Source organism: Sporocytophaga sp. (genome assembly GCF_017745095.1).
GTDB lineage: Bacteria > Bacteroidota > Bacteroidia > Cytophagales > Cytophagaceae > Sporocytophaga.
Genome location: NZ_JAGHZZ010000060.1, coordinates 1 through 57,671 on the forward strand (window position 1 = coordinate 1; position 57,671 = coordinate 57,671).

At 36.3% G+C, this 57,671-nt stretch carries 38 protein-coding genes (1 of these 38 running past the window's edge); 10 read left to right on the forward strand and 28 right to left on the reverse strand.

The window, feature by feature from the left end:
• Nucleotides 1-75: 75 nt before the first annotated feature.
• Nucleotides 76-885 carry a LuxR C-terminal-related transcriptional regulator gene (locus J7604_RS26185; RefSeq protein WP_293903331.1) on the forward strand — a complete coding sequence of 270 codons (810 nt, stop codon included), beginning with the start codon at nucleotides 76-78 and terminating at the stop codon, nucleotides 883-885.
• Nucleotides 886-1,169: 284 nt separating this feature from the next.
• Complete coding sequence (locus J7604_RS26190; RefSeq protein ID WP_293903334.1) at nucleotides 1,170-1,706, forward strand: hypothetical protein; 537 nt, start codon at nucleotides 1,170-1,172, stop codon at nucleotides 1,704-1,706.
• An 88-nt stretch (nucleotides 1,707-1,794) separates the two neighbouring features.
• On the opposite strand, the gene J7604_RS26195 is transcribed toward J7604_RS26190, so the two are convergent.
• From J7604_RS26195 to J7604_RS26215, 5 genes are all read right to left on the reverse strand, one after another.
• Complete coding sequence (locus J7604_RS26195) at nucleotides 1,795-6,318, reverse strand: Ig-like domain-containing protein (protein WP_293903337.1); 4,524 nt, start codon at nucleotides 6,316-6,318, stop codon at nucleotides 1,795-1,797.
• 402 nt (nucleotides 6,319-6,720) lie between these two features.
• Nucleotides 6,721-9,048, reverse strand: coding sequence for an Ig-like domain-containing protein (locus tag J7604_RS26200; RefSeq protein WP_293903340.1), 2,328 nt, complete (start codon nucleotides 9,046-9,048; stop codon nucleotides 6,721-6,723).
• 267 nt (nucleotides 9,049-9,315) lie between these two features.
• Complete coding sequence (locus J7604_RS26205; RefSeq protein WP_293903343.1) at nucleotides 9,316-11,970, reverse strand: glucosidase; 2,655 nt, start codon at nucleotides 11,968-11,970, stop codon at nucleotides 9,316-9,318.
• Between the two features lie 232 nt (nucleotides 11,971-12,202).
• The gene (locus J7604_RS26210) at nucleotides 12,203-12,643 is read right to left on the reverse strand and encodes a hypothetical protein (RefSeq protein WP_293903346.1); all 441 of its coding nucleotides are present in this window, start codon (nucleotides 12,641-12,643) and stop codon (nucleotides 12,203-12,205) included.
• Nucleotides 12,644-12,696: 53 nt separating this feature from the next.
• On the reverse strand, nucleotides 12,697-15,396 hold the full coding sequence (locus tag J7604_RS26215; protein ID WP_293903349.1) for a hypothetical protein: 2,700 nt from the start codon (nucleotides 15,394-15,396) through the stop codon (nucleotides 12,697-12,699).
• Nucleotides 15,397-15,451: 55 nt separating this feature from the next.
• Here J7604_RS26215 and dtd point away from each other — a divergent pair, with 55 nt between their 5' ends.
• Entirely contained in the window at nucleotides 15,452-15,904 is a 453-nt protein-coding gene (gene dtd, locus J7604_RS26220; protein ID WP_293903352.1) for a D-aminoacyl-tRNA deacylase, read from the forward strand.
• Nucleotides 15,905-16,231, forward strand: coding sequence for a nucleotide pyrophosphohydrolase (locus J7604_RS26225; protein WP_293903355.1), 327 nt, complete (start codon nucleotides 15,905-15,907; stop codon nucleotides 16,229-16,231). It begins immediately after the preceding gene.
• Between the two features lie 62 nt (nucleotides 16,232-16,293).
• Here J7604_RS26225 and J7604_RS26230 read toward each other — a convergent pair whose 3' ends face one another.
• The 15 genes from J7604_RS26230 to J7604_RS26300 form a co-directional block, all read right to left on the reverse strand.
• Nucleotides 16,294-16,794: a hypothetical protein gene (locus tag J7604_RS26230; RefSeq protein ID WP_293903358.1), complete on the reverse strand. Its 501-nt coding sequence runs from the start codon at nucleotides 16,792-16,794 to the stop codon at nucleotides 16,294-16,296.
• Between the two features lie 123 nt (nucleotides 16,795-16,917).
• Complete coding sequence (locus tag J7604_RS26235; protein ID WP_293903360.1) at nucleotides 16,918-17,697, reverse strand: dienelactone hydrolase family protein; 780 nt, start codon at nucleotides 17,695-17,697, stop codon at nucleotides 16,918-16,920.
• Between the two features lie 138 nt (nucleotides 17,698-17,835).
• Nucleotides 17,836-19,113 carry an MFS transporter gene (locus J7604_RS26240; RefSeq protein ID WP_293903363.1) on the reverse strand — a complete coding sequence of 426 codons (1,278 nt, stop codon included), beginning with the start codon at nucleotides 19,111-19,113 and terminating at the stop codon, nucleotides 17,836-17,838.
• 11 nt (nucleotides 19,114-19,124) lie between these two features.
• Nucleotides 19,125-19,352 (reverse strand): hypothetical protein, encoded by a 228-nt coding sequence (locus tag J7604_RS26245; RefSeq protein ID WP_293903366.1) that lies wholly within the window; start codon nucleotides 19,350-19,352, stop codon nucleotides 19,125-19,127.
• Between the two features lie 48 nt (nucleotides 19,353-19,400).
• On the reverse strand, nucleotides 19,401-19,991 hold the full coding sequence (locus J7604_RS26250) for a TetR/AcrR family transcriptional regulator (RefSeq protein WP_293903369.1): 591 nt from the start codon (nucleotides 19,989-19,991) through the stop codon (nucleotides 19,401-19,403).
• 220 nt (nucleotides 19,992-20,211) lie between these two features.
• The gene (locus J7604_RS26255) at nucleotides 20,212-21,672 is read right to left on the reverse strand and encodes a trypsin-like peptidase domain-containing protein (RefSeq protein WP_293903372.1); all 1,461 of its coding nucleotides are present in this window, start codon (nucleotides 21,670-21,672) and stop codon (nucleotides 20,212-20,214) included.
• Nucleotides 21,673-22,047: 375 nt separating this feature from the next.
• The gene (locus J7604_RS26260) at nucleotides 22,048-22,950 is read right to left on the reverse strand and encodes a class I SAM-dependent methyltransferase (protein WP_293903374.1); all 903 of its coding nucleotides are present in this window, start codon (nucleotides 22,948-22,950) and stop codon (nucleotides 22,048-22,050) included.
• Nucleotides 22,951-23,056: 106 nt separating this feature from the next.
• Entirely contained in the window at nucleotides 23,057-24,787 is a 1,731-nt protein-coding gene (lysS, locus tag J7604_RS26265; RefSeq protein ID WP_293903376.1) for a lysine--tRNA ligase, read from the reverse strand.
• 281 nt (nucleotides 24,788-25,068) lie between these two features.
• The gene (locus J7604_RS26270; protein WP_293903379.1) at nucleotides 25,069-26,406 is read right to left on the reverse strand and encodes a DUF5723 family protein; all 1,338 of its coding nucleotides are present in this window, start codon (nucleotides 26,404-26,406) and stop codon (nucleotides 25,069-25,071) included.
• A gap of 316 nt (nucleotides 26,407-26,722) precedes the next feature.
• On the reverse strand, nucleotides 26,723-27,916 hold the full coding sequence (locus J7604_RS26275; protein WP_293903382.1) for a glycosyltransferase family 2 protein: 1,194 nt from the start codon (nucleotides 27,914-27,916) through the stop codon (nucleotides 26,723-26,725).
• 16 nt (nucleotides 27,917-27,932) lie between these two features.
• On the reverse strand, nucleotides 27,933-28,589 hold the full coding sequence (locus J7604_RS26280) for a DapH/DapD/GlmU-related protein (RefSeq protein WP_293903385.1): 657 nt from the start codon (nucleotides 28,587-28,589) through the stop codon (nucleotides 27,933-27,935).
• Between the two features lie 25 nt (nucleotides 28,590-28,614).
• Nucleotides 28,615-30,219 carry a T9SS type A sorting domain-containing protein gene (locus J7604_RS26285; RefSeq protein WP_293903388.1) on the reverse strand — a complete coding sequence of 535 codons (1,605 nt, stop codon included), beginning with the start codon at nucleotides 30,217-30,219 and terminating at the stop codon, nucleotides 28,615-28,617.
• Between the two features lie 92 nt (nucleotides 30,220-30,311).
• Nucleotides 30,312-31,622, reverse strand: a complete 1,311-nt coding sequence (locus J7604_RS26290; RefSeq protein WP_293903391.1) for a right-handed parallel beta-helix repeat-containing protein — start codon at nucleotides 31,620-31,622, stop codon at nucleotides 30,312-30,314.
• Nucleotides 31,623-31,732: 110 nt separating this feature from the next.
• Nucleotides 31,733-33,910 carry a right-handed parallel beta-helix repeat-containing protein gene (locus tag J7604_RS26295; RefSeq protein WP_293903394.1) on the reverse strand — a complete coding sequence of 726 codons (2,178 nt, stop codon included), beginning with the start codon at nucleotides 33,908-33,910 and terminating at the stop codon, nucleotides 31,733-31,735.
• A 412-nt stretch (nucleotides 33,911-34,322) separates the two neighbouring features.
• A complete protein-coding gene (locus J7604_RS26300) occupies nucleotides 34,323-36,107 on the reverse strand; it encodes a right-handed parallel beta-helix repeat-containing protein (RefSeq protein WP_293903397.1) in 1,785 nt (594 codons plus the stop codon).
• Between the two features lie 242 nt (nucleotides 36,108-36,349).
• Between J7604_RS26300 and J7604_RS26305 the strand changes: the two genes are divergently transcribed.
• The 6 genes from J7604_RS26305 to J7604_RS26330 all read left to right on the forward strand — a co-directional run bounded on the left by J7604_RS26305 (nucleotide 36,350) and on the right by J7604_RS26330 (nucleotide 47,664).
• Complete coding sequence (locus tag J7604_RS26305; protein WP_293903400.1) at nucleotides 36,350-37,237, forward strand: glycosyltransferase family 2 protein; 888 nt, start codon at nucleotides 36,350-36,352, stop codon at nucleotides 37,235-37,237.
• A gap of 111 nt (nucleotides 37,238-37,348) precedes the next feature.
• Entirely contained in the window at nucleotides 37,349-38,974 is a 1,626-nt protein-coding gene (locus tag J7604_RS26310) for a kelch repeat-containing protein (RefSeq protein WP_293903403.1), read from the forward strand.
• Between the two features lie 130 nt (nucleotides 38,975-39,104).
• A complete protein-coding gene (locus tag J7604_RS26315) occupies nucleotides 39,105-41,918 on the forward strand; it encodes a T9SS type A sorting domain-containing protein (protein WP_293903406.1) in 2,814 nt (937 codons plus the stop codon).
• Nucleotides 41,919-42,157: 239 nt separating this feature from the next.
• Nucleotides 42,158-44,908 (forward strand): T9SS type A sorting domain-containing protein, encoded by a 2,751-nt coding sequence (locus J7604_RS26320; RefSeq protein WP_293903409.1) that lies wholly within the window; start codon nucleotides 42,158-42,160, stop codon nucleotides 44,906-44,908.
• 250 nt (nucleotides 44,909-45,158) lie between these two features.
• Nucleotides 45,159-46,766, forward strand: a complete 1,608-nt coding sequence (locus J7604_RS26325; RefSeq protein WP_293903412.1) for a T9SS type A sorting domain-containing protein — start codon at nucleotides 45,159-45,161, stop codon at nucleotides 46,764-46,766.
• A gap of 166 nt (nucleotides 46,767-46,932) precedes the next feature.
• Nucleotides 46,933-47,664, forward strand: a complete 732-nt coding sequence (locus J7604_RS26330) for a YoaK family protein (protein WP_293903415.1) — start codon at nucleotides 46,933-46,935, stop codon at nucleotides 47,662-47,664.
• Nucleotides 47,665-47,719: 55 nt separating this feature from the next.
• Here the strand turns inward: J7604_RS26330 and J7604_RS26335 are convergent, their stop codons facing one another.
• The 8 genes from J7604_RS26335 to J7604_RS26370 all read right to left on the reverse strand — a co-directional run.
• Nucleotides 47,720-48,919, reverse strand: a complete 1,200-nt coding sequence (locus tag J7604_RS26335; protein WP_293903417.1) for a glycosyltransferase family 2 protein — start codon at nucleotides 48,917-48,919, stop codon at nucleotides 47,720-47,722.
• Nucleotides 48,916-49,851, reverse strand: coding sequence for a glycosyltransferase family 2 protein (locus J7604_RS26340; protein ID WP_293903420.1), 936 nt, complete (start codon nucleotides 49,849-49,851; stop codon nucleotides 48,916-48,918). Before J7604_RS26340 ends, J7604_RS26335 begins: the two co-directional genes overlap by 4 nt.
• A 208-nt stretch (nucleotides 49,852-50,059) precedes the next feature.
• Nucleotides 50,060-51,505 (reverse strand): O-antigen ligase, encoded by a 1,446-nt coding sequence (locus J7604_RS26345; RefSeq protein WP_293903422.1) that lies wholly within the window; start codon nucleotides 51,503-51,505, stop codon nucleotides 50,060-50,062.
• A complete protein-coding gene (locus J7604_RS26350) occupies nucleotides 51,505-52,842 on the reverse strand; it encodes a lipopolysaccharide biosynthesis protein (RefSeq protein WP_293903424.1) in 1,338 nt (445 codons plus the stop codon). The genes J7604_RS26345 and J7604_RS26350 overlap by 1 nt, the downstream gene beginning before the upstream one ends.
• Nucleotides 52,839-54,047 carry a glycosyltransferase gene (locus tag J7604_RS26355; protein ID WP_293903427.1) on the reverse strand — a complete coding sequence of 403 codons (1,209 nt, stop codon included), beginning with the start codon at nucleotides 54,045-54,047 and terminating at the stop codon, nucleotides 52,839-52,841. The genes J7604_RS26350 and J7604_RS26355 overlap by 4 nt, the downstream gene beginning before the upstream one ends.
• Entirely contained in the window at nucleotides 54,034-56,253 is a 2,220-nt protein-coding gene (locus J7604_RS26360; protein WP_293903430.1) for a hypothetical protein, read from the reverse strand. The genes J7604_RS26355 and J7604_RS26360 overlap by 14 nt, the downstream gene beginning before the upstream one ends.
• Nucleotides 56,250-57,002: a TolC family protein gene (locus J7604_RS26365; RefSeq protein WP_293903433.1), complete on the reverse strand. Its 753-nt coding sequence runs from the start codon at nucleotides 57,000-57,002 to the stop codon at nucleotides 56,250-56,252. Before J7604_RS26365 ends, J7604_RS26360 begins: the two co-directional genes overlap by 4 nt.
• 1 nt (nucleotide 57,003) lies before the next feature.
• Nucleotides 57,004-57,671, reverse strand: partial view of a sugar transferase gene (locus tag J7604_RS26370; RefSeq protein ID WP_293903436.1) — the 3' portion only. It continues 556 nt past the right edge of the window; the window shows 668 of its 1,224 coding nt (coding positions 557-1,224); its start codon lies beyond the right edge, outside the window — the gene reads right to left on this strand; its stop codon occupies nucleotides 57,004-57,006.

The following is a 57,671-nucleotide window of genomic DNA, read 5'->3' on the forward strand; positions in this document are numbered from 1 at the left end:
GTATATTTACTAGCACAATGCATTTTTAAGGTTGCATTTTGAATAAAGTTATTGAAATTTTTAATCAGATTTTTTATGAAAAGTATCCAACCAATCAAGACTAATTTAGATTATTACAGACAAGCAAGTAAGGTAATATGGAAGTATTCCCCTATAGATGTTTCTCAAATTAAGGTAAGTGATAGACCAACGAATTTACCTCAATTCCGATCACTTACGGCCTTATTTCCAAGCATTGTATGTGCAATAGACATAAAATCCAAAGAGTATCTATATGTAAGCAATAACATTGCAAGCACACTTGGGTATTCTCCGGAAGAATTTTATACAGAGGGTTTCCTTAAAACTATAAAACTCTTTCCTTTATCACAGCTAGAAATTGTTCTTGAAAAAATCTTCCCATTGATGTTTGAAACGTTTGAAGAACACAGCATCTCTAAGGATGTGGAAGACATAAAAATTTCATACTGTACCTTAATTAACCATAAAGATGGTCATCAGCACTGGTTCCTGCATCAGATAACTGTTTTAGCGAAAGATGAAAATAATAAAGCTCATATATTAATTAAACAGGTAACAGACATTAATCACTATAAAACCGATGACAACATTATTTTTACTGTTGATAAGAAAGATGGTCATGGCGTTTACCACAATATTCTTAAAAAATCTTTTCTGTCTGGCAATGTAGAACATGGGCTCTCTGAAAGAGAAATTGAGGTTTTGCATTTAATGGGTCAAGGCTATACCAGTAGAGAAATTGCAGATTCTTTATTTGTTAGCGAACATACCATCTATAAACACAGAAAAAATATGTTAAAAAAAATGAGTGTAAAAAGATCTGGCGATCTGTTAAAGAAAGCCATGGCTTTAGGAATTATATAGATTAAGAATATATATTATAGTTATTAAAAAATTTCCAATGTATAATATTTAATCATAAACAATAAACCTCTATATGCTCTCAAAAAACTTCCTCTCCTCTTAACAAAAGATACATTTGAAAGTAATTTAAAATTAGCATCAAATGGAAAGGTTGAGTTGCAGAAAATTGAAACATAATTAATGAAAGTAACTATAGGATGCGAAGCAAATGATATAGTCTGTGGCATTGATTTTTAAAAACTCTTGTTTTACTTTAACATTCTTCAAACAATATTTTACAAAAAATGGAAAGAATACTAGGCGTTGGTTCCAGAATTAATCACAATAGGTTCGGCGAGGGAATAGTTGCCGGAACAAAACTGGGTAATTACAGGATCAGCTTTTTTGGCAAAGGCATCATTGAAGTCCCTAAAGATACTGAAGAAATAGAAGTACTGGAGCTGCTTGCTCCCGAAGAACGGATGATAAGCAGTGATGATGTTGAAACTACATTGATTGGAATTCTCAGGAAATGGTCTGATCTTTCGGAAGTAGTGCCTATGGCAGACAAATGGAAAAAAGGCACATTGATTATCAAATCCTATGATGATTCAGTAAAACCCAAAGAAGTACCTCTTGATACTTTCTTTCACAAAATCGTAATGCTTAGGGACCGATTAAGGGTTCTGGAACAAAAGATTAATGCACATCCTGTCATGACGGATAGTGAAAAAGTAGATATGCAGCAGTATATAACGCGTATCTATGGTTCTTTAACAACATTCAATATATTATTTAAGAATTCATCTCAGGTGTTTGTTGGAGAGAAAGGAAAAGAATAATTAACACATTCAACAACGATTTTTATTAAAAAAAATGCGGACCATACTAAGTATGGTCCGCATTTTTTAAATGGAATTATATATTATTTTACTTTATCTTAATCATCCTAATAGCCTCTTTTTTACCGGAAGTATAGATCACTTTTAAAATATATGCTCCCTGCTCCAAATCTTCTCCCAAAGTAATTTCCTGTCCGTTAGAAACTCTTCCTTCTGAAGAAAGCGTTTCGCCCAGAAGGTTTACAACCGAATAACTTTCGATATCTTCATTTACTACAAATCTGAAATCTGTATTACTAGGATTAGGATATAATTTTAATTGCGAGGATGATGTTCCAGAGTAAACTCCGGATATAACCGGTGCTACATTAATAGTCACTGGAACTGATGGCATCTTTGCTCCGTTGTCATCTACCGCTACCGCTATGATTGTATAAATCCCATCACCTGGATTTAGCCATGTAAATTCGTAAGGCGCATTAACAGCTGAGCCTAAGAGCATGCTTCCGCTATAAAATTCCACTTTTGACACATTTCCATCTGCATCTGAAGCATCTGCTGTTAAGATTATTGATTCCGAAGAAAGTAATATTGCATTATTCTTTGGAGATGTGATTTTCACAGTAGGCGATTGATTAGCTACTGCTGTCAATGCTAACGGAGATGAAATTGTTACCCCTCCATTGCTATCGGTTACTTTAATAGTGATGTTGTGCGAGCCTGTTCCTGATACTGTCCAGTTAATATTAAAAGGAGCAGTACTTGAGGTTCCTATTAAAGTTGTCCCATCATAATATTCAACCTTTGCAATGCCTCCATCAGGATCACTTACTGAAATATCAAAATTAACAGATGCTCCAACTTTAACTGTACTGTTATCTGTCGGAGATTTTACCTGAATTACTGAAGGCTGATTTTCATTCACCTTAAATGATACTGCTGCACTGGTTGTTGTTGCGCCGTTATTGTCTGTCGCTTTGATAGTAACAGAATAAGTACCCACAGGCAAATCAGACAAAGTATAGGCATAAGGAGCAGTAAGATCTGTTCCTATCAAAGTACTTCCAGAATAAAATTCAACTTTAGTAATTGAACCATCTGCATCCGTTGCATCCCCATTTATTACAACTGAAGCTGGAGCTACAAAAGATGCATTGTTTGAAGGTGATATTATTGATACCGAAGGAGCTTGATTAACAATCAACAAAACAGAGGAAGAAATAGTCACTCCTCCTTTATCGTCAGTTGCTTGAGCTGTAATGGTGTATTTACCGGCAGTTACAGAGGCCCAGGTAAAACTATATGGAGCTGATGTATCAGTTCCTAATAGTGTATTTCCATTATAAAATTCAACTTTAGTAATTGCACCGTCAGAGTCTGTTGCATCTGCAGATAGTATCACATTGGTCGCCGGAGACTGAAGCACTGTATTATTTACAGGTGCTGTGATAGAAATGGATGGTAGCTTATTGGAATTTACAGTTATTTTAACAACAGAACTTGTTACTACAGCCCCATAATTATCTGTAGCTCTAGCTGTGATATTGTATGTTCCGGCTGCAACACCATTCCAGCTATAGCTGTATGGTGCAGTCAAATCTGAACCGAGAAAAGTAGCACCGTTATAAAACTCAACTTTTGAAACCACCCCTTCTGCATCAGATGCATCTGCGGTAATGGTAATATTCGCAAGAGCTACAAAAGATGCATTGTTTAAAGGAGATGTAATTAAAACTGTAGGTGCCTGATTGACAACAAGAGTTACCGAGGAAGAAGTTGACACCCCACCTTTATCATCCATAGCTTTTGCTGTCAAGGTATATGTACCTGCAGGAAGGCTTGCAATTGTAAAATTATAAGGTGAAGTATCATCACTTCCAAGCAATGTTGTTCCATTATAAAACTCAACTTTAACTACCGATCCATCAGTATCTGAGGCTAAAGCTGTCAATAAGACATTCGAAGCCGGAGCCTGAAGAACAGTATTATTTGCGGGAGCTGTCAATGAGACAGCAGGAAGTTTATTTGGGTTCACAACAACAGTAATAGCTGTACTAACAGTTGATGCGCCATTATTGTCTGTGGCTTTTGCTGTGATCGTGTACGTACCAGCAGCTACATTATTCCAGTCATAGGAGAATGGAGCTGTAGCATCACTTCCTATTAAAGCAGTGCCATTATAAAACTCAACTTTGGCAATATTACCATCTGAATCAGTCGCATTGGCTGTGATTGTAAATGATGCAGCTGCAACATAAGAAGCATTATTTGCAGGAGCTGTAATACTCACAGTCGGAGCTTTATTAACAGCTGTTACATCTACATAGTTAAGGTTTATCTCATCCGAATCGAAAACTACTCTCATGATTTGATTTCCGGCGGTTAAAGAAATTGCTGGAATCGTAACAGTCTGCCATGCCTGGAAATCACCAGTATTAGGAACTGAAATTGCTCCAGTAACATTTATACCGTTCATTTCTATATGCATGGTTTTGCCTGTTGATGCTGCAGCTACCCTTACCTTAAAGTCATATTTTCCCGTCTCTGCCACATTTACAGAATACTCCAGCCATTCACCTGTTACTGTCCAACCTACATTGTAACCTCCTCCTACATCTATTGATGCTTCTATATCAACGTCGTCTGTTCTGAAAGCAGAACCAGTATTCCCGGCGTCAGAATCAGAATAGGCAAGGCCACTTCCTCCCAAATCATAATTCTCGGCTTCTATTCTACCTGAAATTGGCCAAACTTTTCCGCCATAAGGTGTTTGAGGAACTGTTACAGTAATCTTTATAGCTGTTGAGGTACCAATACCTCCTTTATCATCAGTCGCCTTAGCCGTTATTGTATAAGTTCCCGCGGCAACGCCACTCCATATATAAGTATAAGGAGAAGTAGTTGCAGAACCTAGCAATGTCGTACCATTATAAAATTCTACTTTGCTGACCGTACCATCTGCATCCGCTGCACTAGCGGTCAGTGTTATGTTAGCTCCTCCTTCAAAAGTTGCATTGTTTAAAGGTGCTGTGATTGAAACTGTTGGAACTTTATTCGCATTTACCACAACAGTAATTGCAGTAGAAACAGTTGATGAACCTCCATTGTCGGTAGCCTTAGCTGTTATAGTGTACGTCCCAGCAGCTACTCCTGTCCAGGTATAAGTATAAGGTGAAGTTGTTGATGAACCCAGTAATGTGGTACCATTATAAAATTCCACTTTGCTGATTTGACCATCAGCATCAGAAGCGCTTGCCGTCAGTGTGATACTTGCCCCAGCTGCAAATGTTGCACTATTTGCAGGAGCTGTGATTGAAACGGTCGGTGCTTTATTGGCATTTACAACAATAGTAATTGCCGTAGAAGTTGTTGCCGCACCTCCATTATCAGTAGCTTTAGCCGTGATAGTAAAAGTTCCTGCAGCTACCCCTGTCCATGTATAAGAATAAGGAGAAGTAGTTGATGAACCTAGTAAAGTGGTACCGTTATAAAATTCCACTTTGGTAATTTGACCATCTGTATCTGAAGCATTTGCAGTCAATGTAATGTTTGCTCCAGCTGCATACGTTGCATTATTTGCTGGAGACGTTATAGAAACCGTTGGGCTAGCATTCGCTATACAGGAAATAAAATTATCAGCAACTGATACTTTACCTTTTATATATGTACCTGACTGAGTAAGGTTATTCCATGAACCTGAATTGCAAGATCCTGATGTAAGGGCTGCTGAAGTTTCAGCTTTATCAGAGTAACTCCAGTTGATCCAACTGATTTTCTTTGAATTCATCCAACTTATCCAGTTATCAAATTCGCTTAGGTAAGGACCACCATTACCACTTGCATCTGAAGTACCACATTCAGTAACGAAAAGTGCTTTACCTTTTGCTATTGCCGCATCTCCTTTTTGTCTTAAAGTTGCAGCATGAGTGCCACTATAAAAGTGTAAGGTATACATCAGGTTGTCATAGTTTAAAGGATCATTTGCAGCAATATCGACATCCTGACTCCAATTTGGAGTACCAACAATTATAATGGTATTTGGATCAATAGCTCTAATTACAGGAATAACTGCATTTGCATAGGTCTTCACAGTTGACCAGTTTACGCCATTTGGCTCATTACAGATCTCAAACAAAACATGTTTCTTTCCACCATGTTTAGTGGCCATATAGGTCCAGAAGTCTTTTGATTCAGTGAGATTTGCATTAGGATCACCCGGATTAAGAACGTGCCAGTCGATCATACAATAAATCCCCCTTTTACCGCACTCATCTACCCATGTATCAATATAAGTTTTCCAGGTTGTTGGATTTGTGACATAGCCCTGCTCTTGGACATACATTGCCAGACGGAAAATATCTATTCCCCAGTTGTTTACCAGCTCATCCAATGCTGAAGTTTTTACACAATTAGAAAACCATTGCAAACCATGCGAGCTGAATCCTTTAAGTTGTACCGGATTCCCGCATTCACTTGTCAATTGAGATCCTACCACCTTAAGTTTACCGTTCATGGCAACAGGCGAACCTGCAGGATATTGAGCAAAGCTACTCTGCCAGCAAAAAAATAATATTAGAAAAGCTATATTTCTAATGAAGGAGAAGTGCTTCATAATTGAAGGTTTTTAATTTTTTTTTGTATAATTTCCAGATTTAAAACTACAAATGCAATTATTGTTTGACAGATTCGACAAAAAATTTAATCCATCAAGTATTTTATATAATTATTATAAGAAAAAAATACAATATCAAAATCGAGAAAGCATGGTGATGTTAAATATTTTATATAAAAAATTAAATAAAAAACACCTGTAAAATACAAATATCCAAAAAATTATAAAACTGAGTAACTTTTCGATTAACGATGATCTTAGAAAAACTGCTCAATAGCAATAAAGCCAATATTCATCAAGGAGTGAAGAGTTCCCTGTCCTGCCATTGTTGGCTATGCATCAATAAAAAATCCAAATCCCGCCTGGTGCAGAATCTGGATTTTCATGTAAAAATATTCTTTCTTATCTAACTTTTATTAATCTAAAAGACTCTCTGTCTCCTGAAGCATAAATAACATTCAAAACATACGCCCCACGTTCAAATTCATTACCAATTGAGAGTTCGCTTCCCTTAGTTAAATTAGCTTCGGCATGCACATTTTGTCCCAGCAAATTTAATACTGATAAACTTCTAATATCTTCATTAACTTTCAGGTTAAAGAAATCAGGAGCAGGATTTGGGTAAATACTCAATGAATTTCCTGAAGAATGGCTAGTTAAACCTGTGACAACATCAGAAGGTGTAATTTCCACGTAATCCAGATTCAATTCACTTGAATCAAAAACTACTTTCATGATCTGGATCCCTTCAGTCAGATATATCCCCGGTACTTTAGCTTTCTTAAAATCGAACCATCCGGTTGTATAAGGAACCAAAATTGGGCCTGTTACATCTACATCATTGATTTCAATATGCATATATCTTTCACGTGGAGGATTAGGAGTAAATGTACATCCATTGATTGCAAAATCATATATGCCCGTATTTAAGACATTAACTGTATATTTTAACCATTCACCTTTTTCTATATAAGATATGTGGTAACCTTCATACCCACTTCCATTATAGGAACCATGGCCTTCCACATCAACCAGATCTCCCCTCCCATATTCATTACGACCCATTCTATAAGAGTCATAATACCCAACATTATTTCCGCCCAGATCATAATTCTCTGCTTCAACAAGTCCTGGTATTGGCCAAGGGTTTCCTCCAAACGGAGCCTGGGGTATAATCACAGTAATCGTCATTTTTTCAGATCCATATGAATAACTGCCTTTATCATCAATTGCCGTTGCAGAAATAATATACTTTCCAGCTTTTACATCTTTCCAGGTAAATGTGTATGGCGGTGCAGTTGCTCCACCTATAATTTTACCACCATCTGTATCATTATAAAAATAAACTCTACTTATATTTCCATCAGCATCATCCGCTAATGCTTCCAATGTTATCGTAGCAGGTTCATAATATACTGAATTATTTTCAGGTGATTTAATGGAGACTGTTGGCCTTTTATTTGGGTATACCTCGATTGTGACCGGAGAGGAAACAGAAACTCCGCCATTGTTATCTTTTGCTTTAGCAGTTACTACATATGTCCCCGGAGCAACACTAAAACTCAGATTATAAATATATATCCCACTTGCTTCCTGATAACCAAATGTCGAAGAAGTTATCAAAGTTGTCCCGTTGTAAAGTTCTACATTATTAATGGTTCCATCAGCATCTGAAGCATTAACAACTACAGTACCTCCTACATTCTCATAAAAAATCGTGTTATTGGCCGGAGATTTAATTGATACGACAGGCAATTTATTATTATTAACAACTACAATAATCGAATTGGAAACCGTTACAGCACCTGTATTATCGGTGGCTTTAGCTGTAAGTGTATATGCCCCTGAAGAAACTTTAATCCATTTACATGTAAAAGGAGATGTTGTAGAAGACCCAACCAATACTTGTCCGCTATAGAAATCGACTTTCACAACAGAACCATCAGGATCAGATGCAACAGCAGTTAAGGTTATATTATTGTAATTGGTGCCACTAATTACAGTATCCTGTTTTGCTGTTGTTAATGAAACAATGGGTGGTTTATTTTCAATAACAGTAAATGTTATAGGGGCAGTCTCTGTTATTCCACCATAATTATCCAAGACTTTGGCAGTTATGGTATGTTTTCCAACAGGAAATTTGTAAAAATTTATTATGTATGGGAAAGAACCAGATTCAGCAATAAAATCTTTTCCACTATAATAACTCACCTTACTCACTGAACCAAAGAAATTACCTATTTCTACCGACAGCGGAATTATAGCAGGCCCAACAATTGAAGAGTTATTTAAAGGAGATGATATTGAAACAGCTGGTGGTGTGTACACTGTAAATCTAATTGGAGATGAATATGTTACCCCTCCTTTATTATCAGTAACTTTTGCAATAAATTCATATGTCCTATCCCCACGAAGCTCAGCATAAAAAAACGACTCTGTAGATCTTACTGTATTTAGTGTAAAATCTACAAAAGCTCCATTTAAAATCTCTAATTTTTCAACTGTTCCATCTGAATCAAATGAAGATACTGATAACCTAAAATTTTTTGCAGGGCCTTTTATTGCATTTGACAATGACAAAGTACTATTAATCAAGGTACCATCAAGATATGCCGCCATTGTTATAGAGGGTAATACATTGTCATTAGATGATTGTGCCCGTGTTATATTGCTTCCAAATACCATTATTAGAAACGCAACATTTTTAAAAATAGATAAAAAAAACTTCATAGGTTATTAATTAAGATTGAACACACCGCAATTTAAGTTAAATTTCAATATTGATACTTCAATCAATTAAAATAATGTTCAAACTCATATCTGCTTCTCACACTAAAAAATACAATAATTAATAAATCATAAAAAGTTTAAAATCATTAAACAATTAATTGGATGATCGGTTTTTAAATTCAAAGAGGTTAATACAGAGTACAAAAGATGACTTGTCCGGAGAACAAGAATCTGATGATTCCTTTCCGGACAAGCTCATTATAAAGCTTAAACTTTCTTTTGATTCAGAAATTCATATTTCTGAGATATCAATTCGCTTACAAGCCCTGTCCAGCCTGTCTGATGAGAAGCTCCAAGTCCTTTGCCTGAATCGCCGTGGAAATATTCGTAAAAAAGAATATAGTCTTTAAAATTAGGATCTTTGTTTAGCTTGTCTACATTACCAAATACCGGTCTCTTCCCCTCTGCATTCATTGTAAACAGCTTAATAAGGCGGTCGCCAAGGTGATGAGCAATTTCTTTAAGACTTAGCATATCTCCAGAACCTACTGGGTATTCTACTTTATAATCATCTCCGAAATAATGGTAAAATTTATTCAGAGATTCGATCAACAGGAAGTTGACGGGAAACCATATTGGACCTCTCCAGTTGGAGTTTCCGCCGAACAGCTTTGAATCTGACTCCCCCGGAAGATAACTAACTGAAAATAAATTTTCATTGACCTTTATTTCATAAGGTTTATCCTTATGATACTTAGACAAAGCGCGAATTCCATAATCAGATAAGAACTCCTTTTCATCTAAAGCTCTCTTTAATAAGTTTTTTAATCTTGATCCTCTGAGTAATGAAAGCAGCCTTGTTTCGCCCTTTCCGGCTTCATACCATCTGGAAACCAAGACCGAAAGGTCAGGACGATTTTCCAGTACCCATTCCAATCTCCTTTTAAAATCCGGAAGATCGGAGACCATTTCCGGCTCTATCGTCTCCACAGCAAACATCGGAATCAAGCCCACCATGGACCGGATCTTCATAGGTATGCTTTCTCCCTCCGGCTTATGAAGCACATCATAAAAGAACTCATCCTCATTATCCCAAAGGCTGATACCTTTTCCGGCAATATTAGTAATGGCACCAGCGATATAAAGAAAGTGTTCAAAGAATTTTGTAGCCACATCCTGGTAAACAGGTCTTTCCATAGCCAACTCTGTACTGATCTTAAGAAGGTTCAATGAATACATCGCCATCCAGCTTGTACCATCTGCCTGCTCGAGATACCCACCGGTCGGCAGTTTCTGACTTCTATCAAACACACCAATGTTATCAAGACCAAGGAATCCACCTTCAAAGATGTTATTACCGCTTATGTCTTTTTGGTTTACCCACCAAGTAAAGTTAAGCAAGAGCTTATGCAGCACTTTTTCCAGAAAATCATAATCACCTTTCCCGGTAAACTCTTTATCAATCTGATATACTTTATATGCTGCCCATGCGTGTACAGGAGGGTTAACATCACTGAAGTTCCATTCATATGCTGGAATTTGTCCATTAGGATGCATATAATATTCTCTCAGCAGCACTACCAGTTGTCTCTTTGCAAAATTAGGATCTAATCGTGCTAGAGGAATACAATGAAATGCAAGATCCCAAGCAGCATACCATGGGTATTCCCATTTATCCGGCATCGAAATAATATTGGAATTACTCAGATGCCTCCATTGACTGTTTCGTTTATGCTTTCTTTCTTCAGGAGGTGTAGGTTGGCCAGGATCACCTTCAAGCCATTGATTCACATTAAAGTAATAAAACTGCTTGCTCCATAACATTCCTGCATAAGACTGACGCTGGATCATTTTCAGCTCCGGGTCAGTAACGTTCTTCTGCAAGTCATTATAAAAGGCATCAGCTTCATTCAACCTCAAACTGAATATATCATCAAACTCTTCAAAAGCTCCTTGATGTGATTTATCTGCAAGTCTGAGTTTGATCACCTTTGTTTCTCCCGGCGCAAAATCAAGTTCATAAAATGCCGAAGCTTTAGTTCCCTCTTTAAAGTTTACAGCTCCTGTCTTGCCTTTAACTATATAATCATTAATGCCATCCTTACAATAAGTAGTAGAGTTGGCAAAATTATATAATCGTTTATAGTTGGTTTCATTATCGCAAAAGAGGAATGATCTGTTATGATTTTCTGCATACAGATGAAAAGACTTATCAGGTCTGTATTTTATGTGAATTTCATCATTGGAAACTGCCTGCATTCCGGGCTTATAAATTTTGCTATCCCAAGACCATGTGTTTCTCAGCCATATCGTAGGTAAAACAGTGAGTCTGCAATGGTCAGCACCCCTGTTGGTAATACTTATCTTTACCAGGATATCTTCCTTGTCAGCTTTTGCATATTCAATGAAAACATCATAATAACGATTATCGTCAAAGACACCGGTTTCCAGGATTTCATATTCAGGATCTGCCTTTGTTCTTTTCCCATTTTCCGCTACTATTTTATCATAAGGGAATGCTCTTTGAGGATATTTGTAGAGCATTTTCATATAAGAATGTGAGGGTGTATTATCAAGATAGTAATATAACTCCTTACAATCTTCTCCGTGATTCCCTTCGTTTCCGGAAAGACCATAAAGTCTCTCTTTCAGTATCGGATCTTTACCATTCCAAAGAGCTAAAGCAAAACATAATAATGATTTATTATCTGAAATACCTGCAATACCTTCTTCTCCCCATCTGTAGGCCCTGCTTCTGGCCATATCGTGTGAAACAAACTCCCAGGCCCCTCCTGAAGCACTATAATCTTCCCTTACAGTTCCCCATTGCCTTTCGGTTAAATATGGTCCCCATTTTTTCCATCCAATACTTTCCCTGTATTGTTTAACACGCTCCCGTTCAGGATTCCAACTATTTTCCATTTAGTAAATAAAAAAATGATCATGCATTAATTCGAATAAATAGCATAGAGCTTAGACCCTATGCTGACTAATCACCCATAACGGGCTTAGTAAATGTAATGTGACTTTTAAACTTTCAACTAGCAACTTATAATTTGAGAAGTTTTTCTCATTACTCCTTCAAAAATTAAAAATCGTTTGAGGCGGAAAGTGAGACGCCAACATGGCGTCTCTAAGGCTTTCTGCTTTAAGCTTAATTTACCTTTACTTTCTCATAACCTACCATGTAGGTCTTTGGCGTCAAGGTCTTCACGACCTCTTTTTTCTGCTTACCGTTTTTATCAACCATCTTCACCTGAACGTAATCTTCCTCTGTCTTAATATCTACAATGATCTCTACGTTTTCTTCTTTTGGTATGATAATGTATTGGTTTTCCACTTTAGGATCTGGTTTGATAGAAGCATGCTTGGATGTAACATACATGGTATGCTTTACATTTTCTATTCCCCCTTCGAGCTTCACTCTGATCTTATTTTCTTTGTTCTTTTTCAAATGCGTAATCAGGTTCTCCGAATCTCCTTCTACAAGGTAAATATTTGCCTTTGGAGCAGAACCTTCTTTAGGTTTACCCTGAGCAAATATATTCAGGGAAACAAAAGTCATTGCCAGGATAATTATAGTTCTTAATGTCATGTATATTTTTTTCTAGATTAGTATTTTAAATTTACAGAAATAATCCCGAAAGGTTATTTGATTCGGGCAATCTCAATGCTTTTTTTATTTACCTTAATTAAACTTCCCTCATTATATTTTTCCAGATAAACTGCTGTTGGTTTTTCCTGGCTTTTAATCCATCCTTCTCCTAAAAACTTTCCGCTTTGAGTAAATATAATACTTCTATGGTTGGTAAGGTCATTTACAAGCCAATAAGAAATATTAGTCGCTACTGAATGAATATACTTAATATCATAACTCTCTAAAGGAAAATTAGTCTGTGTAAACAAAGGGCTTAGGGACATATCTAGAAAATCCAGACGATCTTTGTCTTTTCTGACAATTGTATACGACTTGATTCTATTATCAGGATACAGGGAGAATTTACTTTCAGGACTTAAGCGAAATAACTGTGCTCTCTTTACTATTTTACCTGAAAAATCGACTTTAATTAATTCTCCTTTTTCTGATAATATTGAAATGTAACTATTCGTGTTTGAAGAACTCTTTTCTATAAAAAACGGACTTACTGTGGCATGCTCGAGCTTTATCGGAAAACCTTTGATAAGCTGACCTTTTCTGTTGAATACATGTAACTTCCCTTTTCTTGATAAGGCTACAATATAATCCTTATCATCTATGCGCACATGAGCAGGTTTGCCTATTAAACTGTAATCAAGCTTTTTTGGCTTCCAACCATCAAGTAATTTTCCTTGAGTATCCAAGGCATAAATATTATCCGAATCATCACCTACAAAAATTCTGTAATTTTTGCTTCCATCATAATCAATCAATGCAAGAGAAGTAATATAAACTTTACCAGGAATAGTTACAGGATATCCCTTTATCAACTGACCATTAGCACTATTGATAGCATAAATTTTATTTCTGACTGCAAAAACTATTTCATCCTTGCCTGCTTTGTCAATATTTCCCCACACAGGTTCTGAACTTAGTTTTCCTTCAACTTTAGCACTCCATAATAATGTTCCAAATCTTGAAAACAAGTGCGTTTTAAACAATGAATCCTGAACTAGAAAATGTTCTTCCAGCCCTGATATTGCTCTTAAGGGATATGCCTCAGATATAAGGCCAGCATTGAACTGTAAAGTTTTATTGATAGCCAAAGATTTAGGTATGCCTGTTGTGCTACCTTTACCTTTTTGAATAATATACCTGAATAAAAATTTCTTATCAGAGCTTGTAGAAAAGCTCACACCTGTATAGGAAAGATTACCTGAAGATCTTATCCAATTGTTCTTTATCTCTGTATCTCGAATACACTTACTAGCTAGGAATTCCGACCGATCAGGATTTACATAAAGTGAGATATTGGAAGGATCAGCAAAAAACTTTATTCCAGCTGTCTTTTTCAGAACGTACCCGTTTTGAACCTGCTGAAGGTAAGTTTCCAATGCAGTTAACTGGTTTCCAATTACAACAAAGTTGCCATGACTTGTAATGAAGTATTCTTTAAAATCAGAAAATACAGGGCCGAATAAATGTGTAAGAAGGTTCTTTTTATGTACTGCATAAATCTTTCTGTTCGGATTAGGTGTGGTTACCGAAGTAGATGAATCTGCCAACGTTCTTAAAGCCTTCATAAATGCACTTGCATCTGAAGTTTTGATAATAGCATATTGGAAAACTCTATCGGAAATTTCAGGCTCAGTGATCACATAGGCTACTTCATCTTTAATAAGTTCGACAGCTTTTGTCAATTGCTTATATGCTCCTCCTTTTAAAGGAATCTCTTCATTCATTTTATCATACTCTTCAAACCAGGCAGGACAATTAGAAATACCAAGTCTGAAAATCGTTGACGCATTTTCAGGAATTACTGCCCCCATTGAAAACTTTACAGGACTTTGATTTCTAAAAGTATTCAGAAATTGATTTTCCTCCGCTACTGTTTTGCCATTCAACATTAATCCTGCTCCTGCCTTTTCCCAAGTTACACCTGAGTAGGACGCAAAATTCGCCAGTCCTTTGAGGCCTGTAGCATACTTTGGTGTGCAATACAGCGACAAATATCCGGGCAGGTTCTTATGATTTATAAGTATTTTCGTTGAAATTTTATCTTCTGCAAGATTATCCGCCTTAAGCCAGGTAAAATCTTTATCCTGACCAAGATTTCTGATAACATCTTCAAGCAAAAAGCCTGAAAAACTTCCAATAAAATATCCTTGATAAAATATGAATGAAAACTTTTTTCTCTCCCCTCTTCTGCCTAAATCATATATCATGATATCATTGAAGAGACGATGATCCAGTGTTAATGAAGCATCTTGCTTTACAAGATTTTCAAAATCAGAATGAGCTTTTTCTTCATCTTTCTTCAGATAAAAAATAAGGTCAACATCACTTTTCCCAGCAGCATTCAAAGAAATATATATCTTTTGTTTATCTGAAAATTTGATCAGGCTGTCGAGGAGCGGATCTTCATTTAGATGACTGTATAGAAATTCAAAAAAAGGAACAGAGGAAAACATGGAAGAAGATGATCTACATTCCTTCATAACATCCGTAAGGTCTTCAGATTCCATTAATATTACAGCTGAAGGAGACAACAGTTCATATACTGCATCTTTTTCATTTTTATAAAATCTGAAAGCAGTGACAATAAGCACTGCTGCCGTAACAGTGATTCCGGCAGCAATTAAAGCTTTCCTTTTTCCGCTTAAAAATTCTTTAACCTTATTGATTACTTCTGATTTGCTTTTGGAAAGCATTTGCATTATTTTTTTACAAAATTTATACTTTTATTTCAATTAGAAAAATTTATTAATGATTGCTGTTATTCAAAGAGTTAAACAAGCTTCCGTTACCATTGACAACATGCTAAAATCCAGTATATCTGAAGGACTTCTGGTTCTATTAGGTATTGCACATGAAGATACACAGGAAGATTCAGACTGGCTTACTAAAAAAATAATTAACCTAAGAATTTTTTCTGATACTGAAGGAAAAATGAATTTATCTCTGAAAGACATTAATGGAGACCTATTGGTTGTGAGTCAGTTTACTTTGCATGCGAGCACTAAAAAAGGCAATAGACCTTCCTTCATTGAAGCGGCAAGACCGGAAAAAGCAATTCCCATGTATGAACAATTTATACATCTTAGTGAAAATGAACTTGGAAAAAAAGTATATACAGGTGAATTTGGCGCGGACATGCAGGTACAACTTTTAAATGATGGGCCTGTAACTATTATCATTGACACAAAAAACAAAAATTAAATGACTATAAAAGAAGCTCAGGAAGCTGTTGATCAGTGGATTAAAACTACAGGAGTCCGCTACTTCAATGAATTGACCAATACCGCTATTTTAATGGAAGAAGTCGGAGAAGTAGCCAGAATCATGGCGAGGAAATATGGAGAACAATCCTTTAAAAAAGGTGAAGATGGCAAAGACCTTGGGGATGAATTCGCTGATGTTCTGTTTGTATTAATATGCCTTGCAAACCAGACAGGCGTGGATCTGACGGAAGCTCTGACAAAAAATATGGAAAAAAAAAGCATCAGAGATAAAGACAGGCATAAGAATAATGAGAAGTTGTTTTAAATAAAAAAAATAGCTGTATCCACATTGTTTACAGCTATTTTTCATTTTTTAACCTTAATGCTTTACTCAGAAATATTATAATACTCCTTCACCGCATCATAATCAGAAACATCTGGTGAAGTACCTTTTCTCTGAACCTTCACCACTGTAGAAGCTGGAATTATAAATACCTTAAATTTGGTAAAGGTTACGGGAGTAGCATATGATGTTGTATTGTCCCAGGAATCTACAAGCTTTACTGTATATGAATAGGTATTTGGCGTTACAACGGACTTATAGACATACCCTCTAGTCTCATAAAGAGAACCAGAGCCAAGGCCAGGAACAGGATACCAAGTAGTTGGTGATTCACTGGATGGATTATAATATGCCAATACTAAACTTGAATCCATCATTATTTGAGAAATATCTGAAATGGCATATTCTGTAGCACCTGTGAAAGTTTTACTACCATAAATATAAACTTTGACATTATCATTTCCTGAAGGGGAAACATCTTCCTTTTTGGAACAGGCAGTGAACATTGTCATGATCACAGCTAAAAGGATTTGATTAATTTTCATAAAAGAATTTAAAAGGTTATCTCTTATAAAGGTATAAATTCCGTTTTCTAATGGAAAGGATAGAAAGTAGGAAGACTTGTTGTGGCAATCAGAGTGACATACACTCACCTCTATTATAATAACTTACATTTTTAAAGATCCGAAAACCTCTTTTAAAAATACCACCAAAGCTTCCCACGAACGCTTTGCTGCTTTTTCATTATAGGCTGCACCTTTAGCATTATCATTTCCGGCTTTCTCTTCAGTAAAAGCATGAACAGCATTCCCGTAATAAACCATCTGCCAGTCTGCTTTACCATCACGCATTTCTTTTTGAAACCCTTTAATTTCTGCATCTGAAACATAAGGATCATCTGCACCATGCAGCACCAGTACTTTAGGTTTAATTAACGCATTTGCTCGTGAAGTATCTTTACCAAGCCCACCATGAAACGAAACTACTCCTGCTACAGGAAGCTCTCCTCTTGCTGCCTCCAGAGCACCAGTACCACCAAAGCAATAACCCATTACAACAATCTTAGAAGGGTCAGCACCTACTTTTATAAGTTCTTCTAATGCAGCTTTAATTCTAGACTGATAGATTGCAGGATTATTTTTATAGTACGAAGAAGTTTTCGCAGCTTCTTGTTTGTCTTTAGGTCTTGAATTTTCGCCATAGATATCAGCGGCAAGTGCATTATATCCTAACTTGCTTAATTGATCAGCTGAATGTTTTGCATGCTCATCAAGCCCCATCCAGGCATGGATTACAATTACACCTGGAGCTTTACCTTTTGAACCCTGAGCCTTTACAAAGTAACCTTTTAATGCAGTTGAACCATCGGAATATGTAACATCTTTACCCTGGGCAAAGACAAGATTTGTGAGCATAACAAAGGCAATGATTATTTTTAACAATTTCATATTTGATAATTATGTTTATCTAAAAGTATTTTGAATCAGTCATTAAAGCAACAAATTCGAAAATTCGATACTTTTTTCCACTTCAAAAATAAGAAAGCCGATCTGAAATAGACCGGCTTTCTTTTATTCATTTCATCCTTAGCCAACCGCTATCTTCTGTTGGTTTTCGGAGGTTTTTAAAGCATTCTTATTTTTCTCTTCAACCTGCTTGTTTACGTAGTAAGTCATCACCAAAGCGGCAATCATTGCCACCAATACAACATAGCCAAGAATGTCATAATTATGTATGTGCCCATCGGCTGTTTGAACGACTATTAAACCAGCAATAGCTGATCCGATACCTCCTGAAGTTTGCTGAACCGCTGAGTTAATGCTCATAAATGCACCTCTGTCCTGAGGTGAGGGAATGCCTGTCATTAATGCAGAAGAAGATATGATACGTGCTGTAATACCTGCAAACATAAAGATATTAATTACTATCAACAACCATAAAGGTGTAACTCCAAGATGGCAGTATATCATCATCGTAATCATACTCAAAATAGTACCGATAAAGAAGATATTATACTTTCCGATTTTATCGCTGTATTTACCTATTAGGGGGCCGGCAACCATTGAAAATATGCCAGTGACTCCATACAATATTGGAAGGCTATCTATTGAAATCCCAAGGTTGTTTGTTGTAAATGCACTGGCAAATGGCATGATCATAAAACCTCCGGTAGCTAGCAGTGTAGTAGCTGCAAATGCTTTTACATAAGACTTGTTTGAAATGGTTTTCTGAAGATGTTGAAATGCATTTCTTTCTGATTTAATCTTGAGATGGTCCGTTACCGGTTTCATATAAAGAAACAAAACAACTCCTATAATTACGCTGAAACCAGCGATCATCCAGAAAGGAGCATGCCAGCCAAATTGATTGGCGAGATAAATTCCAACAGGTATTCCTAATATCTGGCTTACTGAAAAGGCCATTTGAACAAATCCCATTACACGTCCTCTTACTTCCATTTTAAAAAGATCTGTAATAATGGCAAAACCTATAGAACCGATGACTCCGCCAAAAAGTCCTGTAACAACTCTGGCAATTAGTAAAGACTGAAAATCTGTTGCCAGAGCGCAGAAAACTGTACCTATAATAAAGCCCACATAAAATAGCATGAGCATTTTTTTTCTATCGAACTTGTCTGCAAAACCTGCCGCAGCTATACCAGCAGCACCTGCACTCAGCGCATAACCTGAAACAACAAGGCCAAACTGAGAGGTTTTCATATTCAGTTCTTTTAAAAGTATAGCTCCAAGAGGAGATAAAACCATAAAATCAAGAATGACGGTAAACTGCAGTATCGCCAGCATAGCGATCATGAAGACCTGGTATCCGGTGAAGAGTTTTTCCTTCTGTATAGTAGTTGTCATATTTTTTAATTTTAATCCATCAGCTCCTCACAAAAGAAGCCTGCTTCATTGATTGTTTTTATAATTGTTTCTATTTGAATTGTAGAAGTTTCAAGTCTCAGCACTTTATCACTATCTTCCAGGTCTACACTCCAGGAAGAAATTTCCTTTATTTTCCTAAAGAGAGGTTTGATCAGTTCAAGATCCTTCTTCAATTGGATATTAGTCCGGAAGACCAGCACTGTATTAGTTGTTCCCATGGCGATCTTTTTTAAAATGAACATTCATTTAGTTAAACAGCCCCAAAATTAGGGCTTCAGGGCTTTTAAAACGAGCTGCAGTGTTTGCATCATCAATTCATCAGTCAGGTGAAATTCTTTGCTAGCGTAACTATGGCCTTGAGAGTGAAATTTAATCAACTGATATAAAGGGCCAAATGCTATGGACCAGTGAGCTTCAAAAGGTAACTCTATTAATTCCTTATTCTTAATGGCATTGGCCGTAAATTTTTTCATAACATCCCTGAAATGTTCCTTATTGGCTTCTACAAATTTTTCATAATGCTGGGAATGTTTGATCTGTTCTACAAAAAGCATTTCGGTAGGATTTTCGGTAAAAAACCTTGCTCTGTTCCTCCACTGTAATTTCATTCCCTCTTCAAAACTCATTTCCGGATCGAAATTTTCAAGGCTTGTACAGGTTAGTTTTTCACTGGCATACAATGCAAGTTGTATAATAAGGTCCTCCCGGTCTTTATAGTAAATATAAATTGTAGCAGGAGAAACACCGGCTGCCCTAGCTAGCTTTTGCATACTAAGTCCATCGAGCCCTTCTTTCACAATCATTTCGACAGCCTTTTGCCTGATTGCTATTTCTTTATTTTCGTCTCTTGCTCTCATTTCTTAATTACATGCAAATATAAATGAATGTTCATTCACTTAACAAAAATAATTTAAACTTTCTTTATAAGAGGCATATATCATTAATATTCAACATGATAATTAATATCTTAAGAAGATAAAATCGTATTTCTAAATTTTACAATAAAAAAAAATAAGCAGAAGAGAGCTTTTAACTCTAATCTGCTTATTTCCTCCACCAACAACCTCTATTAAAATTTTAAAAAGCTATAGCATAAAAGGCCTTTTCACCATTGGGATAAACGCCTTGTACCAGCACTTCATTCTGTTTATTCTTATTGATGATCTTAGTTGCATCCTCCATGGATTTCACAGGAATTTTATCAATATGTGTGATGATGAATCCATCTTTCATGCCAGCGTTTTTGAATTTCCCGGCCATAACTTTCTCTATTTTCACACCACCTTTAACCTTAAATTTCTTAGCTTCCTCTTTTGAAAGATCTCTTAACTGCGCTCCAACAAGGGTAGCCATTTCATTAGGATCCTTTTTGCTTAGCTTTGTACCACCAGTACTGTTTTTTAGAAGCACTTCAGTTTCATTAACTTTACCTCCACGAGAATAAGATAATTTAATCTTATCCCCCGGTCTGTGAATAGCTACTATTTCTTGAAGCTCAGATGGAGAGTCTACAATATGGCCTTCAATCTTTTTGATTATATCGCCTTTTTGAAGACCTGCATCAGCGGCAGAACTCCCCTTTACAACAGAGTCTACATACACCCCATGAAAATCCGGGATTTTCTTAGCTTTTACCAGGGCTGCATCCAGATCCTGGATAGTTACACCCAGAATGGCCCTTTGAACCTGGCCATATTTTTTCAGGTCTTCAACCACCTTGAATACAATATTAGATGGTACTGCAAATGAATATCCTGCATACGATCCTGTTGGGCTGGCAATCGCTGTATTTATCCCTATCAGTTCTCCTTTAGTATTGACTAGGGCTCCACCACTATTACCAACGTTTACTACAGCATCTGTCTGAATAAATGATTCAATGGCCATATTGCTTTGTTCTGCAAGCACACCTACATTTCGGCCTTTGGCGCTAACTATTCCCGCCGTAACTGTCGAGGTCAGGTTAAACGGATTTCCAACAGCCAGCACCCATTCGCCAATTTTTATGATATCGGAATTGCCATAAATGATGGGAGTTAATTCTCCTCCTTCAATTTTCAAAAGACTTAGGTCTGTTTCCGGATCTATGCCGACTATCTTTGCAGTGTAACTTCTTTTATCATTCAGTACGATTTCAATTCTATCAGCTCCTTCAATAACGTGATTGTTACTCACTATATACCCTTCTCCGGAAATAATAACTCCAGATGCAGATGCAACTGGATACTCTTCCGGTTTCTGTTCTTTTTCCTTACTTTGATCTCCTTGTGGGGACTCAGCCTGGCCACCGTATAGCTCCTCCAATAAATCCTGAAGCGGATTTTCCAGGGAAGCAGAACCTTGAGGAGAATTTGAATATGTCTGAATAAAAACCACCGCAGGCCTTGATCTTTCCGCGGCATAGGTAAAATTCATCCGCTCCGGCACTACAATATTTGTGTCTATGGGAGCAGGTGCCTGCAGACCTGCATAACTAAAATGATTCATTCCTGTGAAGGATAGAACCAGAGCCATCATTAATTTTGTCCAACTTCTCATACGCGTCTATCTTATGGCAAAGACAGTTTTACTGGTTGTCATTTGCTTGTTTATTTATTCAACTGGCCTTGTAGAACAATAGTTATTCGAACATATTTTTGCAGGATTTACAGGGAAAAATTGAGGTTTAAAAACAGATTGAAGAAATGTACTCCTAAAAGGTATAGTTTAACAAACACTATTTTTGGCCTAATCGAATGTTAAATAATTTCACAGAGAAGATACAGAGAACCACTGAGACTACTCTGTACTACTGAAAATTTAGCCTTTGATTAAAATCTTTGCTTTAATAAGAATAAGAAACAGGTTAAATAAAAAAAACAGGAATTTACTCCTGTTTTAAATCTTTGGAAATTAAAATTTCGCAATCTGAAATTAACCTTTCACAGAGCTAAATCTTGAGAATACTCCTAAAGGCAATTTCTTTTTAAATCTATCTTGCAGGAATAACTCACCTATTTCAAGATTTTTTCTGTCGCCGAAAAGCTGCTTGGTAAATGTCTCTAGGATAAGTGCAGAAAATCCTATTGAATATAGATTTATAATGAAGAAATAATTTTCATTATCCAGTAGCTCAGCACAGTACTTCAGCATTTGATTCAAGTGTTCCTCTATGATCCACTTCTCACCCGTAGGACCTCTTCCGTAGGCTGGTGGATCAAGAATAATACCTTGATACTTGTTTCCTCTCTTTACTTCCCTTTGAACAAACTTCATAGCATCTTCTACAACCCAACGAATATCGGTCAGTTGAGATGCCTCCATATTTTCTCGTGACCAAGTAATCACCTGCTTTACAGAATCTACGTGTGTTACATCCGCACCAGCCGCTTTCGCAGCAATAGATGCTCCGCCTGTATAAGCAAAAAGATTCAATACTTTTGGCTTTCCTGGCATGGCTTTCACTGTATCATAAATATAGTCCCAATTAGAAGCCTGCTCTGGAAAAATTCCCACATGTTTAAAGCTTGAAAGGCCTAATCTGAACTTCAGCTCCATTCCTTTATAGGAATAAGGCATCAGCCATTGCTCTTTCATTCCTTTCTTCAGCACCCACTCTCCCCTTTCGCTGTCAAAGTTTTTATTACCTTCTTCTTTTTTCTTTACGAAAGCAGCGTTGTTCATTCTGCTCCATTCGTCTTCTCTCATAGATGGATCCCAGACAGCTTGTGGTTCAGGTCTGGAAAGAATGAATTCGCCGAACTTCTCCAGTTTTTTATAATTTCCCGAATCTATCAGTTCATAGCTTTTCCAGTTTTCGGGAGTAAGTAATTTCATTATGTTAATGGAGGTTAAAGGAATTATATGAAAATTCTATTCTATTAAAAACATAAAGTGTAAGCACCTTTCGATACTTACACTTTTGTTAATTATAATTTTGAAATTAAGCTTCAATCCAGGATTTCACTTCATCGATTGTAGGAGCTTTGATTTCAAGCTTCATCTTTTTTCTCATTCCGCAAAGATCGTTGAACAACTTGTTGGCATTTGCAGATTTCAATTGCTCAATATTGTTAATGCCAGCTTTCTGCATCAATGGAATCCATTCTTTCTGAATTCCTCTTGCAAGATATTCTGCATCAGGAGTCTGCTGTATCTGCTTCTCAGGTTTCATCTGAGGGAAGAAGATAACGTCCTGAATAGAATTTGAATTGGTCATGATCATTGCAAGACGATCAATTCCAATACCCAGACCAGCAGTAGGTGGCATACCATACTCAAGGGACCTTAAGAAATCCTCGTCAAGAACCATTGCCTCTGTATCTCCTCTTTTACCTAGCTCTAACTGCTCTTCAAATCTTGCTCTTTGATCCACAGGGTCATTTAATTCTGAGAAAGAATTACAGATTTCTTTTCCATTACAAATTGCTTCGAAACGCTCTACCAAGCCTTCTTTCGTTCTGTGTCTTTTGGCAAGTGGTGACATTTCAACAGGATAATCCATGATAAATGTAGGCTGGATAAGGTTCGGCTCACATTTAGCTCCGAAAATCTCATCTATCAGCTTTCCTTTACCCATGGTATCGTCCACGTTTATATCAAGACTCTTAGCTACATTTCTAAGCTCTGTCTCATTCATGTCATCGATGGTGATGCCAGTGAAATGCTTGATTGCTTCAAACATGGTAAATCTCTTCCAAGGTCTCTGGAAGCTGATCACATTATTACCGACCTTCACCTCTGTAGTTCCATGAAGCTTCAAAGCAATTTTCTCAACCATTTCCTCTACCAAATCTGCCATCCAGTTGTAGTCTTTGTAAGCAACGTACAATTCTATCTGGGTAAACTCGGGATTGTGGAAACGAGACATACCTTCGTTTCTGAAGTCTTTTGAAAACTCGTAAACACCATCAAAACCTCCAACGATAAGCCTCTTCAGATATAACTCGTTTGCTATCCTAAGGTAAAGGGTCATGTCTAAAGTATTGTGATGCGTTTTAAATGGCCTAGCAGCAGCACCTCCATAAAGCGGCTGCAGAATCGGAGTTTCCACTTCAAGATAACCTTTGTTGTTAAGGTAATCTCTCATCGTGTTCACAAGAGCAGTTCTCTTAATGAAAGTATCCTTTACATCCGGATTCACGATAAGATCGACATATCTTTGGCGATATCTCTGCTCAGGATCTGAGAATGCATCAAACACCTTTTTATTACCTTCTTCATCTTCTGCTTCTTTGACGATTGGCAGTGGTTTCAAGGCTTTTGTAAGCAATGTAAGGCTTGTAACGTGAATGGAAATTTCTCCGGTCTGAGTAGTGAATACATAACCTGTCACTCCTATAAAATCTCCTATTCCAAGAAGCTTTTTAAAGAATGTATTGTAATATGTTTTATCCTCGTCCGGACAAAGATCATCTCTTCTGACGTATAATTGAATTCTGCCGGAACTATCCTGAAGCTCTACAAAAGACGCGTTTCCCATGATCCTTCTGCTCATGATCCTTCCTGCAATGGAAACATTCTTATAATCCGTCTTTCGCTGCTCGTAATGCTGATGGATGTCTTTTGCCGATACGTTTACATGAAAAGTCTCTGATGGGTAAGGGTTTATACCCATTTTCATCAAAGTTTCCCTTTCTTCTCTTCTAATTAGTTCCTGTTCACTTAATTGCATAATATTTTTCCAATGAGAGGACAAATCTATAAAGATTCCGTCAATTTCCTGACAGGTTTTAGATTGAAATCTTACAGAATAATATTAAAAAGGTGTTTTTCATGTATTAGTTCGCATCCAGAAGATTATTTTTCCATAAAATGATGCCCTTCGAAAGCCTCTGGTTCAGTTTATCTCATCTTTATTCAATAAAAAAAGAAATCTCAAAAAACTGAACAACAAACACTTAACTACTACTCTTCAAAGTAAACAACTTGTACAGTGATAAAATGTAACATATCTCAAAAGGAAAACAGAGAACTGACTGAAAAATCTGTGCCTTTTCCAGATTTTATAATTAGTGGAAATAAGTTGGAGGTCGCAGCTCCGATGGTAAAATATTTATACTTAACAGAAGTCATACACCCTAATCCAAGCCTTGCATTTCCTCCTACAAAGAAACCAGGACCTATTTCAAAAAAGTCATTCCAGTTATATGTATATCCAACAGATAACTGATTGGAAAACTCATTTAATTTAAATTCTTCCAATGCACCTGAAAAATAAAAATATGCCCTGTGTTTGCTATAATGCACGAGTGTTCTGTTAAATAATATTTTATCATCAGTATTACTTTGCCAGGAAAAGAGAACATTCAATCTCTTATTCAAAGGATGATGATAACTATTTTGGGTTCTATTTACAGTCAAATCATTGAATATGGTATCATCTTTGATTCCCTTAAAACCCTCGTCAGGATTGAAGCCCTCAAAATGAATGGATGAACTATGCTGAAGGCTTTCAACAGATTTATTAAATCTGATACTACCAACATCCACTAGAGAGATAGAAGCCGAATAATTTTTTAAGTTAAAAGATAAACCCGCATCCATTGACACACCAGTTCCGGTAGTATTCCATGGATTTGAGGAGACGTTCAGAATATTGGAAGTATGGAGATCGAAATCAGAATTAACATCAATATACTTTCCTCCTTTATCCATATAAAAATCTACTGAAGCCTTTTTGGTTAATACAGATGCCATACCACAAAGGAACTTTATCTTACCTCCTCCTGAAATCGAAAAGTCTTTTCTTCGGAAAATTTTCCTTGTTCCCCCAATAAAAAATTCTCTGTAATAAATTCCATTAAGTTTAATATTATTCAATTTCATGTTCTGACCGGCATAACTTTGATCCCCTTTTAGTACAAGTTTCATAAGGTCACCGGGGAATACAATATCGGCCTCAGCCCTGTCTGCAATTCCAGCATTGAAAGCCCAGTTTCCACGCAACCTGTCAGGAACATAGTATGCTAAAAAAGTAAATGCCATTGCATTCAAATGGATTCTGTTTGAATACTTGAAATTTTCAGGATGATCGAGAATGTGAGTCTGAATATCAGTATTGCCGCCGAGAGCAGAGACCAATTTTTTATGTCTTATGAAATTATTGCCAATGCCTGCATATGCATTTAATGGGAAATATATTTCAAATTGATCTCCGTTTTCATTAAGAAATGCTGGTTGGTAAAAGGATGTCAAACCAGCAAATTTATAAGACGCAATAGCAGGAACAATTGTCTGTGCAAGAGATAGCAAAGGAAGGCCAATAAGCAAGCAGCAGACTTTAAATCTCATAGCCTATATGGGAGACGAATAAATCATTATGATGAAAGATTAAAATCAGAGACTATCAGGTTAAAAACCTGTAATACTGCTCCGTGTTTACAAAAATGGATTGAAACATTTTATCCCTTATTTGAAGGGAAGGACCGTCAAAATAAGTTTATTCGGAAAAGAGGAAACAAATCGGTATTTCAGGAGTGATATGCTTTTCAAGCATAGATTCGCTGCTCTTAATTCACCTGAAGCTTATTCTAAAATTTCAAAATAAAAAGCAGCCTTTACTGCGATTAAAGGCTGCCATTTTGGATTTTTAAATGTTTATATAAAATCAAGAAATCACAGCACCTCTCTTAGATCTCTCCCATGCTGCTGACTGTTTTCCTTTCACAAATCTTATAAATCCAGCAAATACCGCATAGTTCATGATAAAGAAATAATACGGTATAAACAAAATTTTTACTCTTAGCTCTCGATTCTCTAGGTACCAACCTACCATTGCAGCAATATAAAAGAATACTTGTGCAGAAAATATTATCTGATACATATAATGCTCGAAAAACAATAAACCGTTTGCCGGAAGCAGCAGTAGCAGCAATATTGGGGTAATACTCCATCTCAATACCCTATGAGATATAAACTGAAATGCAAGCCAGAAATTCCTAAAGGGATTCATTGCAGACATAAGTCTGCTCATAGACTGCCATCCACCTGCACAAATCCTTACTTTTCTCTTAAGCTCTTCCCTTACTGATGCTGATGCTGTTTCCAAAGCATAGGCTTTGGGCTCATAAACAACCCTATAGCCCTTTTCAGCAATTCTCATGGAAAGCATAAAATCATCAAGAATAGTATCTGTTTCCAGTTCAGTAAATAACTCCTTTCTGAAAGAAAACAATTCACCCGCCGCTCCAACTATAGTTGACATTTCTGAATCCATACGTTTAAGAAACGATTCATACTTCCAGTAAACGCCTTCTCCTGCGCTGGATGCAGTCTCCGCTTCCTTTGACATTATTCTTTTTTCTCCACTCACAGCACCGGTAAGTGGATCAGCATAGTGTTTAACAATTTCTTTGATCGTCTGCGTCGGTAGAATAGTGTTTGCGTCAGAAAATATTACTATCGGAGATGTAACATGCTTCATAGCTCTGTTCTCAGCAGCGGACTTTCCACCTCTCTGATCTTCATGCAGCAGAAGAACATTTTCATATTGCTTAACAATTTCCGGCGTTCCATCATTAGACCCATCTGTTATAAAGATTATTTTCAGCTTATCTTTTGGATAATCAAGCTCAAGTGAATTTTTAATTTTGGATTCTATTATTTCAGCTTCGTTAAAACACGGTACTACAAAACTCACCTCTGGCTGATAATTAGTATCACTTGTTTTGGTGCTACCATTAAATAACCGTTTAATCTTCACAAAGAAAAACATAACAAAGCCATAACCTACATAGGTGTAGAATACTACAATCAGACCAATCCAGAAAATTATTTTTGCATAAAGAGTAATCCCATCCATACATCAAACTATTTAATTAATTAACTCCGTTTTGCTTCGCGAGTTCTTTAACCCTTTCCCATTTTTGTGTACCAAAGTCGTATTGCTTGATAATTTTAGCAGGATTACCTGCAACAATAGAATATGGAGGAACATCTTTAGTAACCACACTGCCACCTGCCACAACAGAGTGTTTGCCAATTTTAATACCTGCGGTAATAACAGAATTTGCACCTATCCAAACTTCATCTTCTATAATAATATCTGCAACTGAGCATTTCTGCAGACAAATGGGCATAGAGATGTCTTCATATCCATGATTTAACCCTGAGACGACAATATTCTGAGCTAGGATAACGTAATTCCCTATACTCACTGGCCCAATTATAACATTTGACATACCAACCCTTACATGATCACCTATCACTACAGGTCCCATTCCATTATTGACAGTAGAAAAGTCTTCGATTGTTGAATTCTTTCCCAGAACAAAAGGATTAAAAGGAACTACATCCATCCTTGTAACAGGACGAATAACACTTCCTCCCCCCTTTTTATGCAACAAAGGATTAATCAGCCATTTTACCCATGCCCGTGGCCTTGCCTGATTTTTAGGAATAAGTAATCTGTGAATAATCTTTTTTAGTACCGGATCTGATTTTATTCGTTTTATAAAAGAGTCAATTGTTTTCATATTAATTATCAATCAAATTATTTACTTACTTCTGCACTACAACTTTCTTTGCTTTAATTTTTTTACCTCGCTGCAAACGGCAGAAATAAACGCCTGAACTGAGATCGGTATCACTTACCGAATAGTTATAAAACATTGAATACATTTTTCTAGCAGGTATAATTTCTTTAACCAAGACTCCTCTTGCGTCATAGAGTCCGAGGCTAACCTCGCTGTCTTCCTTGAGAAAGAAGACAATCTTAGCTTCTCCAGCAAAGGGAGAAGGGTAAACTGAAAAATCATCGAGCTCTTTGGCATAAGGTGATTCTATTGCTCCTATATCTATGCCGTTCCCCCTCGGTCTTTTAGTCCCTTCATAATCATCAGGTACTGGTAATCCAGGAACTTCTATTCCCAGATCTATCATGGGCGATTTATCAGATAGTTTAAACCCATCAAGATAAAGTTCTTCAGTATTCTCAGATTTTATATTAGCAATCTCTTTCCATGAATCAGGATTAGCAACATTGAAATAACTATCTCCTTTTGAAGTCACAAGAATATTATTGATAAATTCATTTCCAACACTATTGAAGTTATTATTCAGGACTACACCTAAGGAAGCTTCTGAAAGAATTGTATTATTGATGATATGATATCCTTTGCCTGGAGTAACCATACTATCTTCCAGCAGCATTGCCATCTCTCCGTTTTTAGCTATTCCGGTAAATACATTATTGTACACAAAATTATCTCCAGCTCCATTGAGCCATAAACCGGGGCCACTTCCATCAGCTATCATATTGTTATACAACTCTCCAGTAGTACCTGTACTGAGATGTACTCCTGCAGATTGATACTTATCGTTGATGGTTCCGTAATTCTCAATTTTATTTGAATAAATCTTTACATCGCTTGTTGCACATCCTACTTGAATACCTTCTCTGCCTATACTCTCGAGAATATTATTATAAACCCTCACTCCTACCAGTTCATGCGGCAGAACCCTTACTGATGTGCCATTGCAATCCTTTATTACTCCCCTATAATGAGGAAATCCAAGATAAACACCTTCACCTTTAGTATTATGAATATAATTATCATGGATAAAGGTATTCTTCTGAACAAAATTACCTCTATTAGGAATGCCACTGCAATCAGGATCTGTTTTTGCGAGTATACCAGCAAAACCTGTGTTGGCAATTTCTACATGATCAATCTCCATATCGGTCGATAACATTCCAATAGAAATTCCAGGGATCTGATCTCCCGTTTGCATTACAGCAAAACCATAAGTTGATTTCGGATCGCCTGTACCTGTAAGTCTGAAATGAGAACAGTTGTTTACCCTGATTCCATAGTACCAATCATTATTCTTGACAGATACCTTTCCTCCACAGTTAATAATTGTAACTGGCTTTTCTGCAGTACCATTTATATTGGTTAAACCTAAATATTTTTTTACAGATGATTTGATACAGACTGTAGATCCGGGAGTAATTTTCAATGCATTCCCATCTACGTAAAGCGTATTTTCTTCTATGGTAAAGTCGCAGTTACATCCTGATGCCCCATAACATAAGCCAGAGCAGATAAACGAAAAAAATACTGCGTTCAATAAATATAATAAAGTTCGGTTGAGCTTTTCCATATTTAAAAAATCTCAACTTCACTTTATTTGTTTTTAAAATTCCCGTAGTCCTTTATACACAGGGGCTATGAATAATCTAGTAATTAAAAAAATCAGAATTCAATACAACCTGGATCCGGAGATCCGGATTTTCTTCTGGCTTTACCATTAATGTCTTTGTCTACAGAAAAAACGTCCTGATGTTTTCCTTTTTGAACCACATCAGAAACAAATCTATTTTCAAGCAAAGGTTTAATCAATGATTTTTTGTTTGAAGTATAGTTTCCTTCAGTTCTGGCAGCTGCCTTATCACCAAAGGATATGAAATAATCTTTCTTATCGCCAGGCTCTCCAGTTCTTATTATCACGTTATTTAGGATATAATTATCGGTCAATTCATTCGACATTTTAATCCCTTGCATTTTAGGGTTTAGAATAGAATTATTGATTAAAATAATTTTTGAGGAATCTCTCACTTCTCTGTTATCGCAGAAGATACCGAACTCACTGCAGTCTGAAATAAGATTATTATAAATGATATTATCACCTATCCCAAGAACTATAATACCATTACCCTTTCCGTTTAATACACGGTTGTTATATACAAGTCCAGTAGTGCCAAGTCCCACCTGAATACCATTTCTCTGAGATCCAATATTTGCGAGGCCAAAACTGTCAATAGTGTTATTATAAATTTCCGATTTGCTTACTGCACATCCAAGTTGTATGCCATCCCACTGAGTATTCTCTATTTTATTGTCATAAATTTTTATATTCTTCAGCTCATGAGGGAATAGCAGGGTATCAGGGCATTTTTTATTTCCATTCCAACCGGTATAAAAAGAGTTTCCCACATAAAGTCCTTCACCTTTAACATGATGAATGTAGTTATGATGAATAAAAACATTTTTTTGTATAAAGGTACCTCTGGTATAACTGCCATCGCATTCAGGATCTGTTTTAGCCATAATACCAGCGAAACCACTATGTTTTATTTCCAAATGGTCTATTTCAAAATCTGAACTACCTTTACCCACCATGACCCCCATTGCCCCTTTTTTTGTAGAATCAATTAAAAATCCGTATTCAATTTTATCATCACCGGTACCAGTAAGTTTTATATACTGACAGTTATCTAATTTTATTCCATAACCTAATACCATATTAGAAACTTCAACCCTTCCGCCACAATTAATGACCTTTACAGGATTAATAGAATCTCCTTGTATATTAATGAGTTGAAGATTCTTTCTCTTACCTGCCATAATACATATGACATCCCCTGGCTTTACAAGAGTTTTAAATCCGTTCATCTGCTCTGTTTCCGGTGCCAGGGTAAAATCGCAGTGACATGAAGGTTCTTCAAAATTGAATTGCCCGAAAATGCTTATAAAGGTTAGCAGAAGAATTAATCTGATTATCATCAATAAAGCTTTTAGATAAAAAAAGAATTACAAAAACATTTGTTTAAAAATATTAATAAAAAAAATACCCGGCAAGGCCGGGTATTTAAGTTTAACATTTTTAAGCTTGATTATTTCACAAGATTGAAGTTCACAGACAATGTAGTTCCTGCAGTACCTTTCGTTCCCGCCTGGGTATAAGGAGTTGCTGATACTGTGTGGTTTCCAAGGGCAAGGTAATACGCTTGATAATCTCCCTTAGTATCACCGCCTATTGAATAAGGAGCTTCACTTTCGATTCTGCCTGATTTACCGTCCATTTTGAAAGCAACACTTTTCACTTCGCTTCCAGTATTAGCCTTGATATTGATTTTGCTTGTTTTAAGAGCAGAAAGGCTGATTGTAGCTCCGTTGGTGATAGTTGCAATTTCTTTATTGGTTTCAGAATTGATTAATATGAAACTTACAACAGAATTACCAGTTGAAGGAGTCGGAGTTGTTACCTCTCCGTTAGTTACAGTGAAAGATATTTCTGTAGTTCCACCAACAGTTCCTTGTGCGCTTGCACTTGAATAATCAGTTACAGTCAATTTGTGGCTTCCTGCTGTGAATGTACCTGGTTTATAGTCAGTACCAGCATCACCGAATAATGTTAGAGGAACAGAACTTTCTGTAGAAGCAACCGCACCGTCTAATTTAAACTGAACGCTTCCTGCAAATCCTGAAGCAACATTCGCTCTTACATTGATGTTCTTTGTTCCTATTTTAGAATAATCAATTACTGCGCCATTAGATAAAGTCATGATATCTTTATCAGTATCAGCATTAACGAGAGTTACACTTGTTACTTTTGTTACACCTGGAGTTGGAGTAGTAGTACCACCGCCAGTTCCTGGATCAGTTGGAGTAGTTGTACCACCACCTGTACCTGTACCTGGATTTGGTACGGAAGTACCAGAAGAAGTTCCTTCATAAGCTCCGACATCATAAGTACCTCCTGTTGGTCTTGCTGTGTTAGATAAATCATAAGTTACACCGAAAGAAGATACATCAGCACCTTTATCAATTGCAGGAGAACCTGCAGCTAGACGATAGTCTCCACCAGAAGCATTTACAAACTTAACATCAGCAATATTCATTGATGTATAGTTATTTTTGTCAGTTACTTTAGCACTGTTTCTGGTATTGATATACTTACCTGTTTTAGGATTTACAATGATGTTATTGATAACATTATTCATTGCAATCTTTCCGGCTGCTATCATGAAACCATCAGAACCACTATTGATAATTGTGTTGTTGATGAAACTGAATGCTGGACCAGGAGTATATCTAGTATCGCAGTATACACCATAAGCACCTGCATTAAGTACTACGTTGTTGTAGACAACATTATCACCGTATCCAAGACAGATAATACCGTTACCTGGACCATTTTTGATAATATTATTGTAACATTTTCCACCAGTACCTTCACCTAACTGAAGACCGTTATTCTGGTTAGCAGCAAATGGATCTTTACCAAAATTCTCAATAGTGTTATCGAAAATCTCACATCCTTTTGTTGCACAACCAACCTGAATACCTTCGCAGCCAGAGTTAACAACTTTGTTTTTGTACAGACGAAGACCCTCTACAGTGTGAGGTGTAATAGTTCCACATGAAAGAGCTCTTCCTGAAGCATAGAATGAGTTACCCACATAGAAACCTTCACCAGTAACATCGTGAACATAGTTGTCATGGATAGAACAATCTCTCATGACAAAGTTTCCATTCCAAGTTGACGGATCACAAGTTGGGTCTGTCTTTCCCATTAAACCTGCGAATCCAATGTTGCTGATTTCTACATTAGATATTTCCCAGTTGGTAGATAAGCTTTCAAAAGTAACACCGATGTGTGAACCATTTACATGGATACCATATTGGTCATTTGATCCGTTTCCGGCAACTTTTACATATTTACAATTTGAGAATTTCAAACCATAACCATTGCTGCTGGAAGCATTGATACTAACTTTACCGTTTGAGTTTACAAAGGTAATCGGTTTGCCGGCTTCACCTTGAAAATTCTTCAACCAAAGCGGGCCTCTGGTACCAGCTTCGATACATACAACGCTTCCCGCAGGAAGATTAAGCGTACTAGCGTCAACTACTGTTTGACTTGTTTTAATTGTATAGACGCATGAATAACCTTGAACAGCTGCTAAACTTTCAGCTGCATTATTTTTGGTGACATCATGTTCTTTTTTACAGGAGGTAATAGAAATACCCATGACACATAAGGCCATCAAAATACTCGATCTTTTCATTTTTAATGTGTTTTGTTAAGAGTACAAAAGATTTGTTTGAATTTTACCGGAATCAAAGGCCAATCGATTGTTTAATAAGGTGCTTTTCCAGCACGGGGCGAACTACTTATTGTTTCTGCGCAGAAATTAACTGCCTTGAACGCGATAAAAAGTAGAGGTTTAACTTATAGGTACTTGAGATTTAATGGAAAATTTTACTGACAAATTTTGCTTTACAGCTTTGGTTTATTTAATTAAGAAACGGAGTATCTAATGTCATATTGCCTTTCTGTTCTGAGCTCCATCTCATACCTTTTAAAAACTTTATAATTTTATGAAAATTATATTTTGAGACTTTTTTTTAAAGAAATATCCGGAAGCCCCTTAAAAATAGAGGCTTCCGAACACCTCAAACTAATTATAATTTATTATATTAACTTACTACATTAATTGCTACTGTATATAAAGCTCCTGCTGTTCCTGAAGCTCCTTCTTTAGTATATGGAACCAGAGTGATGGTATGAGCTCCATATGCTGGTGTCCATGGGTTATAGTTGCCTACTCCTGCATCGCCATACATGGTAAATGGCGCACCACTTTCAGTTCTTACATTTACGCCATCAAACTTAAATATGATACTTTTGGTTGCTGCAGATGTATTTGCACGAACATTGATTTTATTCGTACCAAGCGCACTATAGCTTATTGTTGCACCATTGGATATAGTCATGATGTCTTTTCCTGTAGTTGCATTGACAAGGGTTAAGCTTGTGACCTGAGCAGTTCCGGTTGTAGTTGGCGCTGCTGGAGCTGTGGGAGTTGTTGAAGTTGTTGGAGTATTATTTGAAAGTGAAGAACCACTTCCTTCAAATGCTCCGATGTCATAGGCTACTCCATTTGGTCTTCTTCCACCTCCGAAGTCAGAAGCAATACCGTATGATGATGTATTCATACCTTTATCAAGTGCAGGTGAACCAGAAGCTATTCTATAATCGTTGCCACCGGAATTCACGAATTTAACTTCACCAACTGTAGCTGCATTAAGGTTATTGGAAGATGTAAGTTTTACATTAGTACTTCTTGTTGTGACAAACTTACCATTCTTAGGTGCAGCAATAATGTTATTTACTACATAGTTCATCGGAATTTTCTCTGAATAAACCATAATACCATCTTTTCCACTATTAACGATAGTATTATTTGCTACTTTAAAGAATTGACCAGGAGTATATCTTGAATCTGTGAATATACCATATGATCCTGCATTTATAATTACGTTATTATATACTACGTTGTCGCCATACCCAAGACAGATAATTCCATTACCAGGACCGTTTTTGATTATATTATTATAACACAATCCTCCAGTACCTTCTCCAATCTGAAGACCATTATTCTGGTTATCCGCAAAAGGAGATTTACCAAAGTTTTCTATACTGTTATCATATATCTCACAACCTTTCACAGCACATCCAACCTGAATACCTTCACAACCACTGTTAACTACTTTGTTTTTGAAAATTTTCACACCTTCAATAGCGTGAGGCAAAATATTCCCACATGAAAGATTTCTTCCACCCTGAAAGAATGAGTTTCCAACATAGAAACCTTCTCCTGTTACATCATGTACATAATTATCATGAGCAGATACGTCTTTCATTGTGAAGTTTGCTCTCCATGTAGCAGGATCGCAAGATGGATCTGTTTTACCCATCAAACCAGCAAATCCAATGTTGCTTATTTCTACGTTTGAGATTTCCCAATTTGTAGAGAGAGCTTCAAAACTAACACCAATATGAGATCCAGTTACATGAATTCCGTATTGATCAGAAGAACCATTACCGGCTACTTTTACATATTTACAATTGGCAAGTTTCAGACCGTATCCATTGCTTGATGAACACTGTATTGTAACTTTTCCATTCCCATTGACAAAGGTAATTGGTCTACCAGGTTGTCCTGAGAAGTTTTTAAGAACAAGCGGGCCTCTTGTACCTGCTTCTATACAAACTACACTTCCTGCTGGAATATTAAGGGTACTTCCATCTACAATAGGTTGATTGGCCTTTATGGTATAGGTACATGCATATCCTTCAACTCCTGCGCTGTCACCAACAGCCATAGAAGGTTTAACATTTTCAATGTCATGTTCCTTTTTACAAGAGGCAAAAGAAATACCTATGGCACATAATGCCATCAAAATACTGGATCGTCTCATTTGAAATTTATTTAGTTAAATATTAGAGATTTATTTATGAAGCCGGTAGGGTTTGTTTTATGATTATACTCCGGACTTCCATAAAAGTAGAGGTTGTTTCTATAAGCTGATTTTTAATTTATTAATAGCTGGTGACTTTCTAATAATTTGTTGTTGTCTAAACACTATCACTTCCGATTCAGTTCTATTTTTAACAGGAGATTTAATCTTCCTTTTATTTTATTAAAACACATAAAATAACTATGTCCAGATTTACAATGCCGTCTTGGGTATACAGGCATAATAATATTCAATTCAAGGAGAATGATCTATATTCCCTTCAGGTAGTAGATAAAATCAAAGAAAAGTTAAAAAGGTTCCATCAAGACGATCCGGAGGTAACTATTGTAATTCCGGCATATAACGAAGAGAAAAATATCCTGAGAACGCTGTCTTCTATTTCAGAATTGAAAACCAGCTATCGCACGGAATTGATAGTTGCAAATAACAATTCAAAAGACAGAACACAGGAAATATTGGACAGATGTGGTGTGCGCTCTGTCTTTGTCAAAGACCAAGGGATCAGTTATGCCAGACAAGCCGGTCTTGAAGCGGCAAACGCCCCCATCATAGCCAATGCAGATGCAGATTCCATCTATCCTGATCAGTGGTTAGACACAATTGTTGAACCACTACACAACCCATCGATTTCCTGTAGTTATGGGACTTATTCATTTATTCCCGGGGAAGAAAATAACAGGTTAACATTAGGATTGTACGAAACAGCTGCTAATGCATTCTTCGCAATAAAGAGAAATCAAAGAGAATGCGTAAATGTTATGGGCTTTAATTTTGCCTATCGTAAGGTTGATGCACTTGAAGTCGGTGGATTTTACCATCAACTTAACCGAAAGGTGACTAAAAGAAGTGAAGATGGCTGGATGGCTATGTGCCTGACAAGAAAAGGAAATCTTCAATTGGTTGCATCTCCCCTTGCAAGAGTTTGGACGAGCGACAGAAGATTAATGGACGATGGATCCCTAGGGAAAGCTCTTTATAACAGGGCAAAAAAAGAAATTTCCAGAATTGGAATTTATTTCACCGCCAAAGGAGAAATAAATATTGAAGAAGAGAAAGCAAAGAAATTTTAATTGGTTAACAATTTAGCAAACATAGGCCCTTAATTACTCAGGGCTATTTACATTTATTTTTCAGAGAAATTACGAAGACGAACATATTTATACAAAATATAATTCATTAGTATGAAAATAAATTTACACTTGTTTTTTAGCATCTCCTTATACATACTTTTATTCTGCAACAATTCATTCTGCCAGGATACAGGTCACTGGGAGATAGAATCAGGAGACCCCGACCTTATACATCGACATGAATGTGGTTATGTTGAATGTGATGGTAAATTTTACCTTATAGGAGGTAGAAGATTAGGACTGGATAAGTTCGTAAATATTTATGACCCATCGACTAAGAATTGGGCAAAAGGAACAACCTTGCCTCCTGCCCCAGATGCTCCTACAAAAGCATTAGAAATACACCATTTTCAAGCTGTTGCATACAATCACAAAATTTATATTGTAAACGCATTTACTGGAAACTACCCTTCTGAAACTCCTGTAGACAGAATATATATTTATGATCCAGCTTCTGACAAATGGTCTGAAGGACCTATCATTCCAGTGGAAAGACGAAGAGGATCTGCAGGAGTGGTTGTATACGGCAATAAATTTTACATTGCAGGGGGTATAATCAATGGCCATAACAGTGGCTTTGTATCATGGTTTGATGAATATAATCCCCAGACAAACGAATGGAAAATAATGCCAGATGCGCCTAATGCCAGAGATCATTTTCAAGCCGTTACGCATGATGGAAAAATATACCTTACAGGAGGAAGACATTCTTCTCTCGCTACTGGACAAACAAATAACCTTACAGTTGCAGCAATAGACGTATTTGATTTTTCAAGTCAGACATGGGAAACCTGGCCCAATAATATCCCAACCCCAAGAGCTGGATGCTCATCAGTGATATTGGGAAATGAACTATTGGTTATAGGAGGTGAAGGGCCTGGCACAGTTAACAACCTTGCTTTCGATAAGACAGAAGCCCTGAATCTCACAACCAAAACATGGAGAACACTTGCGCCCCTTGATAGTGGAAGACATGCAACTCAGGCAATCGTATATAATAACAAAATTTATATTGCAGCAGGAAGCAAAACCAGCGGAGGCAATGGAGCAACTGAACTCGCTAATCAGGAAATATATCATGATCCATCTATTGAGGAACAAATAGTACTGACAGTACCCGATTCGATAAACTTTGGGAAAGTTGATAATCAGATTCCGAACAAAACGTTAAGAATTAACCTTTCGAATACAACCTCGATGAATATACAAATCAATGGAATTTCGATAAGGGACAATTGTCCTGATTTCTGCTTTTCAACCAACCTGACATTCCCTTACATCGTCACTCCTCAAAGTAGTATTCCCCTAGACATTTGCTTTTCCCCATCGGGGACTGGATTTAAATCATCATTTATTGATATTGATCATTCCGGTATTAATAACCCAGCATCAATAAGTGTATATGGTGAAGAACTGGGAGATATAGCTTCTATAAAAAATAAACTTATGGGGGTAACTATTTATCCAAATCCGGTAAAAGATTACCTCAATCTAATCGATGAACAAAATAGGGAATCTCTTTATTGGGAAATAATTAACAGTACGGGAAACAAGGTCATAACTGGGTATAACAGCCAAACCATAAACTTTAGTGAATTATCCAAAGGCTTTTATATAGTAAATATAATTTCGGAAAAAACTTCTGAAAAAATTTCAATAAAGATTATCAGGGATTAAAAATTACATTATCAAACCATAATTCAAAGGGAGAAGGAATAAACATTTTATTCTTTTTCCCTTATCTATTTAAATGCATAAACACTGAGCTTATACTTCAGTTAAATAGTGAAATTTATTAGTACTCGACATGAAAAACACATGCTCATTTCCGAAAAAAATTTTCACTGCTACTTTGCTTCTATTTCTAAATCAGCTTTTTGCATTTGGTCAGAGTTTTACATCTAGCACCCTTCAGAACGCAGGAGTTATTACGCCTACATCGCTTCAATTCGGACCAGATGGTAAACTTTACGTCGCACAACAGGATGGCAATATAAAAGTATTGACTATCAATAAAACCTCAGCGAACAATTATACGGTAACTGGATCCGAAACTATAACCCTTGTAAAGGATATCCCAAATCATAATGATGACGGAAGTTTACTTTCTCAGCCTTCCACCAAGAGACTCGTTACAGGACTGACCGTTAGCGGAACTTCTGACAATCCTATACTATACGTTGTATCCAGCGATCCACGGATTGGCGGAGCAAGCAATGGTGATATCAATCTATGCACGAATTCGGGAGTATTATCCAAATTAACTAAAACAGGAAATACATGGACTAAAATAGATCTTGTCAGAGGGCTGTCCAGATCAGAAGAAACACATGCCACCAATGGAATATATCTCTATGAAGGCAATGGTAAAAAAATAATGTTAATTGCAGTAGGTGGCCAGACTAATGCAGGTTCTCCCTCAAACGTATTTGCCTATATTTGCGAATACGCGCTTTCTGCAGCAATACTTTCCATTGATTTAAACGTAGTTGAAAGCCTCCCTGATAAGCAGGACCCAACAGGAAAACATCCTTACAAATATGATATACCCACCCTTGATGACCCGACAAGACCTAATAATCCGGATGGTTCCGATCAAAATGATCCTTGGGGAGGTAATGATGGACTAAATCAGGCAAAGATAGTTCTCAATGGCCCTGTTCAGGTTTTTGCTTCAGGTTTCCGAAACCCATATGATATATTAGTATTAAAACATCCTTCAAAAGCTGGAAAAATTTTCTCCATCGACAATGGGCCTAACAAAAACTGGGGAGGCAATCCTACTCTTGAAAATGGAAATGCAACAAACAAATACACATCCTCAGAGCCCGGATCACAGGATGTGGGCAACTATGATGGATTAGAATTTATTGGAGACATGAACACTTATGTAACTGGCGCCTTCTATGGAGGTCATCCAAATCCAATAAGAGCTAACCCTTCCGGTGCAGGTTTATATACCAATTCACCTAGTGCTTCAGGCTGGCGTAACGATAACAGTAATGCTTCATTACCATTACCTTCAGACTGGCCTCCCGTTCCGGTTGCAGATCCCAGACAAAGTGAATATAGAAAAGCAGGAACTGATGCAGATAAAGCTCTGCTATATTTTGACAATTCTACTGATGGTATTTGTGAATACAGATATTCAGGCAATGCTCTATATGGAGATATTCTTGCTGCAGGATTTGATGGAAATTTATATAGAATAAAACTTAATGCTACTGGAGATGCAGTCCTTAACAGTAAAGACGCTACTAGATTAAATTTGGACAAACCTTTGGGAAGTGCGCTTGAAGGAAAAGCTCTGGATGTTACTTCACAAGGAGATGGAGAAATTTTTGAAGGAACAATATGGGTCGCTATTTATTCTGCAAACATAATAAAAGTATTTGAGCCGGCAACAGTTATATGCAATAATACTGTACCTACAGCTGATGATGATAACGATGGTTTTTCCAATGCAGAAGAAAATGACAACCAAACAGACCCATGTAATGCCGCTGATGCTCCATCAGACAATGATAGTGACAAAATAAGTGACAAGTGGGATAATGATGATGATAATGACGGCATCCTCGACAACCAGGATTTCTTTGCATTAGATAATCAAAATGGATTACAAAATAATATTCCCAAAATCTTTAATCTTACCAATGCAGATCCTGGTACTGGTTTTTTTGGAGTTGGATTAACAGGACTAATGAGTAATGGATCAACGGATTACAGTGCTCTCTATAATAGTAATAATATTATTGCAGGTGGAGCAATCGGAGCACTCACAGTAGAAGAAATTCCAGATGGTGATGCTTTTCAAGGCAACAACAACCAGCAGTATGCATTTCAGGTTGGTATAAACACAAGCAAAAACACAGGAATCTTCACCGTAAAAACAGGAATCCTTCCCAATTACTTTAGCTCCGGAACTCCTGAAGATTTTCAATCACATGGAATGTTCATAGGCACTGGTGACCAGGATAATTATATTAAACTTTCATTAAATGCAAATGGAGGTTCCGGAGGAATCGAATTATTGACAGAAACAGATGGCGTAACTACAAGTGTTGAAAATCCCTTGCCTGGCGCTATCCCTCGGACAAATATAGTATTTTACCTTACTATAGATCCATCTTCAGGCATTATTTATCCTAAATATAAAATAGATAATGTAATGTATAGCTTCGATCCCATTCAGGTATCAGGAAAAATAGCTAGTGCAATACAGAACGAAGAAACTGCATTAGCTGTAGGGCTTATTGCAACATCAAGGGGATCCAGTAAAAGATTCAGTGCAACCTGGGACTATATTGAAGCCAATCCAGGAGACATTACTTCAATAAACTTCTGGCACAATGGTACAAAATCTAAAAACATAAACATATACCCCAATCCATCCAGTGATTTTGTTCATCTCAATATCAATGAGGAATCACCGCAGAATTACACATTAAAAATTTTCAATAACTTATGCCAGCAAGTTGAAGAAAGAACTATAAACTTTAATCCAGGCAGCGATGATTATGGGATTAAAATGGGAGACTACCCAAATGGGATTTACTATTTTCAATTAATTTCAGAGGGTCAGAAAAATTCTGCAACAATAAAATTCATCAAGAAATAAATATATCTGATTTACATAAAGATGAGTTCTTCATTAATCGAAGACTCATCTTTATTTTTTAATTAAATCTATTAATAATCCAGTTTTCTATAAGATAGACTGGTGACTATCCATCAAAATTGATATTTATCAATAAACACTGGTCAGTATATTCAGTTATTTTTTATGTCAATAATACCTACACCATGAAAAATTTGTACAGCTTTTTGAGAACAGCATCATCAATCTTGATATGCTTCATGATTAATCTGGTCAGCGTATTCGGTCAGAATTTTACAAACAGTCAGTTAAAAAATATAAACTTGAATAATCCCACTTCCCTGCAATTTGGTCCCGATGGGAAATTATATATAGCGCAACAAGATGGACAAATAAAAATTGCAACAATTCAGCGAAACGGGCCTAATAACTATACCGCTACAAGTACCGAAACTATTACACTAGTCAGAGATATTCCCAACCACAATGACGATGGAACATATGCTCCCGGCAAAAAAAGACAAGTAACTGGAATATTAGTTGAAGGAGATGCTTCTAATCCAATAATATACATAACATCCAGTGACTCCCGTATTGGAGCTGGTAGCTTTGGAGATGTTAACCTTTGTACAAACTCAGGTGTAATTTCAAAATTATATAAAGAAGGTGGCCAGTGGAAAAAGATAGACCTTGTAAGAGGTCTTCCAAGATCTGAAGAAAACCACGCGACAAACGGACTAGTAAAGTATGGAAACCAACTTTTAGTTTGTCAGGGAGGAGGAACAAACTCCGGAGCTCCCTCTGCCCTGTGGACATACATCACTGAATATGCCCTTAGCGCCGCCATACTTTCTGTGGATCTGGCAACAATAGAGGCATTGCCAACTAAGACTGACTCAACTGGTAAAAATCCATATAAATATGATATACCAACTTTGGATGACCCAACAAGATCTAATAACCCAGATGGAACAGATATCTTTGATCCTTGGGGAGGAAATGATGGACTTAACCAAACAAAGGTAGTTCCTGGCGGGCCTGTCCAGATTTTCGCAGGGGGATTTAGAAATCCTTATGATATAGTAGTTACCAAACACCCTTTAAGAAGCGGTAGAATCTATAGTATAGATAACGGACCTAACAGGAACTGGGGTGGGTATCCTGTAAAAGAAAACGGAACAGTTACCAATAATTACCCTGCAGGTGAGCCCGGCTCATTAACAGTAGGCAATTTTGATGGCTTAGAGTATATAGGCAATATCAATACCTATCAGCCAGGAGAATATTATGCAGGACATCCAACTCCTATAAGAGCTAACCCCTCAGGAGCTGGCTTATTTACGAATGATTCAGTGCATGGAAGCAAATGGAGAAATGATAATTCAGACCCAAACTTTCCTCTTCCTGTTGACTGGCCTCCTGTTCCTGAAAGCATGAAAGATCCCAGAGAAGCTGACTATTATGATTCTGGGACAGATGCTGATAAATCACTAATATACTTTGAACAATCTACCAATGGTATGTGTGAATACCTTTACTCAGGAAACAGCATGTATGGCGATATATTAGCTGTTGGATATGAAGGAGACATTTTCAGAATAAAAACGACGGATGATCCTAAAGTTATTCTCAATAGTAAAAAATCCAACAGAGTTAATCTCGATAAAGGATGGTCAATCGGAGATGCAAAACCTCTTGACATTACAGCACAAGCAGATGGTGAAATATTTGAAGGTAGTATCTGGATTGCAAGCTGGGGCAAAAGTAGAATAGACATCTTTGAACCAGGAGCTGCAATCGAATGTAACAGCGGCCCTAATTCCCCTAATGATGATGATCAGGACGGATACTCCAATGATGAGGAAACTAAAACCGGAACTGACCCTTGCAATGGGGCTGACAAACCAACTGATTTTGATGGAGACTTAAAGGGTGACTTAATTGATGACGATGATGACAATGATGGAGTCAAAGATATTGAAGATATATATGTGAGAGATAAGGATAATGGCACCACTACTGCCATTCCTACACATTATGCACTGTTCAACTATGATCCTGGTACGGGATTCTTTGGTCTTGGTTTTACAGGATTGATGACCAACTATAAAACCGATTATCTCAATTTGTACGACCCTTACAATATGATTGCAGGAGGAGCTGCCGGAGCACTTACACTTGAAGAAGTTACTCCTGGAGATGCATTTGAAGATATCAACACTCAGATGAATGGATTTCTATTTGGGATAAATGCAGATAAAAATTCAGGAACATATGTAATTTCAGCAGCCATCCTTCCAAGCTACTTTAATGCAGAAACTCCTATAGATGACCAGTCACAGGGAATATTTATCGGCAATGGAGATCAAGACAACTATATTAAACTTGTTATTAACTCTAACGGTGGTAAAGGAGGCATAGCACTAGTTAATGAAGTAAATGGCAAGGCAACAACAGTTCAAAATGATCTACCAACAGCAGCCATTCCATCAGAACCTATTGTTTTTCAGTTTTACATAGATCCTGCTATAGCAACCATTTATCCAAGATATCAGATCGGCAAGACTGCATTTAGCTTTGATCCGGTCATAGCTTCCGGAAAAACCAAAGGAGCAATACAAAGATCAGACACGGCTTTGGCTGTCGGCATTATCTCTACGTCCAGAAATTCCAATGCAACTTTCAATGCGACATGGGATTATATCGAAGTTGAACCATCAATTATCTCTTCAATCAAGTGGAACAATTCCTCTTCTGCATCTGATATACTTGCATATCCTAACCCTACTAAAGATATCATTAATATCAGTTTGAAAGATAAGACAAATCAAACCTGTGCTATTAAAATTTTTAATAGTATGAGCCAGTCGATAAAGGAAACAACAGTAAGCCCTGCAAACAGCGACTTGGATTTTCCAGTAAATGTTTCAGATCTGGAACCTGGTGTATATTTTATGCAACTAATTAATGGTGATTCAAAATCGGCAACACTTAAATTTATTAAACAATAATTAGAGGTAACCAATTAAAAAGGGCAAGAAATAAATTTGCCCTTTTTAATTTTCAATTTTCCCTTTTTTAAAAATCCTTTTTTTAATCCCTCACCAATATTCCCAATACTTTTATTCCATTCATCTTCATCATTTAAGGGTTTTATCTAAATAAGATATCAATACAACTACATGATGATATTCCATTTAAAGTTTTGAAAACTTCTTTTATCCTTACCAGTTAACCAATTGAAATTTAATTCCCATTCATATGTTATTCAGCGAAAGAAAAATTACAATTTCTGTTTTACTGTTTCTGATTTTTCCTTCTATATTTTATTTTCTATTAAAAGCCTCATCAAAAGATACCTCAAAAAAATATTTGTCCAAAGTTGTGCTTCATCCAAAATCCAATAATAAACAACTTACAAAAAATAGTAATCTATTAAGAAGGTTAAGCTCTACAGAAAAGGTGACAGGTGCCAAAATAACAATCATATTCAACTCCAAGCCTTTGAATTATAGTCTTACAAAATGTCCCCTCATGTATAATAAAGATTTCGCCTTTAGTTTCACACTGGACGATGGAAAAGCCTGTGCATATGATTATGCATATCCTTTAGTCAATGGGGGCACAAATTATAAGCTCAACAAGGATTTCCCCGGACTTTTCTTTTCTGATGGATGTGGCAATAGCATTCCTTTTAAATTGGGTATAGCCATGTGTAGTACCAATGGAAGAGGCGACGACAATCACGTAAAAAAGAACAATGAAGACATGACATGGGATGAACTGAAGATAATGTATCAAAATGACTGGGATGTTCTTAATCATAGTTTTTCACATCAAACAGGACCGGATACCGACTATGAATACCAGATATCACAAAACATAAAATATGTATATGATAAGACAAATATTACGATGACACATTTTGTAATACCAGGAGGAGATACAGGATATGCTGAGCCTGCGATAAGACTGGGAATGAAATCAATTTATAATCAGAAGTTTTTCAAAGGCATAAATGGTATAAAAATCGATACTCTTAAAAATCTGAAGCACTATGAAATGTTCAGGCAATTTCTGGATGAAGTTAATCTTAATAGATATATTGGTAAATTAGATGAAATAGCAGCTCAAAGTTCATCTGATAATCACATTTGGTATTCAGCTTTTACTCATCAGGTGGGCGAAGTTCTTCAAGGTGGAAGTATCGCATATCCAACTTTTGAAAACTACATGAACAGTCTTGAACAAAAATTTGGTATAAAAGGAAAAGACAATATGTACATGGCTCCACTTCAGGAAGTTTATGAATACATTCAAACCCGCAACTGCGTTGAAACAATTACAGAACAGTTTGGAGATACATTAATACTTTATCTTGATTTCTCAGAAATGCCTGATCAAAGAAGATATCAGCTTTCCCTCAATTTGAACTGTGATGCAATGATTGACAAAATAATCACCGAAGATAATGTCAACTTTATTAGCTATAATAACGAAGACTCTACCAAACTTATTAATTTAAAATGGAGTTCTAAACCTCAAGCAGTGCATGAAACCGGACAAGCTCCGATTCCACTTAGTAATACTCCCAGTATATTCTCAGACAATAAGTTAAATGCTTATCCCAATCCAGTTTCTGACAAGCTATTATTAACTATTCCTGAAATAGCAACTAATAACCCAGAAATAGCAATAGTCGATATGAATGGCAATTCTACTTCTGTCAATTCATTTACTTTTACTGACAATAATACTATTGAAATAAATCTCGTTTCATTTAACCTCTCCGAATCCATTTATTACATAAGGATAAAATCAGATGACGAGCAACTGAGGTTTAGCAGGATATACTGGAAAAAGAAATAATAAAAGATAAAGAGGCAAGAGTACCCAAATAACCACTAAGGAAGAAAACATAAATTTTATCTTTCTTCCCGATGCACTACACCTTTGAATTTCTCTTTTCTTTTTTTTTAATAAATTGCAGGAAAAATCAACACTTTAGAATCATAACCCTGAAAATTAGCTTGCAATGTTTATTCATCATGGAAGAGAAAGAACTTTCAAACATAATCTTCAGATTGCATCTCTGCTCTCATTGGTGGCAGGAATAGTAAATGTTGCAGGCTTTTTATCCGTAGCAAAATTAACTACAAATATTACAGGTCATTTTGCTTTTTTTATTGACGAAGCATTTAAGCTGAACGCAATCCAGACAATCCTTTACTTTGTATTTATCTTAGCATTTTTTTTCGGTTCATTTGCTTCTGGCTTACTGATAGAAATATTTTCAAGGAAGAATGCCAGATTTGTCTATATAGTTCCAATTATCCTTGAGAGCTTTATTCTAACTTTAACAGGTTTACTGAGTAAGAATTTCATAGATACCAATGCAAATCTTATTGCAACAATATTACTTTTTGCAATGGGCTTGCAAAATTCCCTGGTTACCAGAATCAGTAATGCCACAGTAAGAACAACACACTTAACAGGGCTCTTTACCGATCTAGGAATTGAATTGTCACAACTATTCTTTTATACAGAGTTAGAGCAAAAGCAAAAGTTACACAGATCCATTAAACTTCGATTTACCATCATTTCATTTTTCTTTCTTGGAGGCTTGTTTGCCGGAATTCTTTATGACTTCATTCAAATAAAAGTGCTACTATTGGGATCTATTATATTGGTAGCGGGAATTATATATACCTTCAAAAAACAACATTCTGAATCTACAACACTTATGAAACAAGACATTAAAAACTAAAAAAGATAATCCTTCATAAAAGAAGGATTATCATGAACAACAATCTTAATTTCTATTATACTTTCGAACTTCCTGAATGAGGTGTATGAATAAATTTTTTATTAGCTCCTTTTAATTTAAACAACACCAAAAGCATAACTATAAAAGCCTTAGGCAGCTGCGCTATTGCCTTCAAATTCTTCTTAGTAAAGAATTCCGCAGGTACTGCAATAGTCAATCCCAACATCTGAACGAGGAACAAACTTATCCAATAGAACGATCCTGGAAATGCTACTATTCCTGTGACAAATTCAAATATTGCAGATACTACTGCTGTCACTCCAGTCACTCCCAGTAGTAACACCCTTGGTGCCAAAAATTGCTGAAATGCTTTATCAAAGAAATCCATATTGCCCTTTGTTATAAGATGCCAAAGTCCTTGAAAGAAATATTGTCTAAAATAGTGCAATTGAGCAGATATCCATCTCCTTCGTTGATTTTGAAACACTTCAGCATTTTCAACCTTTTCATCCAATATATAGGCATCTTCTACATATTCAATTTTAACCTTATCTCTCAGAAGCTTATGTTCCAGCTCTTTATCAAAGCCTCCAATAGCATTGTTGGTAGCCATAACCTTCTTAAAATACTTATAATGAAAGGCCATCCCCGATCCGATAAGCCCGGAGGAAAGTCCTAGAACTCTGTGGCCTCTTCTATAAATATGGTTGTTAATTTCTTCGCTCACGGCATCCAATATGGCGAAGTTAGTATTCATATTTTTTGCAACTCTGTGCCCTTGTACTGCACCTATGCCTTTAACAGATATAACAGAATTTAATTTTCTTATAAAATCCGCTTTCATAATATTGTCAGCATCCAACACAAGAGCATAATCATAAAGGTTTTCATCGAGTTGATTAAGTGCAACATTCAGTGATTTTGCCTTTGTGCTTTTATCAAAGGAAACTTCAATCACTTTAATGGGCATTGATTTCAACAAATTCAATGTGCTGTTTTGCAATGAATCAGCTATCACTATTACGTCATACAGATGTTGAGGATAATCTTGGTTCAAAGCTTCCTTTGCTGAGTTAAGAATTACCTCATCCTCTTTATATGATGGAATAAATACAGCAAACCTTCCAGACGGTTCTCTAAATTTATACCTTCTGAGTCCACCAAGCCTTCCGGCAAAAGAAAACAGAAATCCATAAAATACACAGACAGACAAATAAACAAATAGAACTAATAGTATAATTTTAATAGCGATCATGCGGCTTCAAGTTTAATCCTTTTATTTTCCAATAATGCTTTGTTTTTAAAATTCCATAAATACCCTTTCATAAAAGCCTTTGCAAAATCTACCTTTTTTGAGAACAGATAAGTCAATAAATTTTTGGGTAGCGCTACGAAAGTAAAATAGATCATGCTTAAGTAAAGTGTTAACCCTTTTACATTTCTGCGCATAAATAACAATCTGTTCCTTGTGAGGTAGTAAATCTTCATAGGATTAAGTTTACCTACTGTCGCAGACTCTTTATGAAACACATTTGAATTACCTACAAACCAGATTGAATATCCGGCATCTTTTATTCTTTCACAAAAATCAAGTTCTTCATAATAAAGAAAGTACATTTCAGGCATTAAACCCACCTCCTGAATTACTTTGCGGGGAATCATCATTGCAGCTCCATGTCCATATGGAGTGCAGCAACAATGGTTGTACTGCCCATTATCTTTTTCATGTTGTCCGATATATTTATTTCTTCCTGAAATAGGATTGATTGTCGTACTTCCAGCGAATTGAATTCTGCGATCACTATGATAATATATCAACTTCGCCGTTGCTGCTCCTGCACCAGGATCAGACTCCAACTTAGAAACAAGAGGTTCCATAAAATCAGGAGCTACTTCCGTATCATTATTCAACATAAGGAAATATTTACCTTTTGCAGCTTTGAAGCCAATATTATTGCCGCCAGCAAATCCATTGTTATTTTTATTTCTGATCAGCCTTATTTCCGGATACCTTTCTTTTATAACACCAGGATCTTCTTTTGAATGATTATCTACAACGATTATCTCAACATTCGGATAAGTAATTTTCCTTAAAGACTCAAGAAGTGCACATGTCACATCAGCTCCATTATAATTTATTGTTACTATTGAGACCAACGGGTAAATATCCTCTCTCACATTTCTCATATCAAAATGATTTAATAATACCAACCCACCGCTTATTGATTTCAATAAATAGAATTAGTAAGGAATAAAGAATCAGGTTATCTATAAAAAATATTATCCTTTCCGCAGTTCCAACTATTCTCTTATTACATCATCAGTCAATGAGTTCTTTTAAGAGAAACTAACAAAAAATAAAGATTGTTAAAAAGGGCCTGCAATCTAATACCGATCAGGACTTTACAGGCTCTGTACTTTTAGAAGTTTCATCAGTATCCAAAGATGGACCGAGAAAAATAACACCAACAGAGATGCTCCAAAACACAATTGTAGGGAACTGAGCCAACACCTGATTACCATAACTCGCTACAAGGATCCCAAAGACACCGGCATACAAAGCCATCATCTTCTGCTTCAGAAAAGGATCACGGAGGTTATAAATAAGGTAGAAACCTCTTGCCAGAATAAACAACAGTGTAAGTATATGAATCGTCAATCCAACAATTCCTGTCTCTGCCCAAATCCTGACATAGTGGCTATCCGGAGGTGTTTCAGCTAAAAAAGTTCCTGGACTGAAACGGCTCCCCCAATAACCAATTGTACCTATTCCTCCCCCTATTGGTCTTGATGCAAGATAAGCTTTTAACTTTCTCTGGTTTTCAAGCCTTACCTTGAAAGAAGGGTCACTTTGAGGGTTCACAGCACTTCTCATCCTTTGAATCTGGTAATTAGACTGGCCTATGAAAGTAAACCTTAAAAAACAGAATACTGCAGCCATCGCAATAAATCCAAGTGTAAATATTCTGAAGTTCTTAGTGAGCAAGAGATAAAACAACACGCCAATAAATACAAACATAGCCCCTCTGGTTCCTGATATAGCCATTCCCCAGAAACATAGTACACCTACTATAAAATAAAATACCGATTTAAAATTGGAGCTAGATTTCAGTGACAATATAATTGCTACAAGAGAAGAAAAAGACATAAAGGCACCAAACTGTCCTGCATCAGAGCAAAATGAAAAATATCTTATTTTACCAAATAAAATGTGTGTATCTGCAGCTGTTTCCAGCCAAGCCTTCTCCACATGGTCAAGACCGATATACATTTGCTTCATTCCATATAGAGCACAAACCAAAGCCCCAATCATCCATAAATTAATAAACACATCAATCAGTTTCTCTGATTTCAGCACAAGGAATGTTAGTATAATAAGGAATATGATATAGAAGGATATTGCTCTTACTGCAAAGAACCATGCTTTAAAACTTACAGCTTCCGGATTTAGAATTTCGAGCATTGTAAAACCTACCCACAATAACATTACCCAAATTAGACCATTATTCAGTTTTTTGATATTATCATAAGAAACATTAAACAGTGCAGAGAATAGGGAAATAACAAGCACAATATCGAGAGTTGTCCCTAAAGGAGCGGAAACATATCTGGTGACACCATTTACAATCATGCCAACCACCATGGCCATGATCATACCTGATATGGGATATGAGAATATAATGGCCAAAGCCACGAATACTAATGGCAGAGAAGCTGCTGCTGCAGTAATAACAATGCCACCTTTGGCAAACAGCAAACCTAAAAAATAGGCAATTAGCAACAGTAAAGGCCATTGACCATATTTTTTCACATTTTCGATTAAGACATCACGATCGAGCATCAGTCAACACTGAAATTTAGTTTACTCTTCAACTTTTTAACAGAACTTTTGATTTCTTTAAATCCTTCCGAAAATAATCTTGAAGGTATTATCTTAATATCTTTCCTTAAGAAGAATAGCCCCATAATGACTCCTGCAGAAAAGGTAAGTATGGAAACGATGGCAACAGGCCATAACATACCAAAGGACTTAATTACAATGAATACGCCAAGCGAATTGATACATACCATTACAATTACCTTGAACATATTTTGCTGAGGCCTACTGAGAACGTCCAAGGCCATTCCTGAATATCTGTCAAGTGGCATTAAAGCAGCATGAAGAGCAAATATCCTTAGAATATTTGCAGATTCAGCATATCCCTCCCCGCCCAACAAAATCACTAGATATTCAGCAAATATTATACAAAACACCACCACAGGAAACAACATAATGCTGAACATACCTGCACTTCTTTCAAGCTTTTTACTAAGCCCTTGAAGATTTTTACTATTCACCAATCGGGAAAAAGAAGGCAAAGCTGTTGCGGCGAAACTTCTCAAAGGTATTTCAACCAATTCAAATAATTTAAGCGGGATATTAAAAATTGCCACAGCCTCTCCACCCAACAAAGCTCCTATCAAAAATGTATCCGAGCTCCTTAATAAATTAGCGCCCACCATAGTACCCATACTAAACTTTCCGAAATTAAATAAATCCTTAACTTTCTTCCACTCTGCCAATCTAATGCTTCTTATACCAGTCCATCCGGCAATCAGACAAAATAAACTTCCTGTAAAATTTGAAATCAGGTAAGACTGTACAATAAACTCTTTACCTCTATGCAAATACAATTCTGCAAATAGTAACAGTATAAATACACCTTGGCTAATCAGACGGATATAAATAATCTTATTAAACTTCATATCTATCTGCAATATCCATGAAGAAAAGTTATAAGGAAGAGTAACAATTATTAATATCCAGAAATAGTTGAAAAAATAAATTGCTTCCTCTGATTTAATATAATAAAGCATTACCTGCTTAAGCAGAAAACTTAATACTACAAAAGAAATGGTAATCAGAATCGCAAATAACCAAGCGCTTCCGATTACCTTTTCTTTCTCACTATCACTAACACCTGAGCAAAATTTAACCAGTGGAGTCTGCAAGAATCCCACTCTTAGTAATTCAATAAAGACATACACAGTAATGAACAATATCCAATTACCGAAATCTTCCTTTGTGAATATTCTTGCGAGCAATGCAAAACTTACAAAACCCAAACCTGCTGCAATGACATTACCTGTTAAAGAAAGAATATTATTATTGGACAAAATCTTCTTTAAAAACTTCATATAACTCTTTCCTTTTTCAACTCCAGCATCCTCTCAATTATTGAAGAGAATTGCTCAACTCTATTTTCCCACGAATTATGTTTTGAAAATTCTATTCTGGATTTCATTCTCACTATAGAATCATTGTATAAAGCATCTTTGAGACTATTGAGAAACGTTTCTTTTGTATTGGCAATCCAAACGTGCTTATCAAACTCCGGAATCTTTGCAAAATCAGTCATAACAACTGGTTTACCAGCTGCCATATATTCATTGATCTTCAGTGGATATACTCCACTTGTAACCTCATTCTTTAGGTATGGTATGATGCCTACATCTATATCCTTAAGAAGTGATGGAATTTCGTAGGGCTTACGGCTTCCCATAAATTTGGCATTGGGATATTTCTTCAATGCCATTCTTGCCATTTCGTTCGTCACTCTTCCAATGAATTGAAATTGCACTTCCGGAAGCATTTTGATCGAATAAGATAAAAGTTCATAATCAAATCTTTCATCTATACTTCCTGTATACCCCACAATTCTTGGGGCATGAGGTGATTTTATCTTAACATCTGCTACTGAATTGAAATGTTCAAAGTCTACACCATTTTTGACCACAAAGCAATTCTGATGAAGAGGATTCTTTGACTTATATAAAGCATCAGATGTTGTAATTACTGCGTCTGTTTTTTTTATATATTCCTTTTCTATTTCCGGACCATGAAAGTGATACCACTGATCACCTTTAATCTCATCATAGCAATAATAAATATTTAAGAGTTCATTAAAATCACCCACCAAAGGCAGTCCAAAGAATGGATTGTATCCATTGACTACAATTGGATTTTCCATGTTCAATGTCTTTAGTGCTCGTTGAATTGCTCCCCTTACCAGATTACCATTAAGTTTCAGCATTACCCTATACGGGTTTTCATTTTTTATCCAGTTGATAGGCAATACCGGTGGAGGTGTAAGCACATGGATCTCACTTCCATAAACAGTATTTACAGTTCTCAGGCGATTTTCAAGTCCTATCATTCTTGTAATAGGCACTTTCTGCTTTCCGGATAAAGCCGCAATAATATCTTTTACCGTATACTCATAATCAACAAACAGAACTCTGTTTTGCTTACTTAAAATACTCATCATTTTCACAACAGTATTTACAAAGTCCTTATCCCACGTAGTAAGCGCCATGCACAGGATATTTTTATTCCGGATCATAAGATACTTTATTTTTCTTGGTCACACTTTTATCCTGATTTTCTTTGCTGACAAGTTTTGCAGAGAACCATTTCGGCACCCTTCCATAAATCTGTATCAGTCTGTCGGTAGTAACTTTGTTAAGAACCAATAATGGTTTTGATTTCAATACCTTTGTCAGCAAACCTGAAAGATAATTATCAGAATCCTTCCAAGGTCTATCAGCCCTGAGTACCAATAGGCACAGATCAGCTTCTTTAACCAAATGCAGAGGAAGTTGATATTCTTGAAGAGAAGGAATTTCAAGAAAAACAAAATCTGCTTTATCTATCGTCTTAAGTATTTCACTGATCTTATTTGCTGGAACCATCCTTTCAATAATTTCATAATGTCTGACTTTCACCTTTGAAATATCTACAACCTCCCGTTTGTCAATACTTTCAGGACGATAGCCAGTTTCTGATCCAGGTGTAAATATTTCTGAAACATATCCAAGGTCAGAAATACGTTTAGCCATTTTGTAAATCATCCATGTCTTCCCTTCTGAAATCTGTGTACCGGCAACAAGGATAACTTTTGTTTTCTTTGTTGGAGCAGACTTTTCAGTTTCCAACACAATCCTGTTAACCGCTTGTTCTATAAGGGAATCTTCAAAATACTCTGTAATCCTGTTTCTTTGAGTCACTTTTGGCAGTATACCGGCAACCTCAAATCCGGTCAGGCGCTCTGCTCTTGAGGAGTTTTTAACAGAAGAGTCCAATAACTCTTTCGCCAGATAGAAACTTAGTAGCAACAAAAAGGAAGCTATCATTGCGAGCGGAATCAAAACAAAATCTTTTGAAGCGATAGGTTTTACCGGATAAAAAGGCTGATCCAGAAGCTTAATATTACTTGACATTTTCACATTCTGATACCTCTGCTGGTTCATATTAAGAGCTTCCAGTTTATCCATATATTCTTTCTCTGCTACCTGCACATCTCTTTTCAAAGTAAGTAACAACGAACCCAGAGGCGTAAAATCATTATAATCAGAATTAAAGGAATTATAACGCTCTTGCATAATCTTAAGTCTTGCCCCACTCTCCTCAACTATCAAGACATTGCTTAGCCATTGCTGAAGAATATTATCACTTGGAATACCTTCATGACTATTATTGATAGAGTATAGATTATTTACGAGATCTTTAAGCTCTTTTTTAATTGCATCTGCTTTTTCTGTTAATTCTTTTATTTTTTCTTTCGTTTCTCCGAAGTTTTGAGCATTTGCAATCTTATAATTAATATCAGACAGCTCTTGCCTTTTAGCCAATACTCTGTCATTACTTTCCATAATATTCTTTCTGCCTTTCAGTCTTTCTTCAAGACTTACAAGGCTAGCCTGAGCTGAAGCAAGAGTCATCTTTTCCTTTTCAATCTCGTCTGCATACGTTTGTCTTGACTCTGACAATACTTTTGCCTGTTCGTCAAAATTGATAATCTTATTTTTTACCTGGAATTCTTTAAGTTTAAGTTCAGCATCAGTAAGTCTTATCCTTGCTTTATCAGTCTGATTGGAATAATAGTTGACTACATTTTTAACTTCTGATTCTTTTATGTCACTATATTTTCTTATAAAGATTTGAGCAAGCAATAAAAGAGTCTGTTGACAAATAGCCGCATCATTAGCTGTGTAAGATACGTCCAGCATATCACTGTTTTCTTTTCTATTAGCGTTTACTCTTCCTCGGATCTTATCTACTCCATATATCCCGTTTTGGGATGCTACAAGTGCTGAGAATACATTGAATTTATTTTTGCTTATATAAGCTTGCATCTTTTCATAAGTAGCCTCCGGTGTGGCTGCTTTTACCTGATGCAAAACAGAATCTGGCACTATAGATTTTATTTCACTATACTTCTCAGGAGAGATGTATCTCAAATCCGGTTTATCTAAGGTTATATGAGATGCAATAAGCCTTAAAGAAACCTCCTGTATTGTTTCTCTGGACTTTAAAGTATTTAAAAGATTATCGAAAGCATTACTTACAGCGTTGTGATCAAGCCTTGGATGCTCTTCTGTGGTTACATTATATCCGCTTGCAACTCCTGTATAAATCAGACATGTAGAAGCATATTCCTTTTCCCTCTTCCTTGTTTTCATGTAAACCAGTGAAGCCACTGCAACAGGAAAAAGTATCAGAAGCATCAAGTGCTTTCTGAGTATCCTAAATATATCACCAAAGGTCATTTTTGTTTAATTAAAGAACCAATACTCACCCCTATTAAATATTCGAATTGTTTGTAAACTGTATTATAATCTTTTCTGGCAATCTCATAGTTAGATTCAGCCATAAAAAGAGTATTACTTACTGAGGAATAATCTTCAAGAGAGATTGTTCCTTCCTTAAATTGTTTCTCAGCCATCTGATATACAAGTTGCGAATTCTGAAGGCCTTCGCTTCTTATTTTCAAAAGCTTCTGGGCTACAATCAAATTGTTGTATTCAGCTGCTATTTGCCTTTTTAATTCTACTATTACCCTATCTCTATTACTTTGAGCCATTTCCAGTTCGGCCTTACTAAACTTTATTCTATTGTGTCTGGCCGTTATATCAAACAGTGGTACACTCACGTTTACTCCTACTCTGTATCCGTTAAGAAAATTTGTCTGGCGGTTAAAGTCTCCATATGATACACCAAACTTCTGGTCACCTGTGGCATAGTTACCAAAGGCCTGGATGTCTTTTTGCCAATCCTTTCTGGCTAAATGAATTTCCTGTTTACGAGCCTTTATACTAGCATCCTCCACTTTTATGTATGGAGATTTATCAACTGCAATCGAAATGATTTCATCCAGGGGAAGTAATTGCGTTTCAAGATCCTGAAGAACAATAACACTATCCTTATGTACTTGTCCGAAGGATGTAACCGAAAACAGAGTGGATATCAAAAGAAGCATACCATAAGCGGAATGCTTATTATTCCAAAGGGTATTCATACTATACATTTTCTTTCTGTAATAATGCAGGAATTGTTTTCGCAATAATTTTCAGATCTCTCAAGAATGAATAATTCCTGGCATAGTCATTATCCAGCTGAATTCTTTCAGCCTCCGACATTTCCTTAGTTCCTCTTTTTGTCACCTGCCAAAGACCTGTAATACCTGCAGGAGCAAGGAATCTTAGGGTAAACTGATCCACTGTAATCTTTTCAGCTTCATAAAGCGGAAGCGGACGATTACCAACAATAGACATATCGCCTTTCAATACATTGAAAAGTTGAGGCAGCTCATCTATACTAGTATTCCTTATAAACTTACCGATCTTGGTAATTCTTGGGTCATTACTTATTTTTATAAATGCGGCAGCATCCTTTTCTTTCTTTTCCAAAAGGAATCTCTTTTCACAAATTTCTTTTCCATCCAAGAAAAGCATGGACTGACAAACCTTATTTCCTCTTGCACACTCTTCACAAAGGTTTGTGTGCTGAGACTTTTCTTCAACAGCTACAGTAGTTTCTTTTTTATTGTCACCTTCAGCACCTTTTTTATTTTTATTATATTGATTCAAGTGTGCTAGATCCTTTAACTTCTTATCAGCATCGGCGCTCATTGAGCGAAACTTATAGAAGTCAAAAATCTTGTATCCAGTACCAACCCTTTTCGCAG

Excerpts from the sequence above, each read along its gene's own strand:
- J7604_RS26185 (WP_293903331.1), top strand. The coding sequence starts at position 76 with ATGAAAAGTATCCAACCAATCAAGACTAATTTAGATTATTACAGACAA.
- J7604_RS26190 (WP_293903334.1), top strand. The coding sequence starts at position 1,170 with ATGGAAAGAATACTAGGCGTTGGTTCCAGAATTAATCACAATAGGTTC.
- J7604_RS26195 (WP_293903337.1), bottom strand. The coding sequence starts at position 6,318 with ATGAAGCACTTCTCCTTCATTAGAAATATAGCTTTTCTAATATTATTT.
- J7604_RS26200 (WP_293903340.1), bottom strand. The coding sequence starts at position 9,048 with ATGAAGTTTTTTTTATCTATTTTTAAAAATGTTGCGTTTCTAATAATG.
- J7604_RS26205 (WP_293903343.1), bottom strand. The coding sequence starts at position 11,970 with ATGGAAAATAGTTGGAATCCTGAACGGGAGCGTGTTAAACAATACAGG.
- J7604_RS26210 (WP_293903346.1), bottom strand. The coding sequence starts at position 12,643 with ATGACATTAAGAACTATAATTATCCTGGCAATGACTTTTGTTTCCCTG.
- J7604_RS26215 (WP_293903349.1), bottom strand. The coding sequence starts at position 15,396 with ATGCTTTCCAAAAGCAAATCAGAAGTAATCAATAAGGTTAAAGAATTT.
- dtd (WP_293903352.1), top strand. The coding sequence starts at position 15,452 with ATGATTGCTGTTATTCAAAGAGTTAAACAAGCTTCCGTTACCATTGAC.
- J7604_RS26225 (WP_293903355.1), top strand. The coding sequence starts at position 15,905 with ATGACTATAAAAGAAGCTCAGGAAGCTGTTGATCAGTGGATTAAAACT.
- J7604_RS26230 (WP_293903358.1), bottom strand. The coding sequence starts at position 16,794 with ATGAAAATTAATCAAATCCTTTTAGCTGTGATCATGACAATGTTCACT.
- J7604_RS26235 (WP_293903360.1), bottom strand. The coding sequence starts at position 17,697 with ATGAAATTGTTAAAAATAATCATTGCCTTTGTTATGCTCACAAATCTT.
- J7604_RS26240 (WP_293903363.1), bottom strand. The coding sequence starts at position 19,113 with ATGACAACTACTATACAGAAGGAAAAACTCTTCACCGGATACCAGGTC.
- J7604_RS26245 (WP_293903366.1), bottom strand. The coding sequence starts at position 19,352 with ATGGGAACAACTAATACAGTGCTGGTCTTCCGGACTAATATCCAATTG.
- J7604_RS26250 (WP_293903369.1), bottom strand. The coding sequence starts at position 19,991 with ATGAGAGCAAGAGACGAAAATAAAGAAATAGCAATCAGGCAAAAGGCT.
- J7604_RS26255 (WP_293903372.1), bottom strand. The coding sequence starts at position 21,672 with ATGAGAAGTTGGACAAAATTAATGATGGCTCTGGTTCTATCCTTCACA.
- J7604_RS26260 (WP_293903374.1), bottom strand. The coding sequence starts at position 22,950 with ATGAAATTACTTACTCCCGAAAACTGGAAAAGCTATGAACTGATAGAT.
- lysS (WP_293903376.1), bottom strand. The coding sequence starts at position 24,787 with ATGCAATTAAGTGAACAGGAACTAATTAGAAGAGAAGAAAGGGAAACT.
- J7604_RS26270 (WP_293903379.1), bottom strand. The coding sequence starts at position 26,406 with ATGAGATTTAAAGTCTGCTGCTTGCTTATTGGCCTTCCTTTGCTATCT.
- J7604_RS26275 (WP_293903382.1), bottom strand. The coding sequence starts at position 27,916 with ATGGATGGGATTACTCTTTATGCAAAAATAATTTTCTGGATTGGTCTG.
- J7604_RS26280 (WP_293903385.1), bottom strand. The coding sequence starts at position 28,589 with ATGAAAACAATTGACTCTTTTATAAAACGAATAAAATCAGATCCGGTA.
- J7604_RS26285 (WP_293903388.1), bottom strand. The coding sequence starts at position 30,219 with ATGGAAAAGCTCAACCGAACTTTATTATATTTATTGAACGCAGTATTT.
- J7604_RS26290 (WP_293903391.1), bottom strand. The coding sequence starts at position 31,622 with ATGATAATCAGATTAATTCTTCTGCTAACCTTTATAAGCATTTTCGGG.
- J7604_RS26295 (WP_293903394.1), bottom strand. The coding sequence starts at position 33,910 with ATGAAAAGATCGAGTATTTTGATGGCCTTATGTGTCATGGGTATTTCT.
- J7604_RS26300 (WP_293903397.1), bottom strand. The coding sequence starts at position 36,107 with ATGAGACGATCCAGTATTTTGATGGCATTATGTGCCATAGGTATTTCT.
- J7604_RS26305 (WP_293903400.1), top strand. The coding sequence starts at position 36,350 with ATGTCCAGATTTACAATGCCGTCTTGGGTATACAGGCATAATAATATT.
- J7604_RS26310 (WP_293903403.1), top strand. The coding sequence starts at position 37,349 with ATGAAAATAAATTTACACTTGTTTTTTAGCATCTCCTTATACATACTT.
- J7604_RS26315 (WP_293903406.1), top strand. The coding sequence starts at position 39,105 with ATGAAAAACACATGCTCATTTCCGAAAAAAATTTTCACTGCTACTTTG.
- J7604_RS26320 (WP_293903409.1), top strand. The coding sequence starts at position 42,158 with ATGATTAATCTGGTCAGCGTATTCGGTCAGAATTTTACAAACAGTCAG.
- J7604_RS26325 (WP_293903412.1), top strand. The coding sequence starts at position 45,159 with ATGTTATTCAGCGAAAGAAAAATTACAATTTCTGTTTTACTGTTTCTG.
- J7604_RS26330 (WP_293903415.1), top strand. The coding sequence starts at position 46,933 with ATGTTTATTCATCATGGAAGAGAAAGAACTTTCAAACATAATCTTCAG.
- J7604_RS26335 (WP_293903417.1), bottom strand. The coding sequence starts at position 48,919 with ATGATCGCTATTAAAATTATACTATTAGTTCTATTTGTTTATTTGTCT.
- J7604_RS26340 (WP_293903420.1), bottom strand. The coding sequence starts at position 49,851 with ATGAGAAATGTGAGAGAGGATATTTACCCGTTGGTCTCAATAGTAACA.
- J7604_RS26345 (WP_293903422.1), bottom strand. The coding sequence starts at position 51,505 with ATGCTCGATCGTGATGTCTTAATCGAAAATGTGAAAAAATATGGTCAA.
- J7604_RS26350 (WP_293903424.1), bottom strand. The coding sequence starts at position 52,842 with ATGAAGTTTTTAAAGAAGATTTTGTCCAATAATAATATTCTTTCTTTA.
- J7604_RS26355 (WP_293903427.1), bottom strand. The coding sequence starts at position 54,047 with ATGATCCGGAATAAAAATATCCTGTGCATGGCGCTTACTACGTGGGAT.
- J7604_RS26360 (WP_293903430.1), bottom strand. The coding sequence starts at position 56,253 with ATGACCTTTGGTGATATATTTAGGATACTCAGAAAGCACTTGATGCTT.
- J7604_RS26365 (WP_293903433.1), bottom strand. The coding sequence starts at position 57,002 with ATGAATACCCTTTGGAATAATAAGCATTCCGCTTATGGTATGCTTCTT.